This window comes from Rhizobium sp. AN68 (assembly GCF_030758035.1).
GTDB lineage: Bacteria > Pseudomonadota > Alphaproteobacteria > Rhizobiales > Rhizobiaceae > Agrobacterium > Agrobacterium tumefaciens.
This window is the reverse complement of record NZ_JARWMI010000003.1, coordinates 461237-518907: the sequence shown is the minus strand read 5'-3', so window position 1 is coordinate 518907 and position 57671 is coordinate 461237. Positions and strand designations below refer to the sequence as shown.

Sequence of the window (57671 nt, the reverse complement as noted above, 5' to 3'; positions counted from 1 at the left end):
TCAGCCGTCAGGATCAGCTGCTTGCCTTCGGATTCGACACGGAAGATCATGTGGCCCGGCGAATGGCCAAACGCCGCAATGCCGGTGATGCCGGAAACTACGTCAGCACCGTCGCCGATGAAGGTCGCCTTTTCCGCCAGCGGTTTGACGTTGGCGATGACGCCCTTCTGGCCGCCTTCGGCAGGCGTGCCAACCCGCTTCTCGTCCGTCCAGAAATCATATTCCGCCTGGCCGAAAACATAACGCGCCTTGGGGAAGGCCGGCGCGCCCTTTTCCATCAATCCGCCAATGTGGTCGCCGTGCATGTGGGTCAGCACCACCACGGTCACGTCGTCAGGAGAGTAACCGGCAGCCGCCATGCCTTCGATAAGACGGCCATTACCAGCGCCACGGCCGGACTCGCCGAAACCCGTGTCGAACAGCACGAGGTCCGTGCCGGTATTTACGAGAACCGGCGAGAAGGAATTGACGAATTGCTCCTTCGGCAGAAAATTGTCTTCCAGCAGCTTGCCGACGGTTTCCGCCGACTGATCGGTGCCGAAGGTCTCGCCCGGATTGGGCGCGGCGCGCGCGCCGTCCTTCACGACAAGCACTTCGAAAGTACCAAGCTTGAAGCGATTGGTTTCAGGCGGCATGGCGTGTTTGATCTCCATGGAAGTTTGCGGCTGGTTCGTCTGCGCCGTTGCGGTGCGCGCCATCAGAAGCGGCGCGCCGAGAACGCTTGCTCCCGCCACACCGATAAGGCCGCGTCTGCTCATGCTCAAGGATTGAGTCATCATTTTTCTCCCGATTCTCGCCAATGTCACTTTGCCCAACGGACAATAGAGCGAGAAAGTTGCAAGAAAACCGGCCTCACGCAGGTTTGATCGGAACTTCAGAAATTGATAATTAACGTGTTGGCAAGTCCGCCCATCAGGCGTAGGAGGAACTGCGATACCATTGTCGCAGCGGAGAGCCGCAGGCAGCCTCATGAACCGCATCATTCCCCTGATCCTGGCAGTCGCTCTCTTCATGGAGCAGATGGACTCCACCGTCATCGCCACATCGCTTCCGGCCATCGCGGCCGATCTCCACGTGGGTCCGATCACGCTCAAGCTCGCACTGACGGCCTATATGGTGTCGCTGGCGATTTTCATTCCGATCAGCGGCTGGATGGCCGACAAATACGGCGCGAAGAAAATCTTCCGTTTCGCCATCGGCGTCTTCGTCGTCGGTTCGATCTGCTGCGCAGTCTCGTCATCGGTATTCGAATTCGTCGTTTCGCGCTTCCTGCAAGGCATGGGCGGGGCGATGATGACGCCCGTTGGCCGCCTCGTCCTCCTGCGGACGACGCAACGCAGCGAGCTGGTTTCCGCCATGGCGCTTTTGACGATACCGGCACTTGTCGGGCCTCTGACCGGCCCGCCGATCGGCGGCTTCATCACCACCTATTTTTCATGGCACTGGATTTTCCTCATCAACGTGCCCATAGGCGTTATCGGCATCTGGCTGTCGACGATCTTCCTGCCGGAAATCGAGACCACCAATCCGCCACCGATGGACGGCAAGGGTTTCGTGTTATCCGGTCTTGCAGCATCGGGCGTGGTTTTCGGCGTGTCGGTCGTCAGCCTTCCGGCACTGCCGCCCGCCATCGGCATCGCCTCGACGGTCATCGGTTTCATCTGCGGCTTTCTTTATGTGCGCCACGCGGCAAACCATCCTGCTCCCATTCTGGATTTCCGCATTTTCCGCAACCCGACATTCCGGGCGGCCACCGTTGGCGGCACCGCCTTCCGCATTTCCACGGGCGCGATTCCCTTCCTGATGCCGTTGATGTTGCAGATCGGTTTCGGGCTCAACCCGTTTCAATCAGGCATGATCACCTTTGCCGGGGCAATCGGCGCGATCACCACGAAATTCATGGCCAAGCGGGTCTTTGCCGCAACGGGGTTCAGATCAACGCTGATCGGAGCCGGCATCGTCGGTGCCTTCACGACGCTCGCCAACAGCTTCTTCACGCCGGAAACGCCTTACCCACTTATCATGATCTGCCTGGTCACGGCGGGCTTTGCCCGTTCCTTCTTCTTTACTGGATCCAACGCGCTCAGCTATTCCGATATAGACGACAGCCAGGCAAGTCAGGCAACTTCGATGGCATCCGTGCTGCAACAGATCAGCCTTGCGCTCGGCGTGGCTTTCGCAGCCGCCATCCTGGAAGTCAGCAGCATGTTATCCGGCTCGCATCTGCAGCTCGCCGATTTCCACGTTGCCTTCACCATCGTGGCGCTCGTTTCGCTGTTTGCAATCGTGCCGATCATCCGCATGGACGCGCAAGCGGGCGCGGCCGTTTCCGGCCACCGCGGCAAGGTCTCGCAACCGGCAGAATGATTAGTCTTCGTCCGCCTCATCCACGTGCATAACGGACTGCGTTTCGGCGGTCCGGCCCTTGAAATGCTTGGCGAGCAGGAACATTTCGACCGATTCCGAGCGCGAGGACGCCGGCTTGATATGCAGGACCTGCTTGAAGTTCTTCTTCAGCATGTCGAGCAATGCCTTTTCCGTGCCGCCCTGGAAGGTCTTGGCGAGGAAATGGCCGCCTTCCGCCAGCACCTGAACCGCGAAATCGGCCGCGACTTCGCACAGATGCATGGTGCGGATGTGGTCCGTCTTCTGGTGGCCCGTGGTTGGTGCGGCCATGTCGGACAGTACCAGATCCGGCGTGCCGCCAACGGCCTCCATCAACTGGTCCGGTGCGGTCGGATCGAGGAAGTCGAGCTGCAGGATCTTCACGCCGGGGATGGGATCAATTTCGAGAAAATCGATAGCGGCGACGCGGATATCATCCTCGGTGGAATCGGTAACCTTAGAAGCGATCTGCGACCAGCTTCCGGGTGCCGCACCAAGGTCGATGATGCGGGTGGCACCCTTCAGGATCTGGTGCTTGTCGTTGATTTCCAGAAGCTTGAAGGCGGCGCGGGCGCGATAGCCTTCAAGCTTGGCGCGCTGCACATAGGGGTCGTTGATATGACGTTCCAGCCAGCGGCGCGATGAGGCCTTGAGCTTGGTCTTCTTGACCTTCTGACCGATCTTTCGGCCGGTGCGATTGGTGCTTGTGGGCGCCTTGCTCATGTCAAACCTTCCGTTCTGTCCTGCCGTGCCATCTGCATGCGCCTTATCCGGTTACGCCGCCATGCGCCGTCATCCGCCATCATATCCGTCAACAGGCCTTCGCGCAGCCCGCGATCGGCCACACGCATGCGCCGCGCCGGCCAGCGACGGCGAATGGCCTCGAGGATGGCGCAGCCGGCCAGAACCAGATCGGCCCTGTCAGGACCGATGCAGGCATTGGCGGCGCGGCCGGCAAAATCCCATGCCAGAAGCTTGTCCTGCATCGCCGTCACCTCGGTATCTGAAAGCCAGAGGCCATCCACCTTGCGGCGATCGTAGCGCGGCAGGTCGAGGTGAACGCCCGCAAGCGTCGTCACCGTACCCGAGGTTCCGATCAGGTGAAAATCCTCGTGATGCGCAAGCGGCGCCAGAGGCGGGCACTGGAAGGCATCCAGCAGCCCTTCGACTTCCCGCACCATGGCGGCAAACACATCCGGCGTCACATCGCGGCCGCCATGGCGTTCCGAGAGGGTAACAACGCCGACCGGCAACGATGTCCAGTGGGTGATGTGGTTGGCGAGCCGGTTGGAACGGTTTTCGCCGACCTTGATGACCGCGATTTCCGACGATCCGCCGCCTATATCGAACAGCACCACCGAACGGGCTTCACGCCCGACCAGCGAGGCGCAACCCGAAACGGCGAGACGCGCTTCCGTCTCGCGGCTGATGATCTCAAGCTTGAGCCCGGTTTCCCGGGTAACCCGCTCCAGAAACTCCTCGCCATTGGTTGCTGCCCGGCAAGCTTCGGTGGCGATGAGGCGCATACGCCTGATCGGGCGTCCAGCAAGTTTCGAGGAGCAGACCTTGAGAGCCTCCACCGCGCGATCCATGGCATCGTCTGAAAGACGGCCGGTCGATACCAGCCCCTCGCCCAGCCGGACGATGCGCGAAAAGGCATCGACGACCCGGAACTGGCCGGGCCGTGTCGGCTGCGCGATCAGCAGTCGGCAATTATTGGTTCCAAGATCGAGCGCCGCATACATGTCCGTTGCGAATTCGGAGCCATGCTCTTGATGGCGGGCGCCGTGACGGGCGGACATTTCGGATTGTTGCCGGTGCGGTTCCTGAGCCGTCCCATTGGCGCGACCGTTCTGCTTGCCAACATGTCGGGGCGCATGGGAGGGAACCAGCGGGCGACCCTGCGGATCGCGGCTGCGCGGATCACGGTGAGCCCGCTTGCGGTTACGCGACTTGCGACCACCGGCAGGCGGCACGGAGGATGGATTGGTGGCATCCGTTGCGACGACAGCCTCTGGCTGTTCACTGGCAGCAGGCGGCGTCTGATGGGAGGTGCCTTTGCCACGGGAACGCCGACGCCGCTTTCTTTTGCGCGGTTCGGCATCCGGCTCGAGAGCCGATACATAGGGGGAACCGGCCGGAACATCCGCGGCAACATCATGCGACAGCACAGCAACGTCACGGGGTTTACCGTCACGCCTGTTTTTCTTGCCACGACGGGATCGCTTCGCTTTCCCTTTGTTTGCCACCGACGCCCCTTGTTCCGACGGCTTTGGGCCGTTTCCGGGGTCGATCACTGTCTTGTCCATTTCGCCGCGCACAAGCGTAGACGCTATGCTGCTGGCTTTCATAAGGTTTCGTTGGGCGGACAATACCAGCGCAAGAGATTTTAGCCAAATGGTTTTTGGAAGCGAGGAAACCGCACAGTCGACGCGCAGCAAAGACATGCGTTTGCGATAACCCAAATCGGGTTTGAAATCGCTGTAATGATTTTCAGGAATTTTAGGAAATTGGAGATGGTACGGTTGGGGGGTCTCGAACCTCCGACCTCAGGTGCCACAAACCTGCGCTCTAACCAACTGAGCTACAACCGCACATCAAACGCCGAACCGGCGCCACGGGGGGTGACATAAAAGGTGTTTTCGCTATTTGCAAGTCCTTCAGCGAATTTTGCGAAAAAAGGCTTGGAAAGGCAAGCGGTTTTCATGGCGCCAGAGCTGGCAACAGTCGATAGCCGGGTCTACCGCTTGCAATCTGGAACGGGGCCAGAACGGGTCTCGCCGGGCCTGTTCATGTTAACTCTATTTGGCGATTCATTCAGGCGGCGGTGGACCGCGCCGCCCTGTGAAGTTATTTAAAATTCTGTTAACGTGGTGCCTCAGCGGGTTTACGTTTCAGCTTCATGAGGAAGCCGAAAGCCTCGCAAGGTCCGGTAGTGCCAGAATAGGTTTCGACATGCCCGCCGTCCAGTATCCCTTTATCGATATCGCAGTGCATGAACGGGTGCGCGAAGGTTTCGGGCGCGGCGAGGCGATGGCTTTGTTCTCGCTCGATCTTCAGAGCGCGCTCTGGGCCAATGGGCGCGGTGCAGCGCTGTTCGGCACGCCGATGGTCTATGATTTTCTGGAACAGGGGCCTAAACGGCAGGACGTGACCTTCCGGCAGCTGGCCGCGACGGCGGCGCGTCTTTCGAAGACGGGCGACAGCCTGCCGTTTACCATTCGTATCAATGCCGGCTTCCGCAGCCTTGCCGTTACCGCCAAGGCGGAAATCATCGAGGCCGAACCGGGCCAGCCTGCTATTCTGTTTTCCGCCCTCACCGATCAGGCCGCACCTGACACGGCGGAATGCGCAAGGCGCATGATTGAAGGCTTTGACGATCCCGATATCCATATCGCTGTCATCAATGGCGATAACGAGGTCGTTGCCGCTTCGGCCAAGTTTGCGTCGCTCGGCATCACGCCGCATACGGCAAAGACGCTGGTTAGGATGGCCGCAGGTCAGGCTGGCCACCTCGTCAAACGGCCCGTGCCGACCGGCAAGGGTTACATGCCCGCCGCCGCCGGCCAGATCACGACATCGCCAGAACTCAATCTGTTGTTCGTGGTCGAAACCGCGCTCGGGACGCTCGATCCCGTTAACGGCTTTGCCGAAGACAAGCCGCAGGAAGCACCGGCCGCCGCCCAACCGGCTTTGCCGGTTGCCGAGACCGCGCCTGTTGCCGCGACGGCTGCCTCGTTCGATTCCGTGCTCGACGCCGTCGCTGGGATAGAAGATGTGGAGGACGTGCCGGAACTGCCTTCCGACGTCGAAGACGAAGTGACGGTGGAACAGGATGAGGAAACCGTCCTGCCATTGCTTGCAGCAGAAGAAGAAACGGATGCTCCGGCGGATGTCCCGCTGGAGGATGCCGATACGGCTGCGAATGCGGCGATGACGGACGATATTGCCGATCTCTTCGAACTGGATGCGGATGAGGCAGAGGTTCCGGCAACTGGCCAGGCTTCCAGCGAAGACCATACCGAACAGGCCCCGGATGCGGAGCGCGCAAAGGCGGAAGATGAGGTCGCTGAAACAATAGCGGCGCAGGACGCTGCACCAGTTGAAGAGGATGCCCCAGCGGCCGTGGAACCGACCGACGAACCCCGGCCTTTTGTCTTCAACGCCGGTGCGCGTGCATCCCGTTTCGTCTGGAAAATCGATGCCGAGGGCCGCTTCAGCTCGATCTCGCACGAATTTGCGGAGGCTGTGGGCGCGAAGGCGGCAGCTGTCGAAGGCATGAGTTTTGCCGATGTGGCGGCACTGTTCAATCTCGATCCGGAAGGCAAGATCGCGAGCTTCTCGGCCGCCGTGATACCTGGTCTGGCAAGACGATCTATTGGCCAGTCGAAGGCACGTCCCTGATGGTGCCGATCGATCTCGCCGCCCTTCCCACCTATACGCGCTCGCGCGAATTTGACGGTTTCCGTGGTTTCGGCATCGTGCGGCTGGCCGATGCCGCAGAGGATCCGCACGCCACCGGCCTCACCTTCCTGCACGGCGAAGACATCCTTCAAACCGAGGTTTTGCCGCAGCCGGCTGCCGAGGATGAAGACGAGGAATTGCTGGCTTTTCTCGATGAGCTCGATGAGGAAACCCCGGCCGCTGAAGATGCGCCAGCCGAGATTTCGGACGAAGAGCGGCCCCACGATTACAGCCCGCCGGAATTCGAAGTGCCGGCCTTGGAAATCGTACCGACCCCGGAACCAGAGCCGGAGCCAACCTACTCCGACAAAGTAGTCCATCTGGAAGAGCGCCGCTGGCGCTCCCGCGAGGGCCTGACCGCAGGCGAGCAGGCCGCCTTCCGCGAAATCGGCCGGACGCTGGCACCCGTAGATGCCGTTTCAGACGAAGGCCCGAAGGCGGAAGAAGACGCTCCTTCTACCGATCCGGCTGCACAGCACATCCAAGACGATATCGACGCGGTAACACAGGTGGACCTGCCGCCCGTGCTGGAAGAAGACGTTAATGCCGCAGAACCGGCTGAGGAAGACGATCTCTTCGCGGACTATGTTCGCGGCGAACGTCCTGCGGCCACGAACAAGCCTGCCGATGAAATCCACATCGAAGAAAAGACAGTCGCCTTCACCGAGGTGGTACCGGCGGCCGATATCGCCGCTGCGATGGTTAGCCCACCGCTGCGACCCGCCGATGCGCTGAGCGCCGAAACGCTGGACCAGATGCCCGTGGCACTGCTGGTGCATGCCGGTGACAGGCTGATCCATGCCAATCCGGATTTCCTGCGGCTGACGGGCTACGGCTCTCTTGATGAATTGGACGAGGTCGGTGGACTGGAAGCCCTGCTGCAACGGCAGGAGCTTGAGGATATGCCTGATAACGAAGGCGGCATGGTCGTCGTCAGCGCCGAAAATGACATCATTCCGGTCAAGGCACGGCTGCAATCCATCCGCTGGGAAGACACCAAGGCGCTGATGCTGTCGCTGGTTCCGCTGGAAGAAAAGCAGGCACCGGTTACGGCAGCCAACGAGAATACGTCAGCGGCGGAAACCGCGAATGCCGACGCAGGCAGCGTTTCCGTATTGCAGGGCGAAGTCGAAGAACTGCATTCCATTCTGGAAACGGCAACGGATGGCGTGGTGCTTTTGGGAGACGACGGCGAAATCCGTTCGCTCAATCGCTCCGCCAGTGCGCTATTCAACTACGACAATGGCGAAATCGCAGGAAAACCCTTCGTCACCCTGTTTGCGCATGAGAGCCAGCGCGCGGTGCTGGACTATCTTTCCGGCCTTGCCAATAACGGTGTCGCCAGCGTGCTGAACGATGGCCGCGAGGTGATCGGCCGCGAGGCATCCGGCGGTTTTCTGCCGCTGTTCATGACGATCGGGCGACTCAAATCCTCGCACGGCTATTGCGTGGTCATCCGTGACATCACCCAGTGGAAGCGCACGGAAGAAGAGTTACGCAACGCCAAGCGCGCGGCGGAAACCGCCAATGCGCACAAGACCGATTTTCTTGCGCGTGTCAGCCACGAAATCCGCACGCCTCTCAACGCCATCATCGGCTTTGCGGACATGATGGCGACCGAGCGTTTCGGGCCAATCGGTCATCCGCGTTATGTGGAGTATTCCAATGATATCGGACGTTCGGGCCGGCATGTGCTCGATATCGTCAACGACCTCCTCGACATCTCCAAGATCGAAGCCGGGCAGATGGATGTCGATTTCATCGCGGTTCCGCTGAACGAGACGGTGGCCGAGGCGGTCTCGCTGGTGCAACCGCAGGCCAACAATCAGCGTGTCATCATCCGCACGGCGCTTTCGCAATCCGTTCCACAGATCGTTGCCGACCTGCGCTCGATCAAGCAGATCGTGCTCAACATCCTGTCGAACGCCATCCGCTTCACGCCATCAGGCGGCCAGATCGTGGTTTCCACCGCCTATGAGGCCAATGGCAGCGTCGCGCTGCGTATCCGCGATACCGGCATCGGCATGACCCGGGCTGAGCTGGAACAGGCCATGAAGCCGTTCCGGCAGGTGGCGTCATCGGGCAAGCGCGTGCGCGGCGATGGCACCGGGCTCGGCCTTCCCTTGACCAAGGCGATGGTGGACGCCAACCGCGCGAACTTCTCCATCACCTCGACACCGAACGAGGGAACGCTGGTGGAAATTACCTTTCCGTCGCAGCGGGTTCTTGCCAACTGAGGCCATGCGGGCGTAGCAATGCGGGAACCGCCGGCTAAACGGACAGCCGGTTGAGGCTTTCGCAGGACAGCAGGCTGGCTTTTCCATGACGGTTTCCATTCCGGCAACAAGACGCGTTTCATTGTTGCCCATCACGGCGGTCATCGTCGCAGCCATCGCCGCCATGCCTGTTCTGGCGGTCTTCTGGCTGGCGCTGACCGGCAGCACGGAAGGATGGCAACACCTTCTAGCCAATGTTCTGCCGCGCGCCGGGTTTCGAACCTTACTGCTGCTGGCGATGACGGCCGCAACGACGGCATTCTTCGGCATTGTCTGCGCCTGGCTCGTCACCACATTCGAATTCCCTTTGCGGCGGGTATTGTCGGCGGCACTTGTCCTGCCGCTCGCCATTCCTTCGTATCTGGCAGCCTATGCTTTCGGCGAGTTCCTGGATTTCACCGGCCCGGTACAAAGCGCCCTTCGCGCCGTCTTCGGCTATCACAGCATCCGCGACTACTGGTTTCCGGACGTACGCTCGCTTGGCGGCGCCGTGGTGGTTCTGAGTTCGGTGCTTTACCCTTATGTCTATCTCTCGGCCCGCGCCGCCTTTTCCATGCAGGGACGGTTTGCGGCCGAAGCTGCGCGCACGCTTGGTGCGAAACCGCTTGGCGTATTCTTTTCCGTTCAATTGCCGATGGCGCGGCCGGCGATCGCCATCGGTCTTTCGCTGGTCCTGATGGAAACGCTGAACGATATTGGCGCTGTCGAATATCTCGGTGTCCAGACGCTGACTTTCACGATTTACGAGACCTGGCTCAATCGCGGCAATCTTGCCAATGCCACACAGATCGCCGCCGTCATTCTGCTCATCGTTGGCGCGTTGATCTTCATCGAACGCAACGCCCGCGAAAAACAGCGCTTTGCCGCTCCAAAAGCCACGACCATGGCGCAACGCCACCGGTTGAAAAGCCTTCGCGGCTGGCGGCGCTGGTCTGCAAGCCTCTTCTGCGTCGCTCCTGTGGCGAGTGGTTTCCTCATTCCCGTCATCGTTCTTGGCGGTTACGCCGCAAAAAGGCTGGATGCGCTGTTTGCGCCGAAGCTGCTGAAAGCACTCGGTCACAGTCTCGAGGTCTCGCTTTCCGCCGCCTTCGTCACCCTGATTGCGGCTTTCGTATTTTCCTATGCCATCCGCACCGAGCGCTCGCGCACGTCAAAGGTGGCCGCGCGACTTGGCTCCATGGGATATGGCGTGCCGGGAACGGTGCTCGCCATCGGCGTGCTCATTCCCCTGGCCGGTCTCGACAATCACGTCGACGGGTTTGTCCGCTCCCATTTCGGATTTTCGAGCGGCCTGCTGCTGTCAGGCACTGCCTTTGCCATCATCTACGCCCATTCGGTGCGCTTCATGACCATGGCGGAGGGAACGCTTGATGCCGGGTTCCAGAAGCTCTCGCCGCATATCGACATGGCCTCGCGAACGCTTGGGCGCAACCGGTTGCAGACACTGTTCAAGGTGCTGCTGCCGAATATGCGGCCTGCGGCGCTGACAGCCTTTCTTCTGGTACTGATCGAATCCATGAAGGAGCTGCCGGCGACGATCCTGCTGCGGCCCTTCGGCTTCAACACACTCGCCACGCTGGTCTATGAAGACGCGTCCCGCTCAAGGGTGCAGGATGCCGCCGTGCCGGCGATCATCATCATCATTGCCGGGCTTATCCCCGTGCTTCTCGTGTCGAAATCGATGGATCATCCGGAAAACCGCTGAAGGCAACCCGCATGGCGGCAAAAAGAAAGGCGGCCTCTCGGCCGCCTGTATTAGTTGTGCTTTTTTAACGAGAGAAAGGGGGACAACCTCGCCATATGGAAATTATCAATCCCGGCTATCGAAAATTTGACAGCCCTGCGTTGGGATTTACTTTCCGCCAACTCCTATTAACAAGCGGTTAAAACCAAAATCGATCAATTACCGACGATAATTCCTATTTTGAGACCGTAAAAGTCAAAAACTAAATTACAGGTTTCTAATTTTATCGACGCCTCAACAGTAACGCGTAGAAATCGGAGAGGAATATTCGATCAGTTGCGCGCGGCTGCGTGTTCGTCCTTCATCCGCTGGAGTTCCGTGCGTTTGGAGGCGATGGAAGCGACAATCACGCCGATTGTGACAAGCCCGATAAGGATCGTGCAGATGGCGTTGATCTCAGGTGTGACACCGAGACGAACCTGCGAATAAATCTTGATCGGCAGCGTCGTCGCACCTGGACCAGTGGCGAAACTTGCGATCACTAGATCATCGAGCGACAGCGTAAACGCTAGCATCCAGCCGGCGATGACGGCCGGGAAGATCAGCGGCAGGGTAATTTTGAAGAAGGTCTTGACCGGCGGGCAACCGAGATCGAGCGCTGCTTCCTCGAGGCTGCGATCAAAGGTCAACAGACGCGACTGCACGACGATTGCCACATAACACATGGTGAAGGTGGTGTGGGCGATGACTACCGTCCAGAAGCCACGATCCACCCCGACGGCCACGAACAGCAGCAGCAGCGACAGACCGGTAATGACCTCCGGCATGACGAGCGGCGCATAGATCATGCCCGAAAACAGCACGCGTCCCGGAAAGCGCGCAAAGCGCGTCAGAGACAGCGCCGCCAGCGTTCCGAGGATGGTGCCGATGGTGGCGCTCAAAATACCGACACGAAGCGTCACCCAGGCTGCATCCATCAGCCCCTGGTTCGACCACATGGACTTGTACCATTGCAGCGAAAATCCGCCCCAGACGGTGACCAGCTTCGAGGCATTGAAGGAATAAACGATCAGGATGATGATCGGGATATAGAGAAAGGCAAAACCGAGGGTCAGGACGGTGATGTCGAATTTTCCGCGTTTCATGGCCTCACCCGACTTTCTTCTGCTGGTTCTGGAAGATGGCGATGGGCACCACCAGCAACAGTAGAAGCAGCACCGCAACGGCGGATGCCAGGGGCCAGTCGCGGTTGCCGAAGAATTCCGTCCAGAGCGTCTTGCCGATCATCAGCGTCTGCGCACCGCCAAGCAGATCGGGAATGACGAATTCGCCGGTTATCGGGATGAAACAGATCATCGACCCGGCCACCACGCCCGGAAGCGACAGCGGGAAGGTAATCTTCCAGAAGGCTTTCCAGGGCGGGCAACCCAGATCGGCCGCCGCTTCCAGAAGCGTATTGTCGAATTTTTCCAGCGCCGAATAAAGCGGCAGCACCATGAACGGCAGATAGGAATAGACGATTCCGATGAAGATCGCCGTCTCGGTGCGGAAGATATTGACCTGCTGGTCCGGCCCCAGAAAACCGAGCCATTGGAACAGCACCGTCAGCAGACCTTCGGGCTTCAGAATACCGATCCAGGCGTAAACGCGGATCAGGAACGAGGTCCAGAACGGCAGGATGACCAGCATCACCAGCGTCGGGCGGATGGATGACGGCGAACGCGCCATGGCAAGAGCCATGGGATAACCGATCAGCAACAGCAGGAAGGTGGAGATGAATGCGATGCGCAGCGACGAGAGATAGGCGTCGATGTAGAGCGGGTCTTCCGTCAGAAACAGGTAGTTTTCGAAATCCAGCTGCGAGAAGAATGCGCCAAGCTTCGAAAACCCTTCGAAGACTGGCGTATAGGGCGGCATGGATATCGCCGTATCCGAAAGCGATATTTTGAAAATGATGAAAAAGGGCGCTGCAAAAAACAGCATCAGCCAGAAATAGGGAACCGCGACGACCAGCCATCGCCAGGGACTTTGCCGGTTTTCAGGAGTGGTGATCGCCATAAAAGCCTCCCTCAGTGCGTTAGCACAAGACCGGAATCCTGTTTCCAGTTCAACCACACCATATCGCCAAAGGTGATCGGGCGATCCACGAGACGCGAGACATTCGCCTGCGCTGCACGGATGACACGGCCATCGGCAAGCTTGACGATGAACACCGAGAAGTCACCGAGATAGCCGATATCCCAGACTTCGCCATAAGCGGAATTGACGGCGCTGTCGGTGGGTTGATCGAGCGAGATGCGGACCTTTTCCGGGCGGATGGCGAAAGCCACCCGGCTTCCGGTGACAGCGGCACATTCCTGCTCCACGGCAACTGTCAGCCCGTCGCAATCGAGTGTCACCAGTCCCGGCTTGCCGATATCGGACGCGTTAGTGACGACATTGGCGTCGAAAATATTGATGTCGCCGATGAAATCCGCCACGTAACGGCTGTTCGGCGCCTCGTAGATTTCGGCAGGCGTTGCCACCTGCACCACAATGCCCTTGTCCATGACCGCGATCCGGTCCGACACCGTCATTGCCTCTTCCTGGTCATGGGTGACGATCAAGAAGGTGAGGCCGAGATTGGTCTGGATGTCCATCAGCTCGAATTGGGTTTCCTCGCGCAGCTTCTTGTCGAGCGCACCGAGCGGTTCATCCAGCAAAAGCACCTTCGGCCGCTTGGCAAGCGAGCGGGCAAGCGCCACGCGCTGCCGCTGGCCGCCCGAAAGCTGGCTCGGCTTGCGCTTGGCAAACTCGCTGAGCTTGACGAGCCGCAGCATTTCCTCGACCCGCGAGGATACTTCTGCCTTGGGCAGACCGTCCTGCTCCAGACCAAAGGCAATGTTCTTCTCCACCGACATATGCGGGAAAAGGGCGTAGGACTGAAACATCATATTGGTCGGGCGCTTGTAGGGCGGCACGCCGGAAATATCCTTGCCCTGGAGGAGAATACGCCCATTGGTCGGTTCCTCGAAACCGGCCAGCATGCGCATCAGCGTGGTCTTGCCGCAGCCGGAAGGACCGAGCAGCGAAAAGAACTCCCGTTCGTAAATATCGAGCGTCAGATTATCGACGGCGACGAAATCGCCAAACCGCTTGGTGACGTTTTCAAAACGGATGAAGGGAACCGCATCGGGATTGTCCCAAGGGCTAAATTTGCGTTTGACCGGCCCCAGAGTTTTCGCCATTCACCCTACCCTCAAATCCCGTTGATTTTGTAGATTTGAGCATCGGATTTCCCGAAAACCGCGTCACACTTTTCGGTCCGATGCCATGAGGCGGGCAGCGCCGGCAGGTTGCGTGACCTGCCGGCAAGGTATCAGAGAAACAGGCCCGCCGGCCGTTTCTCAACCAGCGCGCGGAGCTATCAGCTACCGGTCTTTATCTGCGTCCAGACACGGTTCAAGACACGCTGTTCCTTCGGTCCGTAGGGTGAGATGGTGAAGAGCTTCTTCATCGTCTCGGCATTGGGGTAGACCGCCGGGTTCTTGGCAACCGACGGATCCATCAGCGCCTGCGAGGCAAGGTTGCCGTTCGCATACTGAACATAGTTGGACGCCTTGGCGATGACTTCCGGCCGCATCAGGTAGTTTATGAAGGTGTGAGCTTCCTCGACATTCTTGGCATCCGCCGGGATGGCAAGGTTGTCGAACCACATATAGGTGCCTTCCTTCGGGATGACGTAGTTCACCTCGACGCCGTTCTTGGCTTCTTCGGCACGCTTTTTCGCCTGAAGAATGTCACCCGACCAGCCGATCGTGATGCAGCTGTCGCCATTTGCCAGCTCGTCGATATAGGCGGAGGAGTTGAAGGTCTTCACGAAGGGACGGATCTTCGAATAGACGGCACCGCCCGCTTCCAGATCGGCCGTTTCCTTGCTGTCCGGGTTCTTGCCGAGGTAATTCATCGCGATGGCGAAGGTCTCGTCCGATGCATCGAGAATATTGATGCCACAGGATTTCAGCTTTTCGGCATTTTCCGGCTTAAAGAGAATATCCCAGCTGTCGACCGGAACATCACCGAGAGCCGCCTTCACCTTGGCGACGTTATAGCCGATGCCTGTTGTGCCCCACATGTAGTTCACGGCATACTCGTTGCCGGGGTCGTATTTCGCCAGACGCTCGGAGACATCCGGCCACATGTTCTTCAGATTCGGCAACTTGGACTTGTCGAGTTTCTGGAAAACACCGGCATTGATCTGGCGGGCGAGGAAGGGGCCAGTCGGCACCACCACGTCGTAGCCGGAGCTGCCGGCCAGAAGCTTCGTTTCCACGAGTTCGTTGCTGTCGAATACATCGTAAACGACCTTGATGCCGGTTTCCTTGGTGAAATCGGTAAGGATCGATCCGTCGATATAATCCGACCAGTTAAAGACGTGAACGACCTTCTCCTGGGCCATTGCCGAGCCTGCAGCAACGAGCGCCGTCGTGAGAGCCAAAGTGAAACGGAGCGAACGGTTTTTCATGATTTCTCCTGTTAACGCATCCTCGTGACGGAAGCGTGATCCCCTTTTTTAGTGAGACTAGAAAGGAAAACAAAAGGGAGCAAGCGGGAAATGTGCAGCACAGCATTTTCAACCGAATGTGTTCCACCGGAAAAAAGTGATGCGAAACCTCTACTGGAAGTCGAAAACACTAAGACCGGTCACCATTTCGTCCAGGCCGAGCGGCCTCGTCAGCGGGGCCTCCGCCCGCGACAGACAGCCCTGCCTTTCACACAGCCGGCACGAGGGACCAATGGCAATGGTCGGCCCACCTGCGCCGGCAGCCCCATAAACCGTCTCCCCGGCCTGGGCGAGATCGCAGCCCAGAAGCACAGCCGTTCGCCGCACCCTTTCGCCGAAACCGGCCTGCGGGCCTTCAAGCGTGCGCGACACCGTCAGGAAGGCGTCACCGTCAGGCATCTCCACCGGCTCCACCAGCACCTGCCCCGGCTGGGCAAAAGCTGCGTGGATATTAAGACGCGGACAGAGGCCACCAAACCGTGCCCTCGGGAAACCACCGGCGCCCGCAAGACGGAAACGGTTGCCGGCATTGTCAGTCTCCATCAAAAAGAACGGGATTGCCGCAGCCGTCGGCCTTTGCAGGCTGACGAGCCTGTTGGCGGCCTGCTCGAACGACACATTGAAGCGTGATCGCAGGACATCGAGATCGTATTTCGCGCGCTGGGCGGCACTCAAAAACGCACCATAGGGCATCATCAGGGCATGGGCGGCATAACGCGCCAGCTCGAAGCGGGCGATGCGCCGTGCCTCCTCCCCCTTCAGGCCAAGCGTCTCCAGCTCAGCGCCAATCTCCTCTCGAAGCGCCAGAAGACAGGTTTCCATCGCCATTTCCCTGAGCTGATCCGGCTGCGACAGGCGCTCGGACAAAAACAGCCGCATGGAATGGCGGTCATAACGCCGCCGCAGATTGGGCATGGCATGGACCGGCAGAGTTCTGACCACGATACCGTGGTTTTTCTGAAGCCATGCGCGAAGGCCCGCGGCGAGATCTTCGCCCGCCGACAATTGCTTGTGGAGTTCTTCTGCCGCCGCATCGATCGAATGGACATAGGCCGGCCGGTTTTCAAAGACGTGCCGCACCTCGTCGATCGGCAGTCGGGTGGAGGAAAGCGCCGTCTCATGTCCTTCGCGCGCCAGAAGATCCGAGAGGTCGGAAAGGCGCTGCGCCTGTTCCCGATAGGCCCTATACAGCTTGACGACGCCACTTGCCGCATTGGGCGCGGCATCTGCCACCTCGATCAGCTCCTGCGGCGACGGCACCTCGCCCACCAAGAGCGGATCGGCGAAGACCTCGCGCAATTGCCCGGCGGAACCGGCACTCTCGCCTTGCAGGTCGTCCAGATCCACCTTGTAGACTGAAGCGAGCTTCAAGAGCAGCTGCACGGTCAGCGGCCGCTGATTGCGCTCGATGAGATTGAGGTAGGAAGGCGAGATCGCCAGCGCCTCGGCCATGGCCGTCTGCGTCAGCGCCAGACCGTTGCGAATACGACGTACGCGCGGGCCAGCAAAAATCTTGTTTTCCGACACAGCCTCAACCTCACATCGAAAGACTCATACAAGTCTGTTACAAATTCGCCGGGCATGAGGCTTTTACAAAATTTACAATTTTACAGCTCCACCCTGTCATGCACACTACAGCATAACCTCTTTCAAGTCACTGTTTTTATGTTTCTTCTGGCGCTCAAACTCATGAAAATGTAAATGTAGTCACATCGAAAGGCGCTTCACACAGTTGAAGACAGCACGTTTCTGAAACTGCATTTGTCATGGGAGAGAGAAGTATGACGGATTTTTACAAACTTGTTCCGGGCGCACCGCAGGGACGCTTCGACGGCATTGAGCGCACTTATACCGCCGCCGACGTGGAGCGGTTGCGCGGCTCCGTTGAAATCCGCCATTCGCTGGCCGAGATGGGTGCCAACCGGCTGTGGAAGCTGATCAACGAAGAGAATTTCATCAATGCGCTCGGCGCGCTTTCCGGCAACCAGGCCATGCAGATGGTTCGCGCCGGGCTGAAGGCGATCTATCTTTCCGGCTGGCAGGTTGCGGCAGATGCCAACACGGCCTCCGCCATGTATCCGGACCAATCGCTCTACCCCGCCAATGCGGCGCCAGAGCTTGCAAAGCGCATCAACCGCACCTTGCAACGGGCAGACCAGATCGAGACGGCAGAGGGCAAGGGCCTTTCGGTCGACACGTGGTTCGCGCCGATCGTTGCCGATGCGGAAGCAGGTTTCGGGGGACCGCTCAACGCCTTCGAGATCATGAAGGCATTCATCGAGGCCGGTGCAGCCGGTGTTCACTATGAAGACCAGCTGGCATCTGAAAAGAAGTGCGGCCATCTCGGCGGCAAGGTTCTGATCCCCACGGCGGCGCATATTCGCAACCTGACGGCGGCACGACTTGCAGCCGACGTCATGGGCGTGCCGACGCTGGTCATCGCCCGCACCGATGCGGAGGCAGCCAAGCTTTTGACCTCTGACATTGACGAGCGCGACCAGCCCTTCGTTGATTATGATGTCGGCCGCACCGTAGAGGGCTTCTATCAGGTGAAGAACGGTCTTGAACCCTGCATCGCCCGTGCGGTGGCCTATGCGCCCTATTGCGATCTGATCTGGTGCGAGACCTCCAAGCCAGATCTCGAGCAGGCGCGCAGGTTTGCCGAGGGCGTGCACAAGGTGCACCCCGGCAAGAAGCTGGCTTACAATTGCTCGCCGTCGTTCAACTGGAAAAAGCACCTCGACGACGCGACGATTGCCAAGTTCCAGCGCGAACTCGGGGCGATGGGCTACAAGTTCCAGTTCATCACGCTGGCCGGCTTCCACCAGCTGAATTACGGCATGTTCGAACTGGCGCGCGGCTACAAGGAGCGGCAGATGGCGGCCTATTCCGAGCTTCAGGAAGCGGAATTCGCGGCCGAGGTTAACGGCTACACCGCCACCAAACACCAGCGCGAAGTCGGCACCGGCTACTTCGACGCTGTGTCGCTGGCAATCTCGGGCGGCACGTCTTCGACCACCGCCATGAAGGAATCCACCGAGCACGACCAGTTCCGCCCGGCGGCGGAATAAACTGGAAAACTGCCCTTCCCTTGAACGGGAAGGGCTTGCAAATCGCATCAAGAACCCCAACCAATAAAGAGAGGAGAAATGCCATGAATGCCCATAACCCCATCAAGACCCACGTCAAGGAACGCGCCGAGGAGCAGTCCTCCGCCATGACGCAGGATCAACAGGTCGCCATCCGCATGCTGGCCAACGATCTGCACCGCCTCAATCAGGCCGTCATGAAGGCCGTTGAGGCCGGTGTTTCCGTTGAACTCGTCCGCTCAGCCCGCCATCACGGCGGGGGCGGCAACTGGGGCGATCTTCTGATCCCGGTCATCGTTGCGCAGGGAAGTGCTGCTGCGTGACACCGCTCATGCCGGACGGCTTTTTCGTCCGGCGTACAAATCGGAATGTCGCTTGATGAGACGCGTCATCCGGTCCGCCACCGTCCGTATATCGCGGCGGTGGCGATCGTCATTGTTCATGACGATCCACTGATTGTGACGAAGCGCTTCGATTTCGTCACCCTCACGCATCAGCCCCGCATCGGCATCGCCCACGAAACACGGCAGCACGGCAACCCCTGCCCCGGCCAGCGTGAGATCGAGCAGTGCCGTTGGCCTGTTGACGGTCACCACGATATTGTCCCGCCGGTTTTCATGCGGCCAGCGCAGGTAGGCGGAAATGGCGTTTTCTTCCGCCACCGCCAACCACCGGTCTGAAACGGAGCTGGCGGCGTTGCGCAACCTGTAGGGCGCATAGGCCACCTCCCCCGTCTTGATGGCAGCGAGGTTGCGTTCCTCGGGCTCGAAAGCGCGAATGCCGATGTCGTTTTCACGGTGCGCCAAAGACGCCCTTTGTTCGGCGATGAAAAGATCGATGCGGAAATCGTCGCGATCCGTGCAGATGGCGGAGAAATTTACTGCAAGCAGCCAGGCATTCCAGGTGCCGACGGCAATGCGCACGACGGAAGAGGCCGACGACGCCTTTTGCCATCCCTCGATATCCTTTGCCGCGTTTTCCATCGCCTGAAGGCGGTCAAACAGCGCGCGGCCATCCGGTGTCAGCGCGTATCCCGTCTGGCTGCGCTGGAACAGCGCCTTGCCGATACGTTCCTCCAGTTCGACCATGCGTCGCCCGATAGTCGCAGGGCTCAAACCCGTCAGCGCCGCAGCACCCGTCAGGCCGCCGCTGCGTGACACATCGAGGAAAAGTTGGTATGAATCCCAAGTGACGTTTTTCATTTATGAAAAACGTAGCGCATTTTCTTGCGCAGATAAATCAAAAAACGGCGTGCATCATGGCCCTCCGCAACATGGAGAGTGACATGCACGTATTTTATTCAGCATTGGCCATCATCGAAAACCAGACTCCGCGCACGCGGCGGGAAGCCATCCGGCAGGAAGAGAAATTCTATGCCGATATGGCCGAGGCATCCTGGCCGTGGCGGCTGTTTATCGCGGTTGCTGCAAGGGCGAAAGCGAAGAGCCTGACCTTAATAAAAAAGGGCGATCAGGGCAGCCACGGCACCGGCTGCGATTGCAGTCAGGCGAAAGGCCAACTGCCTGCTCTCGCTTTCGGCGCGGGCGATGGCAATGGCGCGAGGGCGGCGATGTGCGGATCTGTTCATGCGCGGGCTCCTGACGAAAAACTCAACCGACCCATGCCCTGTTAAGAGCCTCCAGCATGACATCATGTACAGCGGAACCACAACGAGATTCGGCTTTGCTGGCATTCTGTCAGGATGACCCGTGCCCATTAACAAGGTGTTAATACGAGCGGTTTCAGGCGAATTCACCTGCTGCCTGACCGGAGGCCCAGGCCCACTGGAAATTATAACCGCCCAGCCAGCCGGTCACGTCAACACATTCGCCGATGAAATAGAGGCCCGCCACGGTTTTCGCTGCCATGCTGCGGGAATCGAGGCCGGTCGTATCCACGCCGCCAAGAGTGACTTCCGCCGTGCGATATCCCTCGGAACCGGCTGGCTTGATCTGCCAGTCCTGCACCTCATTTGCCAAGGTCGCCAGAGCCTTGTCTGACATATCGGCAAGGTTGCCGGTCAGCCCCGATTTTTCCACGACATGCTGCGCGAGCCGTTTCGGCAGGATTTCCGCAAGAGCGGTCTGGGCCGACTGGCGGCCGTTCTTCTGTTTCGCTTCCTTTAGCAAGGCGACGATATCGCGCGCAGGCTCCAGTTTCAGGCGGATCGTATCGCCCTCCCGCCAATAGGAGGAGATTTGCAGGATTGAGGGGCCGCTCAGGCCCCGATGGGTAAACAGCAGTGCTTCGTTGAAAGCCGTTTTGCCATGGGAAATTTCGGCTGGCACGGCAACACCGGCAAGGGGGCTCAGCTTTTCCAGTGCCGCAGGATCAAGCGTCAGCGGCACGAGGCCGGGGCGCGTCTCGATGAGCGACAGGCCAAATTGCTCGGCGATCTGGTAGGCAAAACCGGTCGCACCCATTTTCGGGATCGACTTGCCGCCCGTTGCGACCACAAGGCTTTCCGCCTCGATGACGCCGCCGGAGGTCGTCACGCGAAACCGGCCGCCATCATGGGCGACATCAGAAACGGCGGTTTCGAGCCTCAATTTCACCTTTGCAGCCTGCATTTCGCCAAGCAGCATGCGGATGATGTCCTTGGCGCTATCGTCGCAGAAGAGCTGCCCAAGCGTCTTTTCATGCCAGGCGATACGATGTTTTTCGACCAGAGCGATGAAATCGCGCGGCGTGTAACGGGCAAGTGCGGATTTGGCGAAATGCGGGTTGGCGGAGAGATAATTCTTCGGCCCGGCGTGGATGTTGGTGAAATTACAGCGGCCGCCGCCGGAGATGCGGATTTTCTCGCCCGGCGCCTTGGCATGGTCGAGGATAATAACGGAGCGGCCGCGCTGGCCGGCACGGATGGCGCACATCATGCCGGCAGCCCCCGCCCCCAAAATCAGCACGTCACATTTGTCTGCCATAGTTGTTTTCCGTTTGCTTCTCCCTTTCCTCTTTTCGAAGTGTCGCCGGTTGTCAATGGCGCTTTCCCCCTCGCCAATTGCCAAACTCCGGTTATGATGGCGCCAGTCGAAACACAGACCCGGTGATACATGCCCCCGAAGAAAACCATGCTCCGCCCGAAGAAACAGGCAACCATGGCAAAGAAACCTCCCCTCGACCTTTCCTCTACCCGTGGCGTTTCCTCCTGGCGCGAAGCTTCGCAATGGTTGAGGGCGCGCGGTATCGAGGATATTGAATGCATAACACCCGATCTTGCCGGGGTTGCGCGTGGCAAGATGATGCCGACGGCGAAATTTACGGGCGACACCTCGCTTGCCCTGCCCTCCGCCCTCTATCGCCACACGATCTCGGGCGAATATCCGGATGAGACGGCAAACTTCCGCTATGAGCCGCGCGACAGCGACCTGAAGCTTGTGCCTGATCTTTCCACGCTGTCCGTGGTGCCATGGGAAAGCGACCCGACCGCGCAGGTGATCTGCGATGTCGTGGATGCCGAGGGTAATTTCGTTCCCTATACGCCGCGCAACGTGCTGAAAAACGTGCTTTCGCTTTACACGGAAAAAGGCTGGAAGCCGGTCGTCGCGCCGGAAATCGAGTTCTACCTCGTCGCCATGAATGACGACCCTGACTATCCGCTGCATCCGCCCAAGGGCCGCTCCGGACGCTCCATCGTCGGTGGGCAGAGCTATTCCATCGCCGGCATCAACGAGTTCGACGAACTGATCGACGATATCTATCACTTCTCCGAAAAACAGGGCCTCGAGATCGATACCCTGATCCACGAGGAAGGCCCGGCCCAGCTGGAAATCAACCTGCGCCATGGCGATCCGATCGAACTTGCCGACCAGGTGTTCCTGTTCAAGCGCACGATCCGTGAGGCAGCATTGAAGCATGGCATCTACGCCACCTTCATGGCCAAGCCCATGCAGGGTCAGCCGGGTTCGGCCATGCATATCCATCAGTCGGTGGTGGAGATCGACAGCGGCCGCAATATCTTCTCCAACAAGGACGGCGGCCCGTCCAAGGAGTTCTTCGCCTTCGTCGGCGGCATGCAGCGTTATGTTCCGAACGCGCTGGTGATGCTTGCTCCTTACGTGAATTCCTATCGACGCCTGACGCCTGACATGGCTTGCCCGGTCAACAATGCCTGGGGTTACGACAATCGCACGACGGCTTTCCGCGTGCCGATTTCCAGCCCGCAGGCAAGGCGTGTCGAAAACCGCCTGCCGAGTTCGGATGCCAATCCCTATCTCGCGCTTGCCGCCTCGCTTGCCTGCGGCTGGCTCGGCATCGTCAACAATATCGAGCCGACCGAACCGACCGCTGATACGGCCAATGAAGGCTCCATCGACCTGCCGCGCGGGCTGCTGGAAGCCGTGGCGCTGCTGGAAGGCGAAGAACAGTTCGAGCGGGTGTTCGGCCATGAATTCGTCGGCCTTTATGCGGGCCTGAAGCGCGGGGAATTCGAGACATTCATGCAGGTCATCAGCCCATGGGAGCGGGAATTCCTGCTTCTCAACGTGTGAGGTCTGAAGCATGACGTGGCAAAGCCCGATAGCGCCGGGGATTTCCTGGTATCAGGCAAGCGCCCAGGAGCGGCCGCAATATCCGGCGCTCGACGGGTCGAAAGCAGTGGACGTCGCGGTCGTCGGCGGCGGCTATACCGGGCTTCAGGCCGCCTTTAATCTTGCCGCCAACGGTGTCTCCGTCGCCTTGATCGAGGCGCATCGTTTCGGCGACGGCGCATCAGGCCGCAACGGCGGGCAATTCGGCACCGGGCAGCGCTCGTTTCCCGACGAGATGGAAGACGAGATCGGCTTCGAGCAGTCCAAGGTACTGTTCGATATCGCCGAGGATGCCAAGCACTACGTCCTCAACTTCGCCCGCGATCACGGCATCGACATGGAGTATCTGCCGGGGCAGCTCTATGTTGCGCACAAGGCTGCTTACGAAGACGATTACCGCAAAAGCGTCGATGCGATGAACAATCGCTACGGCTATCCGCATATTTCCTACATGGAGCGGGCGGACGCACGCAGACGTGTCGGCTCCAGCCATTATTTCGGCGGCACACGCGATACCGGCACCGGCCATATCCATCCGCTGAAGCTACTGGTCGGGCTTGCGAAAGCCGCAAAAGAGGCGGGCGCCGGCATCCATGAAATGACGCCCGCCAAATCCATACGCCAGGCGGGCGGCAAGACCATCATCGAAACGCCCTCCAGCACGCTGACCGCAACGCGGGTGCTGATTGCGACCAATGCCTATATCGGCAATCTGGAACCGGTGACGGCGGCCCATATCATGCCCATCCGCTCCTTCATCGGCGCGACCGCACCGCTTGACGCTTATCCCGACATTATTCCCGGCAAGGAAGCCGTGGCCGATTCCCGTTTCGTGGTGCGCTATTTCCGCAAGACGGTCGACAACCGGCTGCTGTTCGGCGGGCGCGAGGCCTATACGGCCGATACGCCGCGCGACATTTCCAGCCATATTCGCCGGCAGATCGCGGAAATCTATCCCGAACTCGGAAATGTCGAGATCACCCATTCCTGGGGCGGCTCCGTCGGCATCACCCTGCCAAGGCGGGTGTTCGTGCGGGAAGTCATGCCAGGGGTCACCTCCATCGGCGGTTATTCCGGACACGGGGTGATGCTGTCGAACTATTGCGGCAAGCTCTATGCCGATCTCGTTCTCGGCAGACAGGATATGCTGGCGCCATTCGCGCGGTTGAAAGTTCCGTCGTTCCCCGGCGGTGCATCGCTGCGGGCACCGCTGCTTTTTCTGGCGCTCTCATGGTACGCGTTGCGAGACAGGTTTTAGGAAATCCGCCCACCTCTGGAGATCTGATGGAAAGACCTAGCGACAGGCTTGTAACGATTGCGACCGGTTACGGGATGGCGGAAACCGCCGTGACCTGTTCGTTTCTGCGCGCCTATGGCATCCACACCACCGTGCCCTCGGCCCATATCGTTTCCGTGAACTGGCATTTGACGGTCGCTTTCGGAGGCATGGAAATCCGGGTGCCGGAGTGGCAGCGGCATGAGGCAAGACTGCTGCTGGACAGTATAGATGCCTCGCACAAGGTCGATGAGCCATCACCGCGATCATGGATGGGGAAAATCGCAGCAATCGTCGTTTTTTTCTTTTTTTCCGTTCCGCCGCCGGCCAAAGGCTTGTTCAAGAACCCTGCTTTCTAGCCGGCATCACTCAATGACAATCGGTACGGGTTTTCGACCCGTGAAACCAAAATTCATAATTTCACATAACTGAGACTGGCATTTTTAAATCGATTAGATTATGGATGCCCCAACCCTTGAAGATCGAGAGTATCGATATGAGCAGTCAGATCATTCCTGTTGAAGCTTTTGATTGTGTCGTTTTCGGCGGCACAGGCGATTTGGCAGAGCGCAAGCTTTTGCCGGCCCTTTATCACCGTCAGGTCGAAGGCCAGTTCACGGAGCCGACCCGCATCATCGGCGCGTCGCGTTCGGTCATGAGCCATGAGGAATATCGCAAATTCGCGCAGGACGCGCTGAAGGAGCATCTGAAGGCGGGTGAATATGATGATGCGCAGGTTGCGCTGTTCCTCAACCGGCTTTTCTACGTTCCCGTCGACGCAAAATCCGGCAACGGATGGGACGTGTTGAAGAAGCTGCTCGATGAGGGCAAGGAGCGCATACGCGCCTTCTATCTCGCTGTTGCGCCCGGCATTTTCGGCGATATCGCCGACAAGATCCGCGAACACAAGCTTATCACCCGCTCGACCCGCATCGTCGTCGAAAAGCCGATCGGCCGCGACCTTGCCTCGGCGCAGGAACTCAACGACACCATCGGCCACGTCTTCAAGGAAGAACAGATCTTCCGCATCGACCACTATCTCGGCAAGGAGACGGTGCAGAACCTGATGGCACTGCGTTTTGCCAACGCGCTTTACGAGCCGCTTTGGAATTCCGCCCATATCGACCACGTGCAGATCACGGTCGCAGAAGCTGTCGGCCTTGAGGGTCGCGCCGGATATTACGATACGGCCGGTGCGTTGCGCGACATGGTGCAGAACCACATTCTGCAATTGCTTTGCCTCGTTGCCATGGAGCCGCCCGCTTCCATGAACGCGGAAGCCGTGCGTGACGAAAAGCTCAAGGTTCTGCGCTCGCTGAAGCCGATCAACACCAGCAATGTTGAAAAGCTGACGGTTCGCGGCCAGTACCGCGCCGGCGCTTCCGCAGGCGGCCCGGTGAAAGGTTATCTGGAGGAGCTGGAGGGCGGCGTTTCCAACACGGAAACCTTCGTCGCCATCAAGGCCGAAATCGCAAACTGGCGCTGGGCCGGCGTTCCTTTCTACATTCGCACGGGAAAACGCCTTGCGACCCGCGTTTCGGAAATCGTCGTCACGTTCAAGCAGATCCCGCATTCGATCTTCGACGATGCGGCCGGCAAGATCGAAGCCAACAAGCTGGTCATTCGCCTCCAACCGGACGAAGGCGTCAAGCAGTCGCTGCTCATCAAGGATCCCGGCCCGGGCGGCATGCGGCTGCGTCAGGTCTCGCTGGACATGAGCTTTGCCGAGGCCTTCAATGTGCGCAGCCCCGATGCCTATGAGCGGCTTTTGATGGATACCATCCGCTCCAACCAGACACTCTTCATGCGCCGCGACGAAGTGGAAGCGGCATGGGACTGGGTCGATCCGATCCTCAAGAGCTGGGAAGAGCTGGGACAGGGCGTACAGGGTTATACTGCCGGAACCTGGGGTCCGAGCGGCTCGATCGCACTGATCGAGCGCGACGGCCGCACCTGGCACGACGCTGACTGAGGGCGCGGGTATGAGCGAAACAATCCATGTCTTCGACACAGCCGCTGAACTGGCGAAAACCCTGGCGGCGGATGTTGCCGCGCGTCTCGACGCGGCAACGAAAGAATACGGAACGGCAAGCATTGCCGTTTCGGGCGGTTCAACGCCCAAGCTGTTCTTCCAGGCGCTTTCCCATCATGATCTCGACTGGAGCAACATCAGCGTGACGCTGGTGGACGAACGGTTCGTGCCGCCAGAAAGCGAGCGCTCGAACCACCGGCTGGTCAGCGAGAACCTGTTGCAGGACAAGGCGAAGGCGGCCTATTTCGTGCCGCTGTTCCAGCCCGCGGCCTCGCCTGAGGATGCAGCGACGCTTGCGACCGTCAAGACCGAGGCGATCTGCGATCCTTTCGATGTCGTCGTGCTGGGCATGGGAACGGATGGGCATACGGCATCGTTCTTTCCCGGTGGCGACAATCTCTACGAAGCGCTCGACCTTGACGAACCGCGCGGCGTTTTGACCATGGCGGCGGAAACCGCGGGGGAAGAACGGTTGACGTTCAACTTCTCCAGCCTTCACGATGCAGGTTTTCTGGTGCTCCACATAGAAGGTGCAGCAAAAAAGGCGACGCTTGAAAAAGCACAGTCGGGCGAGGATGAGGACGAAATGCCGATCCGCGCCGTGCTGAACCGGGCAGAAACCGCCGTGGATATTTACTGGGCGCCATAGCTGGATGCGGTTGCCGCGCAAGCGGCCCCGCGACAGCGCCCGACGACACAAGACGAAAACACGATAACCGGTCCTTCATCTCCCGGAACACCGGTTCTCGACCAACGAACAGGATGAACGCTCATGTCCGCCGATTCCCGCATTCAGGCCATTACCGCCCGCATCGTCGAACGCTCCAAGCCTTACCGCGAGACCTATCTCGAGCGGCTGCGGCTGCAGGTTTCTAAGGGGGTTCATCGCTCCACTCTCTCCTGCGGTAACCTCGCGCATGGATTTGCTGTCTGTTCCCCCGCCGACAAGGACCTCCTTGCCGGCGACCGGGTTGGTAATCTCGGCATCATCACCGCCTATAACGACATGCTGTCGGCGCACCAACCCTACGAGACCTTTCCGGCAATCATCCGCGAGGCCGCAGCGCAAGCCGGCGGCGTGGCGCAGGTCGCGGGTGCCGTGCCTGCCATGTGCGACGGCGTAACCCAGGGGCAGCCGGGCATGGAGCTCTCGCTATTCTCCCGTGATGCCATCGCCATGGCTGCCGGCATCGGCCTGTCGCATAACATGTTCGACGCCGCCGTCTATCTCGGTGTCTGCGACAAGATCGTTCCCGGCCTCGTCATCGCAGCGCTTTCCTTCGGTCACCTGCCCTCCATCTTCATCCCCGCCGGGCCTATGACCACCGGCCTGCCGAACGACGAGAAATCCCGCATTCGCCAGCTTTATGCAGAGGGCAAGGTTGGGCGCGCCGAGCTGCTGGAGGCGGAGTCCAAATCCTATCACGGTCCCGGCACCTGCACTTTCTACGGCACGGCAAATTCCAACCAGATGCTGATGGAGATCATGGGTTTCCACATGCCCGGCTCTTCCTTCATCAATCCCGGCACGCCGCTGCGCGACGCGCTGACACGCGAGGCCGCCAAGCGGGCGCTCGCCATCACCGCGCAGGGCAACGAATTCACGCCTGCGGGCGAAATGATCGATGAGCGCTCGATCGTCAACGGCGTCGTTGGCCTGCACGCGACGGGCGGCTCGACCAACCACACCATGCATCTGATCGCCATGGCGCGCGCAGCCGGCATCATCCTCACCTGGCAGGATATTTCCGACCTGTCGGATACCGTGCCGCTGCTCGCCCGCGTTTATCCCAACGGTCTTGCGGATGTGAACCATTTCCACGCCGCAGGCGGCATGGGCTTCCTCATCAAGCAGCTTTTGAAACAGGGCTTCGTGCATGACGATGTCCGCACCGTCTTCGGACAGGGGCTCGAAGCCTACACCGTGGATGCAAAGCTTGACGAAAACGGCGCAGTGACCCGCGAGCCTTCACCCGAGCAGAGCCACGACCCCAAGGTTCTCGCCAGCATTGAAACGCCGTTCCAGCCGACCGGCGGTCTGAAAATGCTGACCGGCAATCTCGGCAAATCGGTCATCAAGATCTCCGCCGTCAAGCCCGAACGCCATATCATCGAAGCGCCCGCGATCGTCTTTAACGACCAGCAGGAGCTTCAGGATGCCTTCAAGGACGGCAAGCTCAACCGCGATTTCATCGCTGTCGTCCGCTTCCAGGGTCCGAAGGCCAACGGCATGCCGGAACTGCACCGCCTGACACCGCCACTTGGCGTACTGCAGGATCGCGGCTTCAAGGTGGCGCTGGTGACGGACGGACGCATGTCCGGCGCTTCCGGCAAGGTGCCGGCCGCCATCCATGTCACGCCGGAAGCTTCCGAATGCGGCCCGATCTCGCTCATCCGCGATGGCGACATCATCCGTCTCGACGCCATTTCCGGAACGCTTGAAGTGCTTGTTCCAGCCGCAGAGCTGGCAAAGCGCGAACCGGCGCGCGCCGACCTTTCCGCCAACGAATGGGGCATGGGCCGCGAACTTTTCGCCCCGTTCCGCCGTAATGTCGGCCCTGCCGACCAGGGCGCCTCCGTTCTGTTCCATTGATCGCCCGGAGGCGAAGGCCGGATTCGGCCTCGCCTCCGCACCCTCTTGGCATGACCCGCATAACCCGCGCTGAAACCGCTTTATTTCCCGTCTCTTAAACGCCAAACTTGTCATGCGGCTGTGATGATCGCCCTATAGGGGCTTCTCAGCCAGCCGCGGGACGATGACGCATTTCAAGATGATGGGGCCAGACATGACGATTTTCTCAAGCAAACGCCGTGACGTGCTGAAGCTTATGGCTGGCACCGCCATACTGCCGCTGATGGTGGTGGCAACGCCGGCGGAGGCGCAGGATGTGGCCCTGCGTGCAATCGTGATTTCCGACCTGCATTCGGCCTATGAGCGCATCGGGCAGCTCCTAGCAGCCATAGAAATGCGCATCGCGGCTGACAAGGCACCCCACATTATTCTTCTGAACGGCGACCTGTTCGAAACCGGCAATGCGGTGGCGACACGGTCGTCCGGCGAAATCGAGTGGACGTTCCTCTCGGCGCTCGCCAGGCTCGCGCCCACCATCATCAATATCGGCAACCATGAACCGGATATCGATAACGACCTCGCAAATTTCGTCAGTCGTGCCCGCGCGCTCGGCATCACCGTGCTGTCCAACATCATCGACAAGCGCAGCGGCGCACCCTATGCACCGGCCAGTGCGGAGGTGAGTGTGGGCGGACGGCCGGTCGTCGTTGCGGGCCTTGCCACCAACGCGATCGATACCTATCCGAAGGCGACGCGTGAGATGCTGGATATTCCGCAGCCTGTGGAATGGGCCAAGGCGAATCTGCCTGCAATCGTCAAGCCGGAGGCGATCAACATCGTTCTCAGCCACGCCGGTGTTGTTGCCGACCGCGATATCCTGCCATTGCTGCCCGATGGCACCCTGCTGGTCGGCGGCCACGATCACCTGAACTTCGTGCATGAACAGGGTGCGACGCGCTATGTACACACGGGTTCATGGTGCACCTCCATGGCCATTGCGACGATCGAAGCTGCTGGCAAGGCGCCGACGATCGAGACCGTCGCCATCGACAGCGACGCCCCCTCCTCCCCGGCGCTCAAAGGCCTGATCGAACAGACGCTCGACAAACATCTGACGGCAGAAGAGAAGGCGGTTGTCGGCAAAACGGAAAAGGCAATGACAGTTGACGAGGCAGGACGCCGTGTGGCGCAGCTGATCGCCACAAAAACCGGCGCGGATGTCGGCTTCATTGGCCACACCTCCTTCGGCGCTGGTTTGCCAAGGGGCGATATCCGCCGCTACGATTTCAACGCCTCGCTGCGTTTCGACGGCAAGCTGATGGTGACGGAAGTGGATGGCGAAACGCTTGCGCAAATCCTCAAGCGCTGCAATCAGGACGGCGATATTCCGCTTGCTGACCGCACCGGCGATTATCTTTACGCCATGCCGGAAAAACCGGTCACAAGAGAGCGATACAAACTGGTCTGCAACGACTGGTCCGCCACCAACCAGAAATCCTATCTCGGCCGCAGCGATCTTGCCTTTGCGGAAGTGCCCGATGTGAAGCTGAAGCAGACGGTTCTGGGTGGGCTTTCCTGAAGCCGGAGATTCTCCAGCCCCTTAGAAAGACCGGATATCGAGCTTCCGGTCCTTGTGCGCCGGATGTGTGCTGAACACGAAAATGCGGTCGAGTTCCTTTTGCGTCAACATGCGCAGAAAACGAACGTGGATGGTGTTGTTGGCGTTGACGCGCAACATAACGCAGCCGATCTTGTTGATGCGGGCGTCGGGAATATCCAGATAGAACTGGTTCGGAAGATTGTATTTCGTCAGGAGTGCCAGCACGGCCTCGGTCTGGGAAATGCGAATGACGTCGCAACGGCGAGCGGCCATATGCATGACGGCCTTCTCGGTATATTCGATGCGCGCCGCATTCATGGTGTCTTCCATGCGAAACCGGCCTTCGCGGTCGTACATGAAGGATTCTTCCTTGGTCAGGTAACTGTTCTTGATAACACCCGCACTGCTCTGCACGCCCTGACCTCCATGCTCTTTCTACGTCTCCAAGATTAAAACGTAGTCTTTAACAATTCATATCAGCGTCACCTTAAACAGACCGAAGACGGAACATTTTTGGCATTTTTCCACAGCGGCAAAATATCATGAAAAAACCCCGGAACGGGACGTTCCGGGGCATGTTTCCTGAAGCTCACGGCCATTGTCTCCGCAACTATCTGCGGTAGTTCTTGCCCTCGGCATCAAAGAGATGGAGCTTTGCCTGCGGTGCCGCAAAACGCAGGGTCTGACCCTTGGCGACGGATACGATGCCCGGCACCTTGACGATGATCGGCTCCTGCCCCTTGGGCGCTTCGAGATAAAGCAGGGTCACTTCACCGAGAGCCTCGACGATCGCGACTTTTCCCTCGAAAAGATAATCGTCGCCGGTGACGATGCTCAAATCCTCCGGCCGGACACCGAAGCTCGCGGCCTTGCCCTGCTCGGTTGCAGGCGTGGGAACGACGATGTTCAGCGTCTTGCCTCCGGCAAGTTCGATCGAAGTCCGCTCCCCGGTTACGGCAATTTTTGCCGCAATGATGTTCATGGCGGGCGAGCCGATGAACCGCGCCACGAAGAGGTTGGCGGGGTTTTCGTAAAGTTCCAGCGGCGGGCCGACCTGTTCCACACGACCCGCATTCAAAACGACGATACGGTCGGCCAGCGTCATCGCCTCCACCTGATCGTGGGTGACGTAGATCATCGTCGTGTCTGCCATCTGCTCATTGAGCTTGGCGATCTCGATGCGGGTTGCGACGCGCAGCGCGGCATCGAGGTTTGACAGGGGTTCGTCGAACAGGAACACCTTGGGGTTGCGGCAAATGGCACGGCCGATGGCGACGCGCTGGCGCTGGCCGCCAGAAAGAGCCTTGGGCAAACGCTCCAGATATTGCGTCAGCTGCAGGATTTCGGCAGCGGCGCGGACGCGGCGGTCGATCTCCTGCTTGTTTTCCTTGGCGATCTTCATGCCGAAGGCCATGTTGTCGTAAACAGTCATATGCGGATAAAGCGCATAGGACTGGAACACCATGGCAATGCCCCGACGCGAGGGCGGGATTTCATTGACCAGCTGGCCGTCGATAAACATCTCACCGCCGGTGATTTCCTCCAGACCCGCAATCATGCGCAGCAACGTCGATTTCCCGCAGCCGGACGGCCCGACGAAAACGATGAATTCGCCCTGTTCGATCTCCAGATCGATGCCGTGCAGGACTTTTACCTGCCCGTATGATTTGCGGATATCCTTGAGAACGAGACTTGTCATGGGTTGTTCCTCCCTGCTCTATCAGGCGTAACGGGCGAAGAAAGCGCCCCATGCCGGAAGTTCTACGCTTCTGCCGTCCACACCGCTTGCAAAGCCGTGGCCTTCGAGAACCTCCCAGTTCCCTTCCGGCAGCGTCGCCTTTGCTGACGTCGCGGACAGATTGAAGAGGCACAGAACGATTTCGTTGCCGAGCGTGCGGGTGTAGCTCAGCACATCGCCCTCCACTGGCTGGAATTCGATGCCGCCCTTGGCAAAAGCGGGATGCTTTTTGCGGAAAGAAAGGAAGCGGCGGTAATGCTCCAGCACGGATGCTTCATTGCCCTGCTGGGCGCTGACGGCACGCTGCTTGTGTTCGGCCGGAATGGGCAGCCAGGTCTTGTCCGACGTCGAGAAGCCGGCCTGCGCATGGCCCGCATCCCACACCATCGGTGTGCGGCAACCGTCGCGGCCTTTAAATTCCGGCCAGAACTGAATGCCGTAGGGGTCCTGCAAATCCTCAAAAGCAATATCGGCTTCAGTAAGGCCCAGCTCTTCACCCTCATAGATGCAGACGGAGCCGCGCTGCGTCATCAACAACGCCGAGAGCACCTTGGCGAAAGCATCCTTATCCTCGACATGCTCGCCCCAGCGGCTGACATGGCGAACGACATCGTGGTTGGAGAAAGCCCAGCAGGCCCAGCCTTCCGGTGCGGCCCTGGCAAAATCCGCCTGCACATCGGCAACACGCTGCGGCGTGAGCGCATCCGGCGCCAGGAATTCGAAGGCGTAGCACATCTGCATCTTGTCGTCGCCGGAGGTGTATTCACCGACGATTTCGAGCCCGCGCTGGCTGTCGCCCACTTCTCCGACGGCGGCAATATCCGGAAACTCGTCCAGCACGGCGCGGAAGCGTTTCAGGAAAGCGATGTTTTCGGGGCGGTTCTTGTCGTAGAGATGTTCCTGGAAATTGTAGGGATTGACCGCAGGTGCCGTGGAGGCGTTGCGGCGCTCCGGCGCCAGCGCCGGGTTGTCGCGCAATTCCAGATCATGGAAATAGAAGTTGATGGTATCGAGGCGGAAACCATCGACGCCGCGCTTCAGCCAGAAGCGGGTGATATTGAGCAGTTCTTCCTGAACTTCCGGATTATGCAGGTTGAGATCCGGCTGCGAGGTCAGGAAGTTGTGCATGTAATATTGCATGCGGGTGGGGTCCCACTGCCAGCCGGAGCCGCCGAAGATCGACAGCCAGTTGTTGGGCGGCGTGCCATCCGGCTTGCTGTCCGACCAGACATACCAGTCCGATTTCGGATTGTTGCGGCTGGCGCGGCTTTCCACGAACCACGGATGCTGGTCAGACGTGTGCGACATGACGAGGTCGATCATGACGCGGATACCCAGACGGTGCGCTTCCGCGATCAACCCGTCGAAATCGGCAAGCGTGCCGAACATCGGATCGACATCGACATAATTCGAGACGTCGTAACCGAAATCCTTCATTGGCGAGGTGAAGAAGGGCGAAATCCAGATTGCGTCGGCACCGAGACCGGCAATATGCGCCAACCGGTCGGTGATGCCCTTGAGATCGCCGATGCCGTCGCCATTGGAGTCCTGATAGGAGCGCGGGTAGATCTGATAGATCACGGCGCCGCGCCACCAATCCTTGTTGGGCGTCAAAGCGGAAATCACCGGAGCGGTCATAGTCTCATCCTGTCTGGTATGGGCGTTCATGGATAATCAGCCTCCCTTGACGGAGCCTGAGAGCAGGCCACGCACGAGATAACGTTGAAGGGCAAAGAAGACGCCGAGCGGCACGACAATGGTAACGAAGGCCGAGGCGGTGAGGATTTCCCAGTTGCCGCCGCGCGAACCGAGCAGCGCGTTCAAAGCACCGGTCAGCACCAGCTCATCCTTCTGCGTGCCGAGGAAGACCATGGCGACGAGCAGGTCGTTCCAGGTCCACAGAAACTGGAAGATGGCGAAGGAGGCGAGCGCCGGGAAGGACAGCGGCAGGATGATCTTGACGAAGATTTCGAAATCGCTCGCGCCGTCGACACGCGCACTTTCGATGATCTCTTTCGGCAGGCCGGAAATGTAGTTGCGCAACAGGTAGATGGCGAGCGGCAGACCGAAGGCGGTGTGCGCCAGCCAGATGCCGGCATAGGTCTTGGACGGTACGCCGAAGATATTGCCGATTTCGTTGTAGAGTTTCAGGAGCGGTATCAGCGACATCTGCAACGGTACGACGATGAGGCCCACTACCATCGCAATCAGAAAATTGCGGCCGGAAAAGCTCATCCATGACAGCGCATAGGCGGCAAAGGCGGCGATGAGGATCGGAATGACGGTTGCCGGCACGGCGACTGTCAGCGAGTTGACGAAGGACTGGCCGATGCCTTCCGAGGTCAGGACGGTTCGATAATTGTCGAGTGTGAAGACCGGCGGTGTCGCGACGGAAATATAGACGCGCTTGCCGCGAGAGCCCTCGAAGCTTGAGGCCTTGCTGTATTCATAGGTGCCGTCCGTATTGACGAGCAGCGTTTCCCCGTCGCCGATATCTGCCGCTTCACCGGCTTTGAAGGCCGTCGGCTCCTGCACGCGAACGCCGAAGGCTGCAACCTTGCCCCCCTGTCCGCTTTCAAAAACATTACCTGATATGACGTAGCGGTTCCCGTCCTGCTTCTGCACGGCAGCGTCGGCAAGGCGAACCGCCGCGGTCTGCTCAGAACTGGAAAAGGCCGTCCACCAGCCCGACACGGTGATCTGGTCCTTGTCGCGCAGGGAACTTACGAGAATACCGAGTGTGGGCAGAAGCCAGAGAAGCACGACGACCAGCACGCTGGCATGGACGATGAGGCGCGGCAGGCCGACGCGGCGCAGACGTTTTACGATATCCATCTCAGCGGCCCTCCATCTCACGGTTCGCCTGGCGGATGTTCCAGACCATGATCGGGGTGACGGCCGCCATGATGACGAGCGCTATGACCGCACTTCGGCCACTGTCACCGCCGCCGCGGAACATCCAGTCGAACATGAGGTTGGCGAGAACCATGGTGTTCCACTGACCGTTGGTCATGGTCAGCACGATGTCGAAAACCTTGAGAACGAGAATGGTGATTGTCGTCCAGACGACGGCGATGGTGCCCCAGATTTGCGGGACCATGATCTTCCAGAAGATCTGCCAGCCATTGGCGCCATCGATGACGGCCGCTTCGATTGTCTCTTCCGGAATGCCGCGCAGCGCTGCCGACAGGATGACCATGGCAAAGCCGGTCTGAATCCAGATGAGGATGACCATCAGGAAAAAGTTGTTCCAGAAGGGCATAGAAATCCACACCTCCGGGCTGCCGCCGAAAAACTCGACGACGGCGTTGAGGAGACCGATCTGCACCTGACCTTCGGCGCGATACTCGTAAATGAATTTCCAGATGACGGAGGCACCGACGAAGGAGATCGCCATCGGCATGAAGACGATGGATTTGGCGATGTTGCCCCACCAGATGCGGTCGGTCATGACGGCAATAACGAGGCCGAAGAAGGTGCAGGCGGCCGGCACCACGGCCAGCCAGAGGATGTTGTTGAAGATCGATTGCCTGAAGCCGGCATCGAAAAATGCCCAGCGATAATTGGCAAGACCTACGAATTCGGCTCCGGTCCGGTCATAGAATGAGAGGATGAGCGTCGCGATGACGGGATAGACCAGATAGACGAGAAGAAGGAGAAGAGCGGGGCCGATGAACAGCCAGGGCCTGACCGACGCGCGGCGGTTGAGGTTGCGGGATGCCTGCAACACGTCTCCCGAGCGGACGGGAAAGATTACCTGCAACAGTTTGTCGGATAGCCAATAATAGGCAGCGCAGGCAAAAACGCCGGCCACCATGACGCCGATGGCAGAAACGAGTTGTTGAGCCATGTTCCCTCCCTTGATCCTCTCCGCGCCGCGCTGATTTTATGCGGTCGACGGCCGTTCCGTTGGCAAAGGCCCGGCGGCATCACCGCCGGGTCAAGCTCTGTTGAGGTTACTTCAGGCCGTCCCAGGCCTTCTGGATATCGGCAGCGACCTGATCGGCCGACTTGCCGCCAACGAAATCGATCATGCCGGTCCAGAATGCACCCGCGCCGATCTTGCCCGGCATCAAGTCGGAACCGTCAAAGCCGAAGGTGGTCGCGGAGGTGAGGATTTCACCCTGACGCTTCATCTGCTCATTGGCATAGGTATCGACATTCACACCCTTATACGGCGTCAGGAAGCTGGACTGTGCCATCCAGACTTCATGGGCGATCGGGGTTTTCAGGAAATCGACGAAAGCCTTGGCGGCGGGCGCTTCCTTGGTGATGGTGACGAGCGTGCCGGCGCCCAGAACCGGCTTGCCGAGTTCAGGCTTTGCGGCATAGGTCGGCATATAGAAGAAATCCACATCCGTTCCGACCTTGGTACCATCAGGGAAGAAGGACGGCACGAAGGACGCTTGATGGTGGAGGTAGCACTTCGGCGGAATGTCGAAGAGACCCTTCGGGCTGTCGCGGAAGTCGGTGGAGGCCACAGCCGCAACGCCGCCGCTGACATATTTTTCGTTCTTGGCGAATTTGCCGAATTCATTGATTGCCGCAACTACGGCCGGATCGGTGAACTTCACCTCGTTCGTCGTCCATTTCTGATAGACGTCGAGTGGCTGCGTGCGCAGCATCAGGTCTTCCACCCAGTCCGTTGCCGGCCAGCCGGTCGCACCGCCGGAACCGAGGCCGATGCACCAGGGTGTGCCGCCATCGGCAACGATCTGGTCCGTCAGCTTGAACAGGTCTTCCATGCTCTCGGGCACTTTATAGCCCGCTTCCTCGAAGTTCTCAGGTACGAACCAGACGAGCGACTTCACGTCGGCCTTGAAGGGAAATGCAAAGTAAGCCTTGTTGCCGTCCTTGCCCTTGTAGCTGCCGAGATCAACCCAGGACTGGCCAGCGCCGTAATTGTCCTTGACCCAGTTTGCGGTCTCATCGCCGAGCGGAACCAGAAAACCCTTGGCGGCGAGATCGGCCAGAAGACCGGGCTGCGGCAGGATGGCGATGTTGGGCGGAGAACCCGCCTGCGTGTCGATGACGATCTGCTGTTCGTAGTTTTCCGAGGAGGAATAGCGGACGTTCACGCCGGTCGCGTCGGAGAAATAGGCCAGCACCGTCTGGAACAGCGCCTCGTCCTCGCCGCGCCAGGGCCCGAAAATCGTCAGCGTCTGACCCTTGAGGTCGGCATGGGCCGCCTTGAAGTCTTCGTAGCTTTTCCAGTTGAACTTGGCATCCTGACCGGGCGCGAATTTCAGATCGGCGGCAAAGGCCGAACCCGACAGCAGCACTATAGAAGCCGCCGTCGCCAAAAAGGTCTTCTGCATGTGATTTACCTCCCATCACATAAAAGGCTCAAAGCATCTCCCATAAATCAAAGCGCTTTGGCTGCCTATTCATCTCATTGTCATTGAGAAGGAGTCAAGAGGCTCTTTCGCTGGACATGCCGCATTGTCGTATGAATAGTCATACTTACTTAGAAAGGCGGCTATCGTTTTCGATTGAGAAAACCGGCAGGGACTGGTAAAAAACTAAAGCGCTTTGGGAGTTAGAGGAGAGGCTTTTGCCATTTCCGATGCGCGCGCATGGAGGAAAAACAGACATGAACCTGAAACAGTTGTCGCAACTGCTGGGGATTTCTCAGACAACCGTCAGCAGAGCGCTCAACGGATATCCCGAGGTGAGCGCAGAGACGCGCCGCCGCGTCATGGAAGCCGCCGAAAAGACCGGATATCGCCCGAATGCCGCGGCGCAACGGTTGGCGACCGGCAAGGTCGGCTCCATTGGACTGGTCATGCCGGTTGGCGAGCACCACCGCTCGGATGTGCATTTCGGCGAATTCCTGAGCGGTCTAGGCGAAGAAGCGGCTCGCAGCGGATTTCACCTCGTCATCACGCCCACGGAGCCGGAAAAGGAACGGGAAGCCCTGCGGGGGCTGGCGGCGAGCGGCAGCGTCGATGGCATCTACCTCGCCTATATGAAGAAGAACGACGCCCGCATCGCCATGATGCAATCGCTTTCCCTGCCCTTCCTCGTCCATGGCCGCTCCATCGGCGTGGAAGAGGATTATCCCTTTCTCGACGTGGACAATGAGGCCGCATTTCGCGATGCGACCCAGCTGCTGCTTCAGCTTGGCCACAAGCGGATCGGGCTTCTTAACGGGCCGGAGGGTTACGACTTCACCTTCCGCCGCTGTCTCGGGGTGGAAAAGGCGCTGACGGCAAACGGGCTGACATTGCGCCCGGAAAACACAAGACACAGCAGCATGACCGACGAGGAGGGTTATCTCGGCATGGAAGCGCTGTTGTCACAGCCGGAACGACCAACCGCCATCGTGTGCGCAAGTACCGCATTGGCACTCGGCGTGATCCGCTCGCTCAACCAGCGCGGCTTGAAACCGGGCAAGGATATTTCGCTGATTGCCCATGACGATGTGTTGCCGCTGTTGAAGCCCGACAATTTCTCGGTGCCTCTCACCACCACCCGCTCATCCCTGCGGGCGGCGGGGGTGCGTGTCGGGCAGCGCCTGATCAACCGGATCAAGCTTAACCAGACCGAACCTCATCAGGAACTCTGGAAGGCGGAACTTGTCGTCCGCGCCTCCACAGGACCGGCTCCGAAAGAGTAACTACCGATTTCAGAACTTCGGTGCGGTCTTTCCAAGCGCGCGATAGGCGGCGATCACGGTGTTGGCCATCAACATGGCAATCGTCATCGGGCCTACGCCGCCCGGAACGGGGGTGATGGCAGCAGCGACTGCGCTTGCCTCATCATAGGCGACGTCACCGACCAGCTTCGATTTGCCTTCACCCTTTTCCGGAGCGGGAATGCGGTTGATGCCGACATCGATGACGGTCGCGCCGGGCTTTACCCAATCGCCCTTGACCATTGCCGCGCGACCCACCGCCGCCACGAGAATATCGGCCGTCTTGCAGACGGTGGCGAGATCCTTGGTGCGCGAATGCGCCATCGTCACCGTGGCATTGGCATTCAGGAGAAGCTGGCCCATCGGCTTGCCAAAGAGGTTGGAGCGGCCGATGACCACGGCGTTCAGGCCGGAAAGATCTTCGCCGTGAATGCTGCGCACCAGAAGCATGGCGCCGGCTGGCGTGCAGGAAATGAGGCCGGTTGCGAGATCGCCGGTCGCCAGCTTGCCGGCGTTCAGCACGCTCAGGCCATCCACATCCTTCTCGGGCAGGATCGACTGGATGATCTCATCGGAATTGAAGTGTTTCGGCAAAGGAAGCTGTACCAGAATGCCGTGGATGGAGGGATCGGCGTTCAGTTCGCCGACCAACTTCAGAAGCTGATCTTGGGTTGTTTCTTCCGGCAGCGTGTGCTGAACGGAATTGAAGCCGCATTGCTTGGCTGTCTTGCTTTTGGAATTCACGTAAGCGTGGCTGGCCGGATCGTTGCCGACGATGACAACCGCGAGACCGGGCTTCACACCCTGTTCCGCCTCAAGCGTTTCTGCCGATTTGCGGACCGCCTCCGTTACCGAAGCCGCCTTTGCCTTTCCGTCAATCACAACTGCCATGCGTCCTGCTCCTGCTGGATTACGTTGGCCCCGTATGGTGCCGACTTTGCAGGAATGCAAGCAAAAATGCAGCTTCGTCAGGCAGTTTTGCGGTAGTCGTCGCGATGCTCGGCGTAATCGGCGAGGCGCTCCCTCAAGAGCGCCAACTCGCGTCTCAATTCCGCCAATTCCTCGGCTTCGGCCTGCTCATGGTCGAAATGCCCGGCAAGGGCTTCACTGAGCAAGGGCGGCAGCTCCGGTGTCGTCTGGGGGGTATTCCTGACGGTGCGGTTGCCCATCAGAACCTGCCGCACACGCTCGTCCAGCGGAATGTCATCGGTATCGAATCCGCTATCGTTCGCCGCCCCGGCGTAATAGTCCGCGAACTCAGCCTCCGGCTCGAATTCGCTATCCGCGGCCAGTTCTTCCAGATCATGGAACACATCCGGCTCGATCGGCTCGAACTCGGGAAACTGCCCCGATTGCTCAGGCGCTTTTTCGGAGGGCAGAACGTGCGCATCATCAAAGACGAGTGCCTCTTCCTCGTCATGGCGACGGTAGCTCAGGAGATACAGGCTGCCCAGCAGGCCGAGCAACGCGCCACCGACTGCCAGCATAGCGGCTTGTGTGAGGTCGCGCGACAATTCGCCCGGTCCGGCCTTCCTGGTGAGGCGTGTCTCAACGGCGGTTGTGGTGGATGAGGACATGTCCCGACGCTCGCTCGCCTCAAGATAGGCATTTCGCGCCGTTTCCAGTTCACCCTGCAATCTGGAGAATTCACCGGGCGTGACACCAAGGCTGCTCAGGCGGTCGAGATGTTTCGTTCGTTCGGCGTTCGCGGTTGCAACTTCCTGTGCGACGCGCTTCTCATCGGCGCGCAAGCCATCGACCAGCTGACGCAATGCGGGAGCGACAAGCGCCTGCACGGCGTCTACGGCATTCTGGGCGGCGATGCGGCGGGGATGTTTCGGGCCGTAATCGATCGAGACTCCTGAAAGCGCCATGCTGGCACTTGCATGTCTTTGCCTGATGTCCTCAAGCACAGAGAAAGCAGCGCCTGACGGCAGGGGCTTTGACAATACGTCATTCGGCTTGAGGCCGGTGGCCACCGCCAGATCCGTCTGAAGCGACTGCTGCTGCTGGGTCGTCCCCGCAAGGCTGTCATTGAGATCGCGCAATTGCTGCTCGAGTTGCTGCACTTCCGCCAGGACGGTCTCGCCGTGGCGCATCTGGAAACCGTTCAAGGCGGCTTCCGCCTCGTCCAACCGGGTGCGCGCCCACTCCGTCTCGCGCATGGCGGGCGTCATGGTGCCGGCCTTGCCATCCGCCATGACACGCATCGAAAGATAATCCGTAAGCCGCATCGCTGTTTCCGGCGTCGCTGCCTTCGAGGTTACGATCAGCGTGTTTTCATCTGGCGTCAGTTCCAGACGTATCGCCTCGCCCACAGCACCGTTCAATGCTTCACGTGGGGAAAGCGAACGGGCATCCGCCCCGGTCAAAAGGTCGAAAAGCAGGCCAAGTTCGCCCTGATTGCGAACGCCGACCATGTCGGCGGGCTTCAATTTGAGGTCGCCCGTTATACGGTCCAGACCGGAAGGAGAAAGCAGGGTGCGGCGGGCCATGGCAAGAAAGCGTGCCGCATCGGGTGCATCGTAGCCAGTCTGGGTAACCTCGACATGCGCCTGCGAAACATATCCGCGAAAACCGGAATCGATGAGCAGCAGCGGAAGTGCAGCCCCCACAACGGTGGCAGCGGCTACGCAACCGGCTGTCAGAAGCCGCAGACAATGTTTGCGAAATTGCGGCGCAGGCACGGCAACACCATCCTCATCAGGGCGCGTCGCCATCATATCGGGACTGTGATCAACCATCTGAAGCCGTCTGCCACGCTCGGCGCCGCCCGCAACAGGCGGCTTTCAAAACCTTACGGGAGGTTAAAGGATCATGGCAAACAAATGGTTAACGCGGGCCTTGCCGACCCGCCTCAGCCCTTGCCGAGCGCGATGTGCCAGGGCTCAGCGCAAAGGCTGTAAAGCCAGCTCATATGCAGCTTGCGAAAGATCTCGGGCATGCCAGCCACTTCGGACGCCAGCACCTTGAACAGGGGACCGACCGCGATGGCGAGACGCGCATCATCGCGATTGATGCTGCGATGCAGCCATTTCTCCTGGTTTTCCGCAAGCATGCCCGCCAGCACGACATCCACCTTCACGCCCAAAGTATCCCGGTTCAGCATCACGAAATCATGCCACGGCGCATGTGCGCGCAGCTTGGCGAGGACCTCTCCGACTTGTGCTGCGTCATCCCCCGCAACGCCGATACGTTTCGGCACCGCCATATAGGTCAGAAGTGCCATGACGAAGGCAACGCCATCGATGGTCTCGGGCAGAGGCTTGCCGTGTTCGGCGCGTGCGGCGGCATTCATACCCCTGCCCTGCGGCAGAAGCAGACAGCTTTCCAGAATCTGCCTGTAAGCAATGTCCTTGAGGGACAGTCTGGCATTCTGGATGGTAAGAAATGAGAGCATCGTGTGGCCATCACAAGCCGAAGCCTGGCCGCTGACCATTTCCAGCGCCCCGTTCCAGTCCAGATCACAGACGCGCAGTCCGTGAATATTCCGTTGCGATCCCGTCCGCGCAAAATCTGCCGCGAAATTCATGCCAGCCCCCGAATGCCAAATTCACCGCCGCCAATCCGGCGCATGGTTTGCGGGACGGCAGCTCATGGGTCTGTTTATACAGGTGCTGGTTGAATTTACCCTGAAGGCAACCGATCGAATATTCCGGAAAATAGAAAGGGGCGATTAACCAGACCGGTGGCCTGCACCGCGCCGCCGTTAGTGGCTTGGGGCCGCTTCTTTTCCGGTGTCGACTTTCTCGCCTTCGACAAGCTTGACCGAACGGGGCGAGCCGTTGCCCTTTTGCTCGCGAATATCGGCCTTCGACAGATAATCGAGCTGCTCGATCAGGACGTCCCCGACCACCTCGTCGCCGAGTTTCTTGTTCAGCCCCTCTCGGATGCGCTGCTTGAAGACATCAGGGTCAAAGGTGGAGATATTGGCGATGTTGACCATGGAAGAACCCGCCAGAAGCGTGAAGAGTTCGTCGGTCATCAATTGCGTTGCGGGCAGTTCGATCTTCGCCATCTTGTCCTTGTCGACACGCAAGGAAATGCGGCTGAGGAAATAACCGTTCACACCACCGTCATTGATGACGGGGATGGTGATGCTTTCGCCTTTGACCAGTTGCAGACTTGCCTTTTTCGCCCCCGCCTCATCTCCCGACGAGGGGGCCGTCGCCATCTGGACGGAGAAATACACCGCGCCGAGCGTGACGGCGCAAACCCAGACGCCGGTGAGAAGAAGCTTCAACATCAGGAGGCTGCGCCGTACATGAACTGTTCCTGGGAATAGGTGCCGTCCGTATCGGCTTCCTGGATCGCGGTCTTGAGAAGATCCGCAACAGCGCGAACCGCATTCAGATGCGCCTCGACGCGGCTGGCATTGGTCGCGAGCTTGGACTTGATGCCCTGCACCTGATCGAGATGTCCGGCGGCGATTTCCTCATGGGGCGTATCGCGGAACAACATCGTCAACTCATAGAGGCAACGGCTTTTATGGGCATTGGAGACTTTGAAATCGAACTGGGGGTCCTTACCGATATTGTCATTCTCATTGTCGATGATCATTTCAAGACGGCCGAGAACGGATTTGATGCGGTGGTCGTTCGACATAAGGTCCATGCTTGTCTCCTCGTTATGATTTATCATGCTCAAGCCTCGTCCGTTTTATCATTGGAAACGCCGAGGACCTGCCTTTCGAACTCCGCCACCATCCGAATTGCAGCATTATGGTCTTTGTCATTCATGGATACGTCGGTAATGCCTTTGCTCTCGGCTTTCCGCAACGCATCCTTGTAGGCCTGTTCTGCAATGCCAACGCCGCCATTTCTGGAGATCGTGTCGGCAAACTGTTCCGCCATCATGCTTTTCCAGATCTCGCCGGCGTTGCCCTTGCCGTAGACCTCCTCGCTGTCTTTCGGCAGCATGTTGGCAACGAAGGTCTGAAGCACGGAAGCCTCATACTTGCGATATGTTTCCGGAACTTCGGTACGGGCAGAGCGGATGTTGGTATTGCCGAGACCTGCCTTCGAGGTGGCGCTGTCAAGCATATCAATGGCAGCGCCAAAGCCCTTGCCCGAATCGGCAAGGCTCGTCGCAGCGAAAGCCGCCTTGTTCGCCTTCAATTTTTCCTGGGCGACCTGCACTTCCTGAGGGTCCGCAGCGCGAACCACATCCATCACCAGATCGCTTATAACCGATATCGCCACGTCCAGAACTCCCGAGCTGACGAACGGGCGGCATTAAAACCGGGGCGTTCGCTCAATCAAGAAACACCGCTGAATACGTCTCTCTGGACGCCCAACGATGCAACAACGGGACAGACTATGGATCGCCAACCTTGCTGGAGGCTGGTGTCCGGGATGCGTTCGTGATTTCTAACAGATCATAGATTGCATTGTCGTCGGCCTCCCGATCCTCGAGATCGCGCGCGAGATGCATCCTGTCCTCCAGCCGGTCGGCCTTGGTCTTTTCCTTGAGCACCTTGTTTTCCTGCAATTGCTGCACGCCGGAGAGCTGACGGTCCTTGACGACAAGGCGGCCGTAACGATCCGAATAGTGCCTGGAGAACGTCTGGTGGACCGGCTCCATGGAACTCATCGCTTCAAGCACGTTCTCCATGGATTGCGCCACTTCGGCACGCACGCGGGTGGTGTCGGCCAGTTCCACCTCGGCCATTTTCTCCATGTGGCGCTGGACCGTTACCAGGCGCTTGAGTTTGGCCGAACGCTTGTCCGAAGCCATGGCGTTTTCTCCAGATCAGAAGCCGATGAAGACCGGGCCGAAACCATCCACGAATTGCCGGATGAGGGCCGCGATCGACAGGTAAAGCATGAAAATACCGCCCGCGAGAACGAAAGGCGTCGATATGAAGTAGACCGGTATCTGCGGCGCCAGCTTGTTGATGAGGCCGACCGCAACGTTGAACATCAGACCGTAAATTACAAAGGGGCTGGCAAGCCGCAGCATGATGGAAAAGGAGGCGCGCAGCGTATCTGTCAGGGTTATCAGCATCTTCTGGCCGCTGATGAGCGCGCCGACCGGTGTCGTGGCGTAGGAATCGACCAGCGCCCGCAGGACGATATGGTGGAAATCCAGGATGAACAGCACCATGAGCCCACCGAAGGTGATGAAGTTCGATATCTGGTTTTCCTGCACGTCTTCAACGGCATCCGCTCCGCCGGGAGCGCTAAGCCCGATGGATGCGCCGATGAGCGCGCCCGTGAACTGGAAGCCGAGCGTGTAAAACCGCGCGATCAGCCCGTACATTGCGCCAATGACGATCTCGGTGAAGATGAGGCCGACAACGGCGCCCTGGCTTGCGCCGGAGACTTTCGGATAGATCGTATCCCACAGTACCGGCAGAAGCGCCATGGACACCGCAACGCACAGGAGAATGCGTATCTGCGGCGAGATGCGCGAACTGGAAAAGCCCGGCATGGTCATGAAGCAGGCGCCGATACGGCAAATTGCAAGGAACAATGCGATAATTGTCCCTTGCGGGTCGGTTATCATGAAATGGCGCCCAGAATCTTGATCTCCAGCCCCTTGGCCAGTTCCACATGCGAGAGAACCGGCAGGGTCGCAAAGAGTCGTTCGATGATCATGCGCACATAGGACCGTGTTTCCGGCGACGTGACAAGGACAAAGGGTAGTCCGCGATCCATGAATTCACGGATAACTTTCGATGCCTGCTCGGAAAATTCCTCGAGATGGCGGGGATCGATATCGAATTCGACGATTTCGCCCTTTTGATCGCGCTTGAGCGCCTGATGGAAGACCATGTCCCATTTGTTGCCGAGGCGAAGCACACGCAATACGCCATTGTCGGCAAGATCGCCGCAGAGCTGCTGCGACATGCGCACCCGTACATGTTCGACGATCTGCTCGGTCTTGCGCACATGCGGGGCAAGTTCGGCGACCGCTTCCAGAATGAGATGCAGGTTGCGGATCGACACACGCTCGGCGAGCAGCAGTTTCAGCACGGCCTGCAGGCCGGAATAGGACATGTGCGACGAGCAGATTTCGTCGGCAAGCTTCTTGTATTCCGGGTCCAGCCTGTCGATGAGGATCTTGACGTCCTTGTAGGACAGCAATTGCGGCAGATTGTTGCGAATGACTTCGCTCAGATGCGTCAGCACCACAGAGACATTGTCGATCGGGTGAAAACCTTCGCGCTTCAAATCCTCGGTGAATGTCTCGAGAATGGAAACGGCCGGCATGCCGAAGGCGGGTTCGCGGATTTCGTCGCCCGGAATGCTCGGCTTGCGCCCTGCCCCCGTCACGACAAGAACATCGCCAACGCGCAGATTGCTCGACGCGATCGTCGTGCCATGGACACGGATCTGGTAGGCCTTTTCCGGGATCATGATGTCGTCGGAGACCTTGATCTCCGGCACCACGAAGCCGTATTGGGTCGCGAATTTCTTGCGCATCTTGCCGACACGGAAAGCCAGTTCCTGATGCGCACCGAGGAGGCGGGTCGAAACCTGCTTGCCGAGGGCAAGTTCAATTTCGGACGTCTTGAGGACCTGCTTGACGGAGTCCTTTTCCGCTTCGTTGGTCTGGAGAACCTTGTCCTCCTCTTCCTGACGGCGCTGCGCGCTTTCCGCTTCGACCTGGCGCGGAATATACCAGCTGCCGAAGGCCATGATGCCGCCCAAAAGCGTGAAGGGCAGGAAGGGCAATCCAGGCATGACGGCAAGAAGCCCCATCAGCATGGCTGCGACCATCAAGGCACGCGGATATCCGCTCAGCTGATTGATGACGGCCTGATCCGTCGATCCCGAGGTGCCGCCGCGCGACACCAGAAGGCCAGCCGCCAGCGACACGATAAGGGCCGGGATCTGCGAAACGATACCGTCGCCGACCGAAAGCTTCACGAAAACATCGGCAGCCTCGCCGATCGGCATGCCGTGGCGGAAGTAACCGATGATGATGCCGCCGAAAATATTGATCGCGGTGATGATCAGGCCGGCGATCGCATCGCCGCGTACGAATTTGGAAGCACCGTCCATCGAACCGAAGAACGAGCTTTCCTCTTCCAGCTCGCGGCGGCGGCGTTGCGCTTCCTTTTCATCGATGATGCCGGCGGACAAATCGGCATCGATCGACATCTGCTTGCCGGGAATGGCATCCAGCGTGAAGCGCGCGCCGACTTCGGCGATACGGGTGGCACCCTTGGTGATAACGATGAAGTTGACGGTGATCAGGATCAGAAAGACGATCAGACCGATCACGAAGTCGCCGGACATGACGAGGCTGGAGAAGCCCGCAATCACGCCGCCCGCCGCCGTCGGCCCCTCGTTGCCGTGCGAAAGGATGACACGCGTCGTCGCGATGTTCAGCGACAGGCGAATCATGGTCGCGATCAGCAGCACGGTTGGAAAAGACGAGAAATCCAGCGGACGCTGGATCCAGAGCGCCACCATGAGGATGAGGACCGAAAGTGCTATGGAAAAGGCCAGACCGACATCCACCAGAACGACCGGAATGGGCAGGAACAGCACGCAGAGGATCGACACGATGCCCAATGCGAAACCGACATCCCGCATGCTCGGGCTTACCTTGGGCAAGGAAATGACTGGTGGTTGCGCCATAAAATCGTCCTGTCTCTTCATGAGAAGGGCGACGGAAAAGCCGCCGCACGGTTCCGCGGCACCGGTTTTCTAAAATCGCTGACGCAATTCAGCCCGATGCTTCAGCCTATCCCTAGTCGCTGAAGCTTGCGCGAGGATGGCATCCAGGCGGTACGGGCGTCAGAAGCCCGACTGAACCCGCGAAAAGACGAGATTGGAAAAAAGGGCGATCTGCGCGCCCACAAACGGGGCGGCAACGCCGAGAACGATCATGATCGTTACGATTTTAGGGACAAAGGTCAGCGTCATTTCCTGAACCTGGGTCAGGGCCTGGATGAAGGCGATGGCGACACCAACGATCATGGCCGCGAGAACGGCGGGACCGGCCGCGACGAGAACCGTCCAGACTGCCGCCTGCATGATATCAAGCGCATCGGCCTCGTTCATCGTCGCATCCTTTATTCCGGAAAGGCGGCATCATGCCGCCTCTTCAATGTCAGGAACCTGCAGGCACGTCCGAATCGGTGCCGCTATCAGGTGTAGTCGCGATCGGACCGTTCGAGAAGGTCACACCGGCCTGCAGCAGCACTTTGTCACCAGCTTCTGTGATGGCGACGACGCCGTCCGAATAGACTTCGACTTCCTTTACCACGCCGGTGACCTTGTCGTCGGCGCTCTTGACCGTTTTGCCAACCAGGTCGGAAGCGCGCGTCAGGGCTTCGGCCTGCAGCATGCTCTTCAGATGGGTGTTGGTCTTAATCGTCTGCTCAACCTGCGAGAAGCTCGCAAGCTGCGACATCTGCTGGCCGGCATCCATCGGGCTGGTCGGATCCTGGTTTTTCATCTGGGCGATGAGAAGCTTCAGGAAGCTGTCGTAGTTAAGCGAGGCCGCGCTTTTGTCGTTGCTGCTCGCCCCGGCATTTGCCCAGGGGTTAGAGGCTGCCGACGTGACTGCATCTACCGCCATGGTGCGATCTCCTTGCGAATCTGCTCGATTGTTGCGGGGGTCATTTCCTGATTGTTGAGGATCTTTTCCTCGGTCGGGTACAGGCCACGAATGGCCTTCAGCGCTTCGAAAGCCTTACCCGAGGCAACCAGACCGTCGATACGCTTGAGTTCGGCCAGAATCTCCTCATGCTGGAAGCAATTCAGCAGCATGCTCACGGATTTGCGGAACAGGTTCGTCGACTGTTCGCGTCCTTCCGGGTTGATGAGGATCATCTGGGCGATGAAATAAAGCTGTCTGAGCGGCGTCGTCGCCTGCTCCGGCTGCAGGACGTGGTTTTCAAGCAGGAACGTGACATCGTTCAGGAATTCGAGGGCCACCTTGCGATCCACCCGCAAAACCGCGCCGTTGATGAAAATCTTTTCGCCCGATTTCAGCGAGATTCGAAGTGTACTTTTCATTTCAGTCCATCCCTGATGATGGTTGTCACGTCAATTATACCCTGGAAATTCGTCGACTGACGTTTCCGGATCAGTTCGCACTCTTTCAAAATCCAGATCGCGATCGAAATCAGATTTGCCCTGAGTTCCATGGCCAGCTGGTTTTCGGGCTGCTTGAGGTCCTCAATGAAGCGGATCCAGACCCGTCGAGTGTAAAAAAGCGCTTCGATCGTGTGCCGCTGGGAAGAGGAATCCTTTGCCTCCACCAGTAGATCGATCGATTTTGTCAACGCCTGCCGCTCGCGATCCTTCGCGTCTGCGACACCATCCTCCATGATTTCGGCGTAGGAAAACTGGTACATTCATGTATCCTTTATCTGCCGCCACCCCTGTTCATCAGAGGTAGTTTACCAGACTCATTTTTTGCAGACGCGACGTAAGACTGTAGGCAATTTCAATCTGCTGCTGGAGCAGATCCAGGCGTGTCTTCACCTCGTAGGTATCGATCCCCTCGATATCCAGCAGATGAGTCTCGATGATCTTTTTCTGGGCCGCGAGCGAGTCGTTCGCTTTCGAAACACGGCTTTCGGAAAGGCCGAGCTGGCTCTGCTGCTGGTTCAAACCACTAATGACCGTGCCTATATTGGTCACCGACCTGGTCGCCACCAGTTCGCGAACGTCGCTTGGGACCTTGTCATCAAGGAACGTCATCGCCGTCATTGCTGTCATCGCGAAGTAACGCATGCCCTGCGAGTTGCTGTTGGTCGATGTCTCGACCACCTCGTTCTGGCTGATGCGACTCGTCATGTTCGTGTCGCTCGCCTTCGATCCATAGGTCGTCCAGAAATCGTAATTCTGGCCGGCCGTCAGATCGCTGTGCGGTGGGTTCGTAACCGGCGTAGTACCGTTGAACACGCCTTCGATACGGGTCATGAACGCCGCAGCCTGATCCTTGGACAGGTCGGCAATGTTACCGACCGCAGGTGTCTGTGCCGCCATGAACGCGTTCAACTCAACCTCATAGGCTGCCTTCAGCGTCGATCCTTCGGCAAAGTAGTCATCGATAGGCTTCACATCCGTATTGATGCCGGAAAACAGAAATTCGCCACTGACTGCCGTATTGGCAAAACCGGTGAAGGTGTTGAACGCATTCGAAATGGTTTTGGCGACCGTTGCCAGCGTTGGTGCTGCGCTGCTGGTATTCGGAACAAGAACCTTCTGAATTTCCTGGGCGGCCTTTGCCATGCCATCAAGTGCCGCCTGAGAAGACTTGAGGCGCTGCGTGGCGATGGAATTGACGCTGACGAGCGAAGAGAGACGATCGACATCGCGATTAAGGTCAAGACTGCGGGCCGTATTGGCACCCAGCGTCACGCCCAGGTCCGCATGTTTGCCCGTGGTCAGCTCGGTATTGAGGTTCGTCATCTCAAGCTGGGCCTTGAGGATGGTGCTGCGCATGCTGTTCTGCATCGCCAGCGATGAAATGAAGGACGTTTTCATCTATTACCTCACCATATCCATCAGCGACTTGAGCATGTCGTCGATGGTGGTCACCAGCTTCGTGGCGGCCTTGTAGGATTGCTCGATATCCATGAGCAGCGAAAGCTCCTCATCCAGGCTGACGGCAGTATTGTTCGAATAGGAGGTGGCGGAGCGCTCATAGAGCGCGCTTTTCGCTTCGTTTGCCGAAGTTGCGCCGGATCGTTCCTGTTCGAGCCACCCCACCGAGTTGGTGCCGTATTTCAGGATGCTTGTATTCGTATCGATACGTGTCGACGCGGCAAAATTCATGGGCGCGTCAAAAGCAGTGACATAGCTGTCGATCAGTGCGGAAAACCCGGTTCCGCCTGAAGTTGTGCTGTTGATTACATAAGCGGTACCGTTGATACCGCCGTCGCGCAACAATTCCGGGTTTCCACCTTTGGAAATAATTAACGCAGGGTTGACGGTAATGCTCGCAGCGAGCCCGGGAGAGACAACACCGCTTGCCGGAATGGTTGTGGCCGCAGGCGAGCCGTAGGTGAAGAGGCCTGGCATCTTCGGCAGCGTGCTGGTTGGGCTGGCCGGCTTTTCCGCAAACATGGTGATGAGGCCGCGCGCAATTTCGTCGAGCTGGCTCTGCATGGTTGGCGCCAGGTCGTCACGAACCTGCATCAGACCCTGAAGCGAACCTTCCGCTGTCGTGTTGCTGCCGCTGCTCGCCTTGATCGCGACGCCATCAACGTAGATCGCGTTCCCCGTGACCGTCGCGTCGTAGCCCGGCTGCGCCTTGAAAGTAACCTTGCGCGGCACGACTTCGAACAGGGTCGCGCCATCCGCCGTGTAGAGCGCCACGTCGTTGTTTTCACGATTGACGACGTTGATCCCGATGATGGACGAAATGTCCTTCAGCAGCGTCTCGCGCTGGTCGAGAGCATCACTTGGATTGCCGCCGATCGCGGTCTGCGCCTTGACCTCGTTGTTGGCTTCCTCGAATTTCGCGAGCAGGCCGTTCAGCTTGTCGACCTGAAGGGACATTTCCTTGTCGGCACGCAGGCGCATCGCCTGCAGTTCGGACGAAGCCTTGTTCAGGGAATTGGCGACGTCCACGGCGGATGTCACCGCCGTCGCAGCAAGCGCGGAATCGCTCGGCTTTGAGGCGTAACCGTCAAGGCTCTTCAGCAGTTCCTTCATATAGGTGGCAGGCGAACTCTCGTAATCGTTGCCGCCGAAAAGGCTTTTCATCTCCTCGAGCCCGGTCAGAACGGTTTTCTGGCCGGAAGCGAGGGATGCACTGGAGATCGTCTGCCTCAGGAGGCTCTCATTCTGGGCACGGCCGTTGGCGACAATACTTGCACCTGACATGGTCGTGCCGAGAATGGCGGTTCGCTTGACGTAGTTCGCATTACCGACATTGGCAATGTTTTTCGAAGTAACGTCCGTCTGCTTACCTGTATTGTTGAAGATCGACTGCGCAGTATTCATTGCTGACGTGAGCGACATTCATTTGTCCTCGTGAGAATTACTATCTCTTCAGATTGATCAGGACATCCATCAAATCCGACCCGGTCTGGAAGACTTTCGAATTCGCTGTATAGATACGCTGGGATTCAATCATATCGGTGAGTTCGCTGGCGATATCGACGTTCGAGCCCTCAAGCGCACCCTTCTGGATGTAACCGAAGCTGCCCGTCTGCGGGAAACCGATGGTGACGACGCCCGACTCGTTGCTCGGCAGATAAACGTTGCCGTTCTGAGGGGAGAGGTTGTCGACGCTCGGCACCGTGGCAACCGCCAGCTGGTAGATGTTGCGGCGGCCACCATCCTGATAGACTGCAGTCACTACGCCGTCCTTGCCGATTTCCACGTCCTTGATCTGGCTCGGGCCGTTGCCGTTCAGGATCGCGGTGCCGGGCGTGAACTTCGTCGAGAACTGCGACATGTCGGACAGGTCGATACTTATTGCCTGCGGGACGCCGCTGACCGTGTCGTTGATGGTGATCGACTTTTGAGAGGTAGGTGTGAGCTTATTGGTCGCCGGGTCGAATGCCAGCGTGACTGATTCCTTGACAAGGTTCGCTGCTGGGGTCGCCATGTAAGGGAAGCCGCCATTGGTCGACTGGTCCTGACGATAGACTGCCACTTCCCAGGTATTGGCGCCGGTCTTGGTGTAATAGAAATCGTAGAGAACCTTCGCGCCACCGCTGTCGTACGCCGTCAACGATGTCTTATTACCGATCGTCGATGTTGCAAGGTTGTCGCTCGGACGCGAGCCCGCCGCAACAGCGGCTTCATCGCGATTGAGGTTGGCCGGGAAGCTGCCCTGCGTGGAGGGCGATGCTGTCAGGCCGAAATTATTGACGTTGACGGCCTCAAGGCCGGTAAAGCCGTTGACGACGGCAGCTGGCGCATTTGCCCCGTAGGGGTAACCCATCAGCTGGAAGCCCGCTGCGTTTTCCAGGTAGCCTTCCGCATTCTTCACGAACGAGCCGGCACGTGTGAGATAAGGCGTGCCGCCACCATCCTGAACCACGAAGAAACCGTTGCCCTGAATGGCAAGATCGGTGCTCGACGTGGTGTAGGACAGGTTGCCCTGCTCTGAAATGCTGTAGCGAACGTTGGACTGCACGCCGCCGGAGGCATAGCTGCCCGACGAGGAGGGCAGAACGAGCGAGGAGAACGACGTCGATGCGCGCTTGTAGCCGGTGGTGCTTGCGTTAGCGATGTTGTCGCCAACGGTTCCCAGCTTGTTAGCCTGTGCATTCATGCCGGACACACCGGTTCGCATAGTGCCGAAAATACTCATTCAAAAACCCTCGTGGTCATCTTCAGGGAGAAGGTAAAGCGTTTGGCTTGCGTGAAGCTGTCTGAAATACCGCGTTTGAAAAAGACTACGCGGATGAATGAATATTATTGCCAATCAATGCTGTAACCGAGGAAACGCTTGGAATCGACCGGATCGTAGCCGAGCTTCTTGCGAAGCTTCTTGCGAAGCTTGCTGATGTGGCTTTCCACGACGTTCTCTTCGACGTCATCATCGAAGATGCCGTAGATGGCATTGAAAATCTGCGCCTTGGAAACGCGGCGTCCGCGATTGGCAATCAAATATTCAAGGATGCGGCGCTCGCGCCGCGGCAAGGCAAAGACCTCGCCACCGACTTCGGGATCACGACCGTCTGAGAAAACCCGGATCGGTCCCGCATCGGTGAAATTCGAGATAACCTGCAGGCGGCGACGGATCGCCGCCGCACGCGCAAGGATTTCACGGGGGTGAACCGGCTTGCGCACGACATCGTCGACGCCGCTGTCGAACAGCGCCAGCGTCGATTCCAGCGATGGCTGGTCGCTGACCGCGATCACCGGTGCCGTCGTGCGATCCCTGATCGCCTTCGGCAAGGAGAAGCTCCGGTCGCCCTGACCGATCAGGAATGCCTCTACGGCCGCCAGATCGCTGTCCGCTGCCGTCGAGACCCATTCCCCGAATTCGACCGGATCGAAACCGGTCGAGGGGATGCCCTCACGCCCAAATAGAGAAGTATAGCCGTCTTTAACGAGCTCGCGCTCATCAACCACTACGATCATTCGTCCGCCTCCGAATCAGTGTGGTGTTTTCCAATGCGGCATTGGTACGGATCGGGGGATTCAGCGACAACTGTAGGAAATCATCGATAGTTATTAATAATTGATTAACCATTTTGTGCCGATTTGATCTATATATAGTGGTTGTTAACCATATACGGTACAAAATTTTTGTGTAAAAATTTCAAAAATCCGAAAAAATCGCTTGCGGCGCCTTTTTTAGGGCTTTCTCTCGCCACATTTCAAATTGCGAGTCCTTGACCGCATCAAAACAATCGATGGTTGTTATCCGTCGCAGAAATTTTTCGCGTTGGCGGTCCATTTTCCGTAGCCCGTCGCCACCAGATTGGCGATCACCCGGCAGACATATTTCTTTTGAGCCGGGTCGTTGTTGGGCCCGGCATGGTAGCGGGCGACCGCCATGGTCCAGGTTTCGTGCCTGTTGTGGAGATTGCGCAGAAACATGGCGGCATATTCGACATTGCGGCGCGGATCGAACATTTCACGCGCGGATGTGAAGTTTTCGCCATGGAAATAGTGGTTTATCTGCATGCATCCGAGGTCGATCAGCTTGGCGCCGTTGCGCTTTGCCGTCTCGAAAGTGGTCAATGCCTCCTCGGTGGAGGAGGCAAATACCGGTTTTCCCTCAATATTCATGGCGTTGGGGTCAAGCCGACCCTTGCGACCGGTCTCGGTCAGGCCGACAGAATAGAGAATTCCCTCCGGCACGCCGTATTTCCGGGCGGCGGACTGAATTTCCCTTTCACAGACACCTGACGTTGCCGAAGCGGAGGCGTTTTCAGAGGTAAACGCCGTTGTCAGCAGAAGTGCGGGCAGAGCCAAGAGCGCCATCCATGCCTTCATTATGCACCCCCAAATTATCACCATTGCCCTGCCGTCCGCCGCGTGTGCCGGACTCGTCACGGTTGCGCCCTGCGGCGGCCTGTTGGCCCTGCTGCTGCGCCTGCTGATTTTGCTGATTGTTGGCTTGTGTGCCCGTTTGGTCACTCTTGTCAGAAGAAGCAATGCTGATCGTGATGTTATCGACCGTCAGACCCTGCGCCTTGAGGCCCTCGAGGATGCTCTTGCTGTCCTGCTGAAGCTTTTTGTAGGCGGCCACGTTCTCCACCGTCATGTGAACGGCAAGCTCATCACCGGCAAGACGCAACGACATCGTCACCGATCCCAGCTCGATCGGCGTCATGTGCAGCTTCAGCGTATGGACGACTTTGCCGGTGCTGCTCTGGGCCGCCTCATTGGACAGCGACGAGCCGGGCTGCATAGCGCTAACCCATTCAGAATCATTGGCGATGAGGCCAGTCAGAGCCGAGGCGTTGGATGATGGTGCCAGACCAATGAACCGCCGCGAATCGAGAACGCTAATCGTCTCGGTCGCCTTGCCACTGCTTTCCCGGGCATCGAACTCGACACGGCCATCCCGCTGAACCGTGCTCATATCGAGAGCGCGGGCCGTGCCGGAACGAGGAGATGCGAAGCGGAATGCCGAGGCGTCGCCTTCAGTGCCCGATCCGGATCCGGCTTCGTTTCCGGCAAGCTCGGTCCGTGCGTGCATGTCCTTCGCCAGAGGATCAGCCTTACCCCTGACCGTTTCGACCTTTTCGGATTTGACATCGGCCTTGCCGGCAATCGCCTGCGCAATTTCCTCAAGGGGCGTCTTGGCTGTCACGATATCGCCGACATTGGCCGTGAGCGTCTGCAGCTCTGCCAGCTTCGGATCGATTGCATCCGCCGCCGTCTGGCTCTCCTTGTCGGCGTCCTTGACCTTCTTGCCAGGTTTGCCGTTTTCAGGCGATGTGTGCGCCGTCTTAATCGCATTCTGAAGTTCCGCCAGCGCCTCGTGACCATGGCCTTCTCCGGAATGGTCCTTGACGATCACGTTCAGGAAGCTCGGGGGCCGCTTGACCGGCACATCCGTCTTTTCAGCATCGTCATCCGGTTGCGCATTCTGCTCCTCAGCCGATCCCGCTTCCTGCTGATGACGCGAATGCGGTGCCTGCGGCGGGCGCTCTTCCCTGACCGTCGCGAGGGTGTCGCCGAAACTTCCGCCTTTGGCGTCGTCCCTCACACTGGCGCTGCCAGCGCGCGGATCGTTATATGGCGCATTCACTATCGCGTTGATGGTTGCGTCGATCATGGTGCCCCCTCGCCTTTCTTCAAAAGGCTGTCGATTTCATCGAGCTTACTGCGGCCGCTCGTCACGAGTTGCCGGACGTTCTCGCCCTCATCCTCAGCCTTGTGGTTTTCAACTCTCCATATGCCCTTGGTCTCGGCACTGGCCGCCTCATTCGCGGGCGCGCCCGACCCGGCCCCCTGCCCTGCCGTGACACCGGGATCGGCGCCAGGCTGCGGGGAAGGCGGACGAACCACCTGGTCGGCGATTGCCCTTGCCGCGTCCCGCAGGGCCCTGTCGCGATCCGAAAGCTGGGCCTCGGGAATTTGCCCGATTGTTTCAATCGCGCTCACCACATCGGGCGTGCCGATATTGGAAAGGCTTTCATATAGATTTGCCTGAACTTGCGGCTGGTCCGGCATATCCGGCGACAGCGCTTTCGCCTTCAACGCCGCCATGCGCGCCAGCGAATCCTTGCCGCTGATCGCCGCGAGACGGGACAGGCGCAGATAAGCTTCCTTCTGCCTCTCCGCGTCCATCATGGCGAATGTTTCCTCTATCGTGTCGTGCCCGATGGAATCGACACGTTTGACCACCAGTGAGACCAGAAGGTCCGCGAACTGGCTGGCATAGGGCGAATGCAGGAACCGCCGCGCGTAACGCTGTGCATATTCGACGCCACGCCCGGCATCGCCGTCTTCAACGGCGATAGCAAGCGAGCGGCGGAGTGCAGCCTCCTCCACGATGGTACCGGGCGCTTCGAGCCGGGCTATGTCATAGAAACCGAGGGCAGCCACCGGATCGCGGGGGATCGTCACATTGCCGCCGATCAGTGCAAGATAGGCGCCAATTCTCGTGCCGCGATACTCGGGCACCATGGCCGCGATGCTCTGGGCGACCAGCGTTCCCTTGCCGGACAGATATTTGCGCAGAATATCGGCGACGCGGCTGTCGAAATTGCCGTCCACATCCCGCGCGACGAGCAATTCGAGCGTGGCCGGATTGCCGCCGCTCATCGCGTAGACAAGCGCCGCATCAACATTGCGCGGATCCTTGAAGATCGCCGAAGGTGCGCTCTTAAGCCGCTCGTCGATCGTCTGGAGCAGAAACCGCTGCATTTCGGTTGCCGAATGGTCTCCCATGGTGACGGAATCCTGCACGAACTGCAGGGAGCGCAACATGGCATAGGGCATGAGGTTGTCTTGCGATTGCGCAAAAACCTTCGCCGGTTCGGCACCGAGACCACACAGTGTCGCCGCAAGAAAAACCCAACGTTTCGAGGATTTCGTCACACTCACCCCCGATCGGCCTCAAGCAGGATTTCGATACGGCGGTTCGCATTCGCCAGCGGGTCTGCCGGCACCTGCAATCTGCGATCCGCAAAACCCGAAACCTGTTTCACCCGCTCTTCCGACAGGCCGCCGCGAACCAGCATGTAATAGGCGCTATGCGCGCGGTCCATGGAAAGCCGCCAATTGTCATTGGCCTCACCCTTGAACTGGCGTCCATCGGTATGGCCGCGGATCACCACGCTGCCGCCACGCTCCTGAAGCAACTTGCCGATCTTCTCCATGGCCAAAACCATTTCGCCGCGGGGCACAGCCGATCCGACATTGAACATCGGCGTTTCCGTCTGGTCGGAAATGGTCAACAGCAATCCGCCTTCGGCGGGCGTCACCACCAGACCTTCGGCGAGCTTGC

General features: G+C 58.9%; 50 protein-coding genes, 1 tRNA gene and 1 pseudogene (2 of these 52 running past the window's edge). 14 read left to right on the top strand and 38 right to left on the bottom strand.

The window, feature by feature from the left end:
- Positions 1–776 carry the 5' portion of an MBL fold metallo-hydrolase gene (locus RBH71_RS15525; RefSeq protein WP_003515164.1) on the bottom strand. The gene continues 226 nt to the left of window position 1, outside the view, so the window shows 776 of its 1002 coding nt (coding positions 1–776); the start codon lies at positions 774–776; its stop codon lies off the left edge, out of view.
- Positions 777–969: 193 nt separating this feature from the next.
- On the opposite strand from RBH71_RS15525, the gene RBH71_RS15520 reads away from it, so the two are divergent.
- A complete protein-coding gene (locus tag RBH71_RS15520) occupies positions 970–2367 on the top strand; it encodes an MDR family MFS transporter (protein WP_003515163.1) in 1398 nt (465 codons plus the stop codon).
- On the opposite strand, the gene RBH71_RS15515 is transcribed toward RBH71_RS15520, so the two are convergent.
- The 3 genes from RBH71_RS15515 to RBH71_RS15505 all read right to left on the bottom strand — a co-directional run bounded on the left by RBH71_RS15515 (position 2368) and on the right by RBH71_RS15505 (position 4979).
- A complete protein-coding gene (locus RBH71_RS15515) occupies positions 2368–3108 on the bottom strand; it encodes an RlmE family RNA methyltransferase (protein WP_003515161.1) in 741 nt (246 codons plus the stop codon). It abuts the gene before it with no gap.
- Positions 3105–4736, bottom strand: coding sequence for a Ppx/GppA phosphatase family protein (locus tag RBH71_RS15510; protein WP_003515160.1), 1632 nt, complete (start codon positions 4734–4736; stop codon positions 3105–3107). Before RBH71_RS15510 ends, RBH71_RS15515 begins: the two co-directional genes overlap by 4 nt.
- A 166-nt stretch (positions 4737–4902) precedes the next feature.
- Positions 4903–4979: transfer RNA gene (locus tag RBH71_RS15505), tRNA-His, on the bottom strand.
- A gap of 361 nt (positions 4980–5340) precedes the next feature.
- Between RBH71_RS15505 and RBH71_RS15500 the strand changes: the two are divergent.
- Positions 5341–9086, top strand: a pseudogene (locus RBH71_RS15500) (ATP-binding protein).
- A gap of 85 nt (positions 9087–9171) precedes the next feature.
- The gene (locus RBH71_RS15495) at positions 9172–10830 is read left to right on the top strand and encodes an ABC transporter permease (RefSeq protein WP_003515158.1); all 1659 of its coding nucleotides are present in this window, start codon (positions 9172–9174) and stop codon (positions 10828–10830) included.
- A gap of 311 nt (positions 10831–11141) precedes the next feature.
- Here the strand turns inward: RBH71_RS15495 and RBH71_RS15490 are convergent, their stop codons facing one another.
- The 5 genes from RBH71_RS15490 to RBH71_RS15470 all read right to left on the bottom strand — a co-directional run bounded on the left by RBH71_RS15490 (position 11142) and on the right by RBH71_RS15470 (position 16879).
- Complete coding sequence (locus RBH71_RS15490; RefSeq protein ID WP_003515157.1) at positions 11142–11954, bottom strand: ABC transporter permease; 813 nt, start codon at positions 11952–11954, stop codon at positions 11142–11144.
- Between the two features lie 4 nt (positions 11955–11958).
- Entirely contained in the window at positions 11959–12867 is a 909-nt protein-coding gene (locus RBH71_RS15485) for an ABC transporter permease subunit (RefSeq protein ID WP_003515156.1), read from the bottom strand.
- Positions 12868–12878: 11 nt separating this feature from the next.
- Positions 12879–14036, bottom strand: a complete 1158-nt coding sequence (locus RBH71_RS15480; protein WP_003515155.1) for an ABC transporter ATP-binding protein — start codon at positions 14034–14036, stop codon at positions 12879–12881.
- Positions 14037–14215: 179 nt separating this feature from the next.
- A complete protein-coding gene (locus RBH71_RS15475; protein ID WP_323687408.1) occupies positions 14216–15313 on the bottom strand; it encodes a polyamine ABC transporter substrate-binding protein in 1098 nt (365 codons plus the stop codon).
- 150 nt (positions 15314–15463) lie between these two features.
- Entirely contained in the window at positions 15464–16879 is a 1416-nt protein-coding gene (locus tag RBH71_RS15470; RefSeq protein WP_003515152.1) for a helix-turn-helix domain-containing protein, read from the bottom strand.
- Positions 16880–17133: 254 nt separating this feature from the next.
- Between RBH71_RS15470 and aceA the strand changes: the two genes are divergently transcribed.
- On the top strand, positions 17134–18423 hold the full coding sequence (gene aceA / locus RBH71_RS15465; protein ID WP_111800668.1) for an isocitrate lyase: 1290 nt from the start codon (positions 17134–17136) through the stop codon (positions 18421–18423).
- A gap of 83 nt (positions 18424–18506) precedes the next feature.
- The gene (locus RBH71_RS15460) at positions 18507–18764 is read left to right on the top strand and encodes a hypothetical protein (RefSeq protein WP_003515151.1); all 258 of its coding nucleotides are present in this window, start codon (positions 18507–18509) and stop codon (positions 18762–18764) included.
- Positions 18765–18770: 6 nt separating this feature from the next.
- On the opposite strand, the gene RBH71_RS15455 is transcribed toward RBH71_RS15460, so the two are convergent.
- Complete coding sequence (locus RBH71_RS15455) at positions 18771–19643, bottom strand: LysR family transcriptional regulator (protein ID WP_003515150.1); 873 nt, start codon at positions 19641–19643, stop codon at positions 18771–18773.
- An 83-nt stretch (positions 19644–19726) separates the two neighbouring features.
- Here RBH71_RS15455 and RBH71_RS15450 point away from each other — a divergent pair, with 83 nt between their 5' ends.
- Positions 19727–20074 carry a hypothetical protein gene (locus tag RBH71_RS15450; protein ID WP_003515148.1) on the top strand — a complete coding sequence of 116 codons (348 nt, stop codon included), beginning with the start codon at positions 19727–19729 and terminating at the stop codon, positions 20072–20074.
- 109 nt (positions 20075–20183) lie between these two features.
- Here the strand turns inward: RBH71_RS15450 and RBH71_RS15445 are convergent, their stop codons facing one another.
- The gene (locus RBH71_RS15445; protein ID WP_111800669.1) at positions 20184–21365 is read right to left on the bottom strand and encodes an NAD(P)/FAD-dependent oxidoreductase; all 1182 of its coding nucleotides are present in this window, start codon (positions 21363–21365) and stop codon (positions 20184–20186) included.
- 129 nt (positions 21366–21494) lie between these two features.
- Here RBH71_RS15445 and RBH71_RS15440 point away from each other — a divergent pair, with 129 nt between their 5' ends.
- The 7 genes from RBH71_RS15440 to RBH71_RS15410 all read left to right on the top strand — a co-directional run bounded on the left by RBH71_RS15440 (position 21495) and on the right by RBH71_RS15410 (position 30429).
- On the top strand, positions 21495–22931 hold the full coding sequence (locus RBH71_RS15440) for a glutamine synthetase family protein (protein WP_013635499.1): 1437 nt from the start codon (positions 21495–21497) through the stop codon (positions 22929–22931).
- Positions 22932–22941: 10 nt separating this feature from the next.
- Positions 22942–24228: an FAD-binding oxidoreductase gene (locus RBH71_RS15435; protein ID WP_323687407.1), complete on the top strand. Its 1287-nt coding sequence runs from the start codon at positions 22942–22944 to the stop codon at positions 24226–24228.
- A gap of 26 nt (positions 24229–24254) precedes the next feature.
- Positions 24255–24605: a hypothetical protein gene (locus RBH71_RS15430; RefSeq protein ID WP_013635497.1), complete on the top strand. Its 351-nt coding sequence runs from the start codon at positions 24255–24257 to the stop codon at positions 24603–24605.
- Positions 24606–24742: 137 nt separating this feature from the next.
- A complete protein-coding gene (gene zwf, locus RBH71_RS15425) occupies positions 24743–26218 on the top strand; it encodes a glucose-6-phosphate dehydrogenase (protein WP_003515142.1) in 1476 nt (491 codons plus the stop codon).
- 10 nt (positions 26219–26228) lie between these two features.
- The gene (gene pgl, locus RBH71_RS15420) at positions 26229–26927 is read left to right on the top strand and encodes a 6-phosphogluconolactonase (RefSeq protein WP_003515141.1); all 699 of its coding nucleotides are present in this window, start codon (positions 26229–26231) and stop codon (positions 26925–26927) included.
- A 123-nt stretch (positions 26928–27050) separates the two neighbouring features.
- Positions 27051–28871: a phosphogluconate dehydratase gene (gene edd / locus RBH71_RS15415; RefSeq protein WP_003515140.1), complete on the top strand. Its 1821-nt coding sequence runs from the start codon at positions 27051–27053 to the stop codon at positions 28869–28871.
- A 193-nt stretch (positions 28872–29064) separates the two neighbouring features.
- Positions 29065–30429 (top strand): metallophosphoesterase, encoded by a 1365-nt coding sequence (locus tag RBH71_RS15410; protein ID WP_035252069.1) that lies wholly within the window; start codon positions 29065–29067, stop codon positions 30427–30429.
- A gap of 21 nt (positions 30430–30450) precedes the next feature.
- Here RBH71_RS15410 and RBH71_RS15405 read toward each other — a convergent pair whose 3' ends face one another.
- The 6 genes from RBH71_RS15405 to RBH71_RS15380 all read right to left on the bottom strand — a co-directional run bounded on the left by RBH71_RS15405 (position 30451) and on the right by RBH71_RS15380 (position 37506).
- Positions 30451–30807 (bottom strand): hypothetical protein, encoded by a 357-nt coding sequence (locus RBH71_RS15405; protein ID WP_050923858.1) that lies wholly within the window; start codon positions 30805–30807, stop codon positions 30451–30453.
- Positions 30808–31060: 253 nt separating this feature from the next.
- Positions 31061–32149, bottom strand: coding sequence for an ABC transporter ATP-binding protein (locus RBH71_RS15400; protein WP_003515137.1), 1089 nt, complete (start codon positions 32147–32149; stop codon positions 31061–31063).
- 21 nt (positions 32150–32170) lie between these two features.
- Complete coding sequence (locus RBH71_RS15395; RefSeq protein ID WP_003515135.1) at positions 32171–33826, bottom strand: alpha-glucosidase family protein; 1656 nt, start codon at positions 33824–33826, stop codon at positions 32171–32173.
- A gap of 36 nt (positions 33827–33862) precedes the next feature.
- Positions 33863–35023 carry a carbohydrate ABC transporter permease gene (locus RBH71_RS15390; RefSeq protein WP_003515133.1) on the bottom strand — a complete coding sequence of 387 codons (1161 nt, stop codon included), beginning with the start codon at positions 35021–35023 and terminating at the stop codon, positions 33863–33865.
- A gap of 1 nt (position 35024) precedes the next feature.
- A complete protein-coding gene (locus RBH71_RS15385; protein ID WP_003515131.1) occupies positions 35025–36038 on the bottom strand; it encodes a carbohydrate ABC transporter permease in 1014 nt (337 codons plus the stop codon).
- Between the two features lie 106 nt (positions 36039–36144).
- Positions 36145–37506: an ABC transporter substrate-binding protein gene (locus RBH71_RS15380; RefSeq protein WP_003515130.1), complete on the bottom strand. Its 1362-nt coding sequence runs from the start codon at positions 37504–37506 to the stop codon at positions 36145–36147.
- A gap of 275 nt (positions 37507–37781) precedes the next feature.
- On the opposite strand from RBH71_RS15380, the gene RBH71_RS15375 reads away from it, so the two are divergent.
- Positions 37782–38807, top strand: coding sequence for a LacI family DNA-binding transcriptional regulator (locus RBH71_RS15375; RefSeq protein WP_003515127.1), 1026 nt, complete (start codon positions 37782–37784; stop codon positions 38805–38807).
- Positions 38808–38816: 9 nt separating this feature from the next.
- Here RBH71_RS15375 and folD read toward each other — a convergent pair whose 3' ends face one another.
- The 21 genes from folD to RBH71_RS15270 all read right to left on the bottom strand — a co-directional run.
- Positions 38817–39716, bottom strand: a complete 900-nt coding sequence (folD, locus tag RBH71_RS15370; RefSeq protein WP_003515126.1) for a bifunctional methylenetetrahydrofolate dehydrogenase/methenyltetrahydrofolate cyclohydrolase FolD — start codon at positions 39714–39716, stop codon at positions 38817–38819.
- Positions 39717–39793: 77 nt separating this feature from the next.
- Positions 39794–41569: a hypothetical protein gene (locus RBH71_RS15365; protein WP_323687406.1), complete on the bottom strand. Its 1776-nt coding sequence runs from the start codon at positions 41567–41569 to the stop codon at positions 39794–39796.
- 113 nt (positions 41570–41682) lie between these two features.
- Positions 41683–42357 carry a WecB/TagA/CpsF family glycosyltransferase gene (locus RBH71_RS15360; protein ID WP_003515124.1) on the bottom strand — a complete coding sequence of 225 codons (675 nt, stop codon included), beginning with the start codon at positions 42355–42357 and terminating at the stop codon, positions 41683–41685.
- Between the two features lie 177 nt (positions 42358–42534).
- A complete protein-coding gene (locus RBH71_RS15355) occupies positions 42535–43071 on the bottom strand; it encodes a hypothetical protein (RefSeq protein ID WP_003515123.1) in 537 nt (178 codons plus the stop codon).
- A complete protein-coding gene (locus RBH71_RS15350; protein ID WP_003515122.1) occupies positions 43071–43439 on the bottom strand; it encodes a hypothetical protein in 369 nt (122 codons plus the stop codon). The genes RBH71_RS15355 and RBH71_RS15350 overlap by 1 nt, the downstream gene beginning before the upstream one ends.
- Positions 43440–43468: 29 nt before the next feature.
- Positions 43469–44026 carry a rod-binding protein gene (locus RBH71_RS15345; protein WP_003515121.1) on the bottom strand — a complete coding sequence of 186 codons (558 nt, stop codon included), beginning with the start codon at positions 44024–44026 and terminating at the stop codon, positions 43469–43471.
- Positions 44027–44141: 115 nt separating this feature from the next.
- Positions 44142–44561: a hypothetical protein gene (locus tag RBH71_RS15340; protein WP_003515120.1), complete on the bottom strand. Its 420-nt coding sequence runs from the start codon at positions 44559–44561 to the stop codon at positions 44142–44144.
- 15 nt (positions 44562–44576) lie between these two features.
- The gene (gene fliR, locus RBH71_RS15335; RefSeq protein WP_003515118.1) at positions 44577–45332 is read right to left on the bottom strand and encodes a flagellar biosynthetic protein FliR; all 756 of its coding nucleotides are present in this window, start codon (positions 45330–45332) and stop codon (positions 44577–44579) included.
- Positions 45329–47416 (bottom strand): flagellar biosynthesis protein FlhA, encoded by a 2088-nt coding sequence (gene flhA, locus RBH71_RS15330; RefSeq protein WP_003515116.1) that lies wholly within the window; start codon positions 47414–47416, stop codon positions 45329–45331. The genes fliR and flhA overlap by 4 nt, the downstream gene beginning before the upstream one ends.
- A gap of 159 nt (positions 47417–47575) precedes the next feature.
- Complete coding sequence (locus RBH71_RS15325) at positions 47576–47842, bottom strand: flagellar biosynthetic protein FliQ (protein ID WP_003515115.1); 267 nt, start codon at positions 47840–47842, stop codon at positions 47576–47578.
- A gap of 49 nt (positions 47843–47891) precedes the next feature.
- Positions 47892–48362: a flagellar hook assembly protein FlgD gene (gene flgD / locus RBH71_RS15320; protein ID WP_003515114.1), complete on the bottom strand. Its 471-nt coding sequence runs from the start codon at positions 48360–48362 to the stop codon at positions 47892–47894.
- A complete protein-coding gene (gene flbT / locus RBH71_RS15315; protein WP_003515113.1) occupies positions 48353–48802 on the bottom strand; it encodes a flagellar biosynthesis repressor FlbT in 450 nt (149 codons plus the stop codon). The genes flgD and flbT overlap by 10 nt, the downstream gene beginning before the upstream one ends.
- On the bottom strand, positions 48799–49143 hold the full coding sequence (gene flaF, locus RBH71_RS15310) for a flagellar biosynthesis regulator FlaF (RefSeq protein ID WP_003515112.1): 345 nt from the start codon (positions 49141–49143) through the stop codon (positions 48799–48801). Before flaF ends, flbT begins: the two co-directional genes overlap by 4 nt.
- Positions 49144–49177: 34 nt before the next feature.
- The gene (locus RBH71_RS15305) at positions 49178–50281 is read right to left on the bottom strand and encodes a flagellar hook-associated family protein (RefSeq protein ID WP_003515111.1); all 1104 of its coding nucleotides are present in this window, start codon (positions 50279–50281) and stop codon (positions 49178–49180) included.
- A gap of 3 nt (positions 50282–50284) precedes the next feature.
- Complete coding sequence (flgK, locus tag RBH71_RS15300; protein ID WP_003515109.1) at positions 50285–51763, bottom strand: flagellar hook-associated protein FlgK; 1479 nt, start codon at positions 51761–51763, stop codon at positions 50285–50287.
- Positions 51764–51785: 22 nt separating this feature from the next.
- Entirely contained in the window at positions 51786–53066 is a 1281-nt protein-coding gene (locus RBH71_RS15295; RefSeq protein WP_323687405.1) for a flagellar hook protein FlgE, read from the bottom strand.
- A 104-nt stretch (positions 53067–53170) separates the two neighbouring features.
- Entirely contained in the window at positions 53171–53842 is a 672-nt protein-coding gene (gene rem, locus RBH71_RS15290) for a transcriptional activator Rem (RefSeq protein ID WP_003515107.1), read from the bottom strand.
- A 282-nt stretch (positions 53843–54124) separates the two neighbouring features.
- Positions 54125–54691: a lytic transglycosylase domain-containing protein gene (locus RBH71_RS15285; protein ID WP_019564301.1), complete on the bottom strand. Its 567-nt coding sequence runs from the start codon at positions 54689–54691 to the stop codon at positions 54125–54127.
- Entirely contained in the window at positions 54639–55994 is a 1356-nt protein-coding gene (locus RBH71_RS15280; RefSeq protein ID WP_003515105.1) for a flagellar hook-length control protein FliK, read from the bottom strand. The genes RBH71_RS15285 and RBH71_RS15280 overlap by 53 nt, the downstream gene beginning before the upstream one ends.
- The gene (gene motC, locus RBH71_RS15275; RefSeq protein WP_003515101.1) at positions 55991–57268 is read right to left on the bottom strand and encodes a chemotaxis protein MotC; all 1278 of its coding nucleotides are present in this window, start codon (positions 57266–57268) and stop codon (positions 55991–55993) included. The genes RBH71_RS15280 and motC overlap by 4 nt, the downstream gene beginning before the upstream one ends.
- Positions 57265–57671, bottom strand: partial view of a MotB family protein gene (locus tag RBH71_RS15270; RefSeq protein ID WP_003515100.1) — the 3' portion only. The gene runs 880 nt beyond the window's last position; the window shows 407 of its 1287 coding nt (coding positions 881–1287); the start codon falls outside the window, past its right edge; the stop codon is at positions 57265–57267. The genes motC and RBH71_RS15270 overlap by 4 nt, the downstream gene beginning before the upstream one ends.

Coding starts and splice junctions, on each gene's coding strand:
- flgK (WP_003515109.1), bottom strand. CDS start 51,763: ATGTCGCTCACGTCAGCAATGAATACTGCGCAGTCGATCTTCAACAAT.
- flgD (WP_003515114.1), bottom strand. CDS start 48,362: ATGGCGGTAGATGCAGTCACGTCGGCAGCCTCTAACCCCTGGGCAAAT.
- fliR (WP_003515118.1), bottom strand. CDS start 45,332: ATGATAACCGACCCGCAAGGGACAATTATCGCATTGTTCCTTGCAATT.
- RBH71_RS15460 (WP_003515151.1), top strand. CDS start 18,507: ATGAATGCCCATAACCCCATCAAGACCCACGTCAAGGAACGCGCCGAG.
- RBH71_RS15410 (WP_035252069.1), top strand. CDS start 29,065: ATGACGATTTTCTCAAGCAAACGCCGTGACGTGCTGAAGCTTATGGCT.
- RBH71_RS15485 (WP_003515156.1), bottom strand. CDS start 12,867: ATGGCGATCACCACTCCTGAAAACCGGCAAAGTCCCTGGCGATGGCTG.
- rem (WP_003515107.1), bottom strand. CDS start 53,842: ATGATCGTAGTGGTTGATGAGCGCGAGCTCGTTAAAGACGGCTATACT.
- pgl (WP_003515141.1), top strand. CDS start 26,229: ATGAGCGAAACAATCCATGTCTTCGACACAGCCGCTGAACTGGCGAAA.
- RBH71_RS15380 (WP_003515130.1), bottom strand. CDS start 37,506: ATGCAGAAGACCTTTTTGGCGACGGCGGCTTCTATAGTGCTGCTGTCG.
- flbT (WP_003515113.1), bottom strand. CDS start 48,802: ATGAAAAGTACACTTCGAATCTCGCTGAAATCGGGCGAAAAGATTTTC.
- RBH71_RS15365 (WP_323687406.1), bottom strand. CDS start 41,569: ATGGTTGATCACAGTCCCGATATGATGGCGACGCGCCCTGATGAGGAT.
- RBH71_RS15520 (WP_003515163.1), top strand. CDS start 970: ATGAACCGCATCATTCCCCTGATCCTGGCAGTCGCTCTCTTCATGGAG.
- RBH71_RS15325 (WP_003515115.1), bottom strand. CDS start 47,842: ATGAACGAGGCCGATGCGCTTGATATCATGCAGGCGGCAGTCTGGACG.
- RBH71_RS15355 (WP_003515123.1), bottom strand. CDS start 43,071: ATGTTGAAGCTTCTTCTCACCGGCGTCTGGGTTTGCGCCGTCACGCTC.
- RBH71_RS15305 (WP_003515111.1), bottom strand. CDS start 50,281: ATGAAAACGTCCTTCATTTCATCGCTGGCGATGCAGAACAGCATGCGC.
- folD (WP_003515126.1), bottom strand. CDS start 39,716: ATGGCAGTTGTGATTGACGGAAAGGCAAAGGCGGCTTCGGTAACGGAG.
- RBH71_RS15430 (WP_013635497.1), top strand. CDS start 24,255: ATGGAAAGACCTAGCGACAGGCTTGTAACGATTGCGACCGGTTACGGG.
- RBH71_RS15495 (WP_003515158.1), top strand. CDS start 9,172: ATGACGGTTTCCATTCCGGCAACAAGACGCGTTTCATTGTTGCCCATC.
- RBH71_RS15435 (WP_323687407.1), top strand. CDS start 22,942: ATGACGTGGCAAAGCCCGATAGCGCCGGGGATTTCCTGGTATCAGGCA.
- RBH71_RS15480 (WP_003515155.1), bottom strand. CDS start 14,036: ATGGCGAAAACTCTGGGGCCGGTCAAACGCAAATTTAGCCCTTGGGAC.
- RBH71_RS15395 (WP_003515135.1), bottom strand. CDS start 33,826: ATGACCGCTCCGGTGATTTCCGCTTTGACGCCCAACAAGGATTGGTGG.
- RBH71_RS15385 (WP_003515131.1), bottom strand. CDS start 36,038: ATGGCTCAACAACTCGTTTCTGCCATCGGCGTCATGGTGGCCGGCGTT.
- RBH71_RS15455 (WP_003515150.1), bottom strand. CDS start 19,643: ATGAAAAACGTCACTTGGGATTCATACCAACTTTTCCTCGATGTGTCA.
- RBH71_RS15340 (WP_003515120.1), bottom strand. CDS start 44,561: ATGGCTTCGGACAAGCGTTCGGCCAAACTCAAGCGCCTGGTAACGGTC.
- RBH71_RS15280 (WP_003515105.1), bottom strand. CDS start 55,994: ATGATCGACGCAACCATCAACGCGATAGTGAATGCGCCATATAACGAT.
- RBH71_RS15295 (WP_323687405.1), bottom strand. CDS start 53,066: ATGAGTATTTTCGGCACTATGCGAACCGGTGTGTCCGGCATGAATGCA.
- edd (WP_003515140.1), top strand. CDS start 27,051: ATGTCCGCCGATTCCCGCATTCAGGCCATTACCGCCCGCATCGTCGAA.
- flhA (WP_003515116.1), bottom strand. CDS start 47,416: ATGGCGCAACCACCAGTCATTTCCTTGCCCAAGGTAAGCCCGAGCATG.
- zwf (WP_003515142.1), top strand. CDS start 24,743: ATGAGCAGTCAGATCATTCCTGTTGAAGCTTTTGATTGTGTCGTTTTC.
- RBH71_RS15390 (WP_003515133.1), bottom strand. CDS start 35,023: ATGGATATCGTAAAACGTCTGCGCCGCGTCGGCCTGCCGCGCCTCATC.
- RBH71_RS15400 (WP_003515137.1), bottom strand. CDS start 32,149: ATGACAAGTCTCGTTCTCAAGGATATCCGCAAATCATACGGGCAGGTA.
- RBH71_RS15285 (WP_019564301.1), bottom strand. CDS start 54,691: ATGGCGCTCTTGGCTCTGCCCGCACTTCTGCTGACAACGGCGTTTACC.
- flaF (WP_003515112.1), bottom strand. CDS start 49,143: ATGTACCAGTTTTCCTACGCCGAAATCATGGAGGATGGTGTCGCAGAC.
- RBH71_RS15490 (WP_003515157.1), bottom strand. CDS start 11,954: ATGAAACGCGGAAAATTCGACATCACCGTCCTGACCCTCGGTTTTGCC.
- aceA (WP_111800668.1), top strand. CDS start 17,134: ATGACGGATTTTTACAAACTTGTTCCGGGCGCACCGCAGGGACGCTTC.
- RBH71_RS15440 (WP_013635499.1), top strand. CDS start 21,495: ATGCCCCCGAAGAAAACCATGCTCCGCCCGAAGAAACAGGCAACCATG.
- RBH71_RS15375 (WP_003515127.1), top strand. CDS start 37,782: ATGAACCTGAAACAGTTGTCGCAACTGCTGGGGATTTCTCAGACAACC.
- RBH71_RS15405 (WP_050923858.1), bottom strand. CDS start 30,807: ATGTACGACCGCGAAGGCCGGTTTCGCATGGAAGACACCATGAATGCG.
- RBH71_RS15360 (WP_003515124.1), bottom strand. CDS start 42,357: ATGAATTTCGCGGCAGATTTTGCGCGGACGGGATCGCAACGGAATATT.
- RBH71_RS15445 (WP_111800669.1), bottom strand. CDS start 21,365: ATGGCAGACAAATGTGACGTGCTGATTTTGGGGGCGGGGGCTGCCGGC.
- RBH71_RS15350 (WP_003515122.1), bottom strand. CDS start 43,439: ATGGACCTTATGTCGAACGACCACCGCATCAAATCCGTTCTCGGCCGT.
- RBH71_RS15510 (WP_003515160.1), bottom strand. CDS start 4,736: ATGAAAGCCAGCAGCATAGCGTCTACGCTTGTGCGCGGCGAAATGGAC.
- RBH71_RS15475 (WP_323687408.1), bottom strand. CDS start 15,313: ATGAAAAACCGTTCGCTCCGTTTCACTTTGGCTCTCACGACGGCGCTC.
- RBH71_RS15515 (WP_003515161.1), bottom strand. CDS start 3,108: ATGAGCAAGGCGCCCACAAGCACCAATCGCACCGGCCGAAAGATCGGT.
- RBH71_RS15450 (WP_003515148.1), top strand. CDS start 19,727: ATGCACGTATTTTATTCAGCATTGGCCATCATCGAAAACCAGACTCCG.